General features: G+C 66.3%; 52 protein-coding genes, 3 tRNA genes and 1 pseudogene. 22 read left to right on the top strand and 34 right to left on the bottom strand.

Annotation, left to right across the window (positions count from 1 at the left end):
- Positions 1 to 78 precede the first annotated feature (78 nt).
- The 5 genes from rplA to TVC13_RS07680 all read right to left on the bottom strand — a co-directional run bounded on the left by rplA (position 79) and on the right by TVC13_RS07680 (position 2,821).
- Positions 79 to 786: a 50S ribosomal protein L1 gene (rplA, locus tag TVC13_RS07700; protein ID WP_422400635.1), complete on the bottom strand. Its 708-nt coding sequence runs from the start codon at positions 784 to 786 to the stop codon at positions 79 to 81.
- A gap of 136 nt (positions 787 to 922) precedes the next feature.
- Entirely contained in the window at positions 923 to 1,354 is a 432-nt protein-coding gene (gene rplK, locus TVC13_RS07695; RefSeq protein ID WP_091602584.1) for a 50S ribosomal protein L11, read from the bottom strand.
- Between the two features lie 126 nt (positions 1,355 to 1,480).
- Positions 1,481 to 2,278, bottom strand: coding sequence for a transcription termination/antitermination protein NusG (gene nusG / locus TVC13_RS07690; RefSeq protein WP_422400634.1), 798 nt, complete (start codon positions 2,276 to 2,278; stop codon positions 1,481 to 1,483).
- A 98-nt stretch (positions 2,279 to 2,376) separates the two neighbouring features.
- The gene (secE, locus tag TVC13_RS07685; protein ID WP_091602578.1) at positions 2,377 to 2,646 is read right to left on the bottom strand and encodes a preprotein translocase subunit SecE; all 270 of its coding nucleotides are present in this window, start codon (positions 2,644 to 2,646) and stop codon (positions 2,377 to 2,379) included.
- Between the two features lie 102 nt (positions 2,647 to 2,748).
- A tRNA-Trp gene (locus tag TVC13_RS07680) sits at positions 2,749 to 2,821 on the bottom strand.
- A gap of 380 nt (positions 2,822 to 3,201) precedes the next feature.
- On the opposite strand from TVC13_RS07680, the gene TVC13_RS07675 reads away from it, so the two are divergent.
- On the top strand, positions 3,202 to 4,425 hold the full coding sequence (locus TVC13_RS07675) for a pyridoxal phosphate-dependent aminotransferase (RefSeq protein WP_422400633.1): 1,224 nt from the start codon (positions 3,202 to 3,204) through the stop codon (positions 4,423 to 4,425).
- On the opposite strand, the gene TVC13_RS07670 is transcribed toward TVC13_RS07675, so the two are convergent.
- A complete protein-coding gene (locus tag TVC13_RS07670) occupies positions 4,422 to 5,081 on the bottom strand; it encodes a LuxR C-terminal-related transcriptional regulator (protein ID WP_422400632.1) in 660 nt (219 codons plus the stop codon). The genes TVC13_RS07675 and TVC13_RS07670 overlap by 4 nt on opposite strands.
- Complete coding sequence (locus tag TVC13_RS07665) at positions 5,078 to 6,355, bottom strand: PspC domain-containing protein (protein WP_422400631.1); 1,278 nt, start codon at positions 6,353 to 6,355, stop codon at positions 5,078 to 5,080. The genes TVC13_RS07670 and TVC13_RS07665 overlap by 4 nt, the downstream gene beginning before the upstream one ends.
- A 134-nt stretch (positions 6,356 to 6,489) precedes the next feature.
- Between TVC13_RS07665 and TVC13_RS07660 the strand changes: the two genes are divergently transcribed.
- From TVC13_RS07660 to TVC13_RS07640, 5 genes are all read left to right on the top strand, one after another.
- Positions 6,490 to 8,004, top strand: coding sequence for a PspC domain-containing protein (locus TVC13_RS07660; RefSeq protein ID WP_422400630.1), 1,515 nt, complete (start codon positions 6,490 to 6,492; stop codon positions 8,002 to 8,004).
- Positions 8,001 to 8,294, top strand: a complete 294-nt coding sequence (locus TVC13_RS07655; protein WP_422400629.1) for a hypothetical protein — start codon at positions 8,001 to 8,003, stop codon at positions 8,292 to 8,294. The genes TVC13_RS07660 and TVC13_RS07655 overlap by 4 nt, the downstream gene beginning before the upstream one ends.
- Positions 8,295 to 8,373: 79 nt before the next feature.
- Positions 8,374 to 8,613, top strand: a complete 240-nt coding sequence (locus TVC13_RS07650; protein WP_422400628.1) for a PspC domain-containing protein — start codon at positions 8,374 to 8,376, stop codon at positions 8,611 to 8,613.
- Positions 8,614 to 8,766: 153 nt separating this feature from the next.
- Positions 8,767 to 9,795, top strand: a complete 1,029-nt coding sequence (locus TVC13_RS07645; protein ID WP_422400627.1) for a 6-phosphofructokinase — start codon at positions 8,767 to 8,769, stop codon at positions 9,793 to 9,795.
- A 65-nt stretch (positions 9,796 to 9,860) separates the two neighbouring features.
- A complete protein-coding gene (locus TVC13_RS07640) occupies positions 9,861 to 10,580 on the top strand; it encodes a GNAT family N-acetyltransferase (RefSeq protein WP_422400626.1) in 720 nt (239 codons plus the stop codon).
- Between the two features lie 52 nt (positions 10,581 to 10,632).
- Here the strand turns inward: TVC13_RS07640 and TVC13_RS07635 are convergent, their stop codons facing one another.
- The 4 genes from TVC13_RS07635 to TVC13_RS07620 form a co-directional block, all read right to left on the bottom strand.
- Positions 10,633 to 11,031 (bottom strand): ankyrin repeat domain-containing protein, encoded by a 399-nt coding sequence (locus TVC13_RS07635; RefSeq protein WP_422400625.1) that lies wholly within the window; start codon positions 11,029 to 11,031, stop codon positions 10,633 to 10,635.
- Between the two features lie 62 nt (positions 11,032 to 11,093).
- The gene (locus TVC13_RS07630; protein WP_422400624.1) at positions 11,094 to 12,191 is read right to left on the bottom strand and encodes a YgfZ/GcvT domain-containing protein; all 1,098 of its coding nucleotides are present in this window, start codon (positions 12,189 to 12,191) and stop codon (positions 11,094 to 11,096) included.
- Positions 12,192 to 12,252: 61 nt separating this feature from the next.
- Positions 12,253 to 12,852, bottom strand: coding sequence for an FABP family protein (locus TVC13_RS07625; protein WP_422400623.1), 600 nt, complete (start codon positions 12,850 to 12,852; stop codon positions 12,253 to 12,255).
- Between the two features lie 220 nt (positions 12,853 to 13,072).
- Entirely contained in the window at positions 13,073 to 13,822 is a 750-nt protein-coding gene (locus tag TVC13_RS07620; RefSeq protein WP_422400622.1) for a hypothetical protein, read from the bottom strand.
- A gap of 136 nt (positions 13,823 to 13,958) precedes the next feature.
- Here TVC13_RS07620 and TVC13_RS07615 point away from each other — a divergent pair, with 136 nt between their 5' ends.
- The 10 genes from TVC13_RS07615 (at position 13,959) to asd (ending at position 24,591) form a co-directional block, all read left to right on the top strand.
- Complete coding sequence (locus TVC13_RS07615) at positions 13,959 to 14,669, top strand: winged helix-turn-helix transcriptional regulator (protein ID WP_422400621.1); 711 nt, start codon at positions 13,959 to 13,961, stop codon at positions 14,667 to 14,669.
- 41 nt (positions 14,670 to 14,710) lie between these two features.
- The gene (gene mshD / locus TVC13_RS07610; protein ID WP_422400620.1) at positions 14,711 to 15,679 is read left to right on the top strand and encodes a mycothiol synthase; all 969 of its coding nucleotides are present in this window, start codon (positions 14,711 to 14,713) and stop codon (positions 15,677 to 15,679) included.
- 92 nt (positions 15,680 to 15,771) lie between these two features.
- The gene (locus TVC13_RS07605) at positions 15,772 to 17,997 is read left to right on the top strand and encodes an RNA degradosome polyphosphate kinase (protein WP_422400619.1); all 2,226 of its coding nucleotides are present in this window, start codon (positions 15,772 to 15,774) and stop codon (positions 17,995 to 17,997) included.
- The gene (locus TVC13_RS07600; RefSeq protein WP_422400618.1) at positions 17,997 to 19,046 is read left to right on the top strand and encodes an NUDIX domain-containing protein; all 1,050 of its coding nucleotides are present in this window, start codon (positions 17,997 to 17,999) and stop codon (positions 19,044 to 19,046) included. The genes TVC13_RS07605 and TVC13_RS07600 overlap by 1 nt, the downstream gene beginning before the upstream one ends.
- Before the next feature lie 91 nt (positions 19,047 to 19,137).
- Positions 19,138 to 19,662, top strand: a complete 525-nt coding sequence (locus TVC13_RS07595) for a ferritin (RefSeq protein WP_422400617.1) — start codon at positions 19,138 to 19,140, stop codon at positions 19,660 to 19,662.
- A gap of 142 nt (positions 19,663 to 19,804) precedes the next feature.
- Entirely contained in the window at positions 19,805 to 21,538 is a 1,734-nt protein-coding gene (locus tag TVC13_RS07590; RefSeq protein ID WP_422400616.1) for a hypothetical protein, read from the top strand.
- Entirely contained in the window at positions 21,535 to 21,945 is a 411-nt protein-coding gene (locus tag TVC13_RS07585; protein WP_422400615.1) for a GntR family transcriptional regulator, read from the top strand. Before TVC13_RS07590 ends, TVC13_RS07585 begins: the two co-directional genes overlap by 4 nt.
- On the top strand, positions 21,942 to 22,748 hold the full coding sequence (locus TVC13_RS07580) for a thymidylate synthase (RefSeq protein WP_422400614.1): 807 nt from the start codon (positions 21,942 to 21,944) through the stop codon (positions 22,746 to 22,748). Before TVC13_RS07585 ends, TVC13_RS07580 begins: the two co-directional genes overlap by 4 nt.
- Before the next feature lie 13 nt (positions 22,749 to 22,761).
- On the top strand, positions 22,762 to 23,424 hold the full coding sequence (locus TVC13_RS07575; protein ID WP_422400613.1) for a dihydrofolate reductase: 663 nt from the start codon (positions 22,762 to 22,764) through the stop codon (positions 23,422 to 23,424).
- 24 nt (positions 23,425 to 23,448) lie between these two features.
- Complete coding sequence (asd, locus tag TVC13_RS07570; RefSeq protein ID WP_422400612.1) at positions 23,449 to 24,591, top strand: aspartate-semialdehyde dehydrogenase; 1,143 nt, start codon at positions 23,449 to 23,451, stop codon at positions 24,589 to 24,591.
- 109 nt (positions 24,592 to 24,700) lie between these two features.
- On the opposite strand, the gene TVC13_RS07565 is transcribed toward asd, so the two are convergent.
- The 11 genes and pseudogenes from TVC13_RS07565 to TVC13_RS07515 form a co-directional block, all read right to left on the bottom strand.
- Entirely contained in the window at positions 24,701 to 25,936 is a 1,236-nt protein-coding gene (locus TVC13_RS07565) for an MFS transporter (protein WP_422400611.1), read from the bottom strand.
- Between the two features lie 51 nt (positions 25,937 to 25,987).
- Positions 25,988 to 26,467 (bottom strand): MarR family winged helix-turn-helix transcriptional regulator, encoded by a 480-nt coding sequence (locus tag TVC13_RS07560; protein ID WP_422400610.1) that lies wholly within the window; start codon positions 26,465 to 26,467, stop codon positions 25,988 to 25,990.
- A 112-nt stretch (positions 26,468 to 26,579) separates the two neighbouring features.
- Complete coding sequence (locus TVC13_RS07555; RefSeq protein ID WP_422400636.1) at positions 26,580 to 27,653, bottom strand: UDP-N-acetylmuramate dehydrogenase; 1,074 nt, start codon at positions 27,651 to 27,653, stop codon at positions 26,580 to 26,582.
- Between the two features lie 5 nt (positions 27,654 to 27,658).
- Positions 27,659 to 28,090: a MaoC family dehydratase gene (locus TVC13_RS07550; RefSeq protein WP_422400609.1), complete on the bottom strand. Its 432-nt coding sequence runs from the start codon at positions 28,088 to 28,090 to the stop codon at positions 27,659 to 27,661.
- Between the two features lie 2 nt (positions 28,091 to 28,092).
- Positions 28,093 to 28,449 (bottom strand): FAS1-like dehydratase domain-containing protein, encoded by a 357-nt coding sequence (locus TVC13_RS07545; RefSeq protein ID WP_422400608.1) that lies wholly within the window; start codon positions 28,447 to 28,449, stop codon positions 28,093 to 28,095.
- Between the two features lie 99 nt (positions 28,450 to 28,548).
- Positions 28,549 to 28,779 carry a hypothetical protein gene (locus TVC13_RS07540; protein ID WP_422400607.1) on the bottom strand — a complete coding sequence of 77 codons (231 nt, stop codon included), beginning with the start codon at positions 28,777 to 28,779 and terminating at the stop codon, positions 28,549 to 28,551.
- Between the two features lie 59 nt (positions 28,780 to 28,838).
- Positions 28,839 to 29,747, bottom strand: coding sequence for a DUF2797 domain-containing protein (locus TVC13_RS07535; protein ID WP_422400606.1), 909 nt, complete (start codon positions 29,745 to 29,747; stop codon positions 28,839 to 28,841).
- A gap of 73 nt (positions 29,748 to 29,820) precedes the next feature.
- Complete coding sequence (locus TVC13_RS07530; RefSeq protein WP_422400605.1) at positions 29,821 to 31,272, bottom strand: APC family permease; 1,452 nt, start codon at positions 31,270 to 31,272, stop codon at positions 29,821 to 29,823.
- A 91-nt stretch (positions 31,273 to 31,363) separates the two neighbouring features.
- Positions 31,364 to 32,863 carry an aldehyde dehydrogenase family protein gene (locus tag TVC13_RS07525; protein ID WP_422400604.1) on the bottom strand — a complete coding sequence of 500 codons (1,500 nt, stop codon included), beginning with the start codon at positions 32,861 to 32,863 and terminating at the stop codon, positions 31,364 to 31,366.
- A 32-nt stretch (positions 32,864 to 32,895) separates the two neighbouring features.
- A complete protein-coding gene (locus TVC13_RS07520; protein WP_422400603.1) occupies positions 32,896 to 34,086 on the bottom strand; it encodes an acyl-CoA dehydrogenase family protein in 1,191 nt (396 codons plus the stop codon).
- Positions 34,087 to 34,152: 66 nt separating this feature from the next.
- Positions 34,153 to 35,533, bottom strand: a pseudogene (locus TVC13_RS07515) (aminotransferase class III-fold pyridoxal phosphate-dependent enzyme).
- An 81-nt stretch (positions 35,534 to 35,614) separates the two neighbouring features.
- Here TVC13_RS07515 and TVC13_RS07510 point away from each other — a divergent pair.
- Positions 35,615 to 37,123, top strand: coding sequence for a PucR family transcriptional regulator (locus TVC13_RS07510; RefSeq protein WP_422400602.1), 1,509 nt, complete (start codon positions 35,615 to 35,617; stop codon positions 37,121 to 37,123).
- On the opposite strand, the gene TVC13_RS07505 is transcribed toward TVC13_RS07510, so the two are convergent.
- The 5 genes from TVC13_RS07505 to TVC13_RS07485 all read right to left on the bottom strand — a co-directional run bounded on the left by TVC13_RS07505 (position 37,108) and on the right by TVC13_RS07485 (position 41,497).
- On the bottom strand, positions 37,108 to 38,319 hold the full coding sequence (locus TVC13_RS07505; protein WP_422400601.1) for a CaiB/BaiF CoA transferase family protein: 1,212 nt from the start codon (positions 38,317 to 38,319) through the stop codon (positions 37,108 to 37,110). The two genes, TVC13_RS07510 and TVC13_RS07505, sit on opposite strands and share 16 nt — an antisense overlap.
- 199 nt (positions 38,320 to 38,518) lie before the next feature.
- Entirely contained in the window at positions 38,519 to 39,085 is a 567-nt protein-coding gene (locus TVC13_RS07500) for a type 1 glutamine amidotransferase domain-containing protein (RefSeq protein ID WP_422400600.1), read from the bottom strand.
- A gap of 91 nt (positions 39,086 to 39,176) precedes the next feature.
- Positions 39,177 to 41,054: an AAA family ATPase gene (locus TVC13_RS07495; RefSeq protein WP_422400599.1), complete on the bottom strand. Its 1,878-nt coding sequence runs from the start codon at positions 41,052 to 41,054 to the stop codon at positions 39,177 to 39,179.
- A 224-nt stretch (positions 41,055 to 41,278) separates the two neighbouring features.
- Positions 41,279 to 41,352 (bottom strand) — tRNA-Met (locus TVC13_RS07490).
- A 73-nt stretch (positions 41,353 to 41,425) separates the two neighbouring features.
- Positions 41,426 to 41,497, bottom strand: a tRNA-Thr gene (locus tag TVC13_RS07485).
- A 263-nt stretch (positions 41,498 to 41,760) separates the two neighbouring features.
- On the opposite strand from TVC13_RS07485, the gene TVC13_RS07480 reads away from it, so the two are divergent.
- The gene (locus TVC13_RS07480) at positions 41,761 to 43,125 is read left to right on the top strand and encodes a protein kinase domain-containing protein (RefSeq protein ID WP_422400598.1); all 1,365 of its coding nucleotides are present in this window, start codon (positions 41,761 to 41,763) and stop codon (positions 43,123 to 43,125) included.
- A 46-nt stretch (positions 43,126 to 43,171) separates the two neighbouring features.
- Complete coding sequence (locus TVC13_RS07475; protein ID WP_422400597.1) at positions 43,172 to 43,456, top strand: PLD nuclease N-terminal domain-containing protein; 285 nt, start codon at positions 43,172 to 43,174, stop codon at positions 43,454 to 43,456.
- A 48-nt stretch (positions 43,457 to 43,504) separates the two neighbouring features.
- On the opposite strand, the gene TVC13_RS07470 is transcribed toward TVC13_RS07475, so the two are convergent.
- The 3 genes from TVC13_RS07470 to TVC13_RS07460 form a co-directional block, all read right to left on the bottom strand.
- Positions 43,505 to 45,427, bottom strand: a complete 1,923-nt coding sequence (locus tag TVC13_RS07470; protein WP_422400596.1) for a DEAD/DEAH box helicase — start codon at positions 45,425 to 45,427, stop codon at positions 43,505 to 43,507.
- Positions 45,428 to 45,745: 318 nt separating this feature from the next.
- Complete coding sequence (locus TVC13_RS07465; RefSeq protein ID WP_422400595.1) at positions 45,746 to 46,399, bottom strand: MOSC domain-containing protein; 654 nt, start codon at positions 46,397 to 46,399, stop codon at positions 45,746 to 45,748.
- 10 nt (positions 46,400 to 46,409) lie between these two features.
- Positions 46,410 to 47,696: a glycosyltransferase 87 family protein gene (locus TVC13_RS07460; RefSeq protein ID WP_422400594.1), complete on the bottom strand. Its 1,287-nt coding sequence runs from the start codon at positions 47,694 to 47,696 to the stop codon at positions 46,410 to 46,412.
- 246 nt (positions 47,697 to 47,942) lie between these two features.
- On the opposite strand from TVC13_RS07460, the gene TVC13_RS07455 reads away from it, so the two are divergent.
- A complete protein-coding gene (locus TVC13_RS07455) occupies positions 47,943 to 48,359 on the top strand; it encodes a hypothetical protein (RefSeq protein WP_422400593.1) in 417 nt (138 codons plus the stop codon).
- Positions 48,360 to 48,371: 12 nt separating this feature from the next.
- Here the strand turns inward: TVC13_RS07455 and TVC13_RS07450 are convergent, their stop codons facing one another.
- A complete protein-coding gene (locus tag TVC13_RS07450) occupies positions 48,372 to 49,520 on the bottom strand; it encodes a cystathionine gamma-synthase (protein WP_422400592.1) in 1,149 nt (382 codons plus the stop codon).
- Between the two features lie 58 nt (positions 49,521 to 49,578).
- Positions 49,579 to 50,949 carry a cystathionine beta-synthase gene (locus TVC13_RS07445; protein ID WP_422400591.1) on the bottom strand — a complete coding sequence of 457 codons (1,371 nt, stop codon included), beginning with the start codon at positions 50,947 to 50,949 and terminating at the stop codon, positions 49,579 to 49,581.
- Positions 50,950 to 51,072: 123 nt separating this feature from the next.
- On the opposite strand from TVC13_RS07445, the gene TVC13_RS07440 reads away from it, so the two are divergent.
- Both TVC13_RS07440 and TVC13_RS07435 read left to right on the top strand, forming a co-directional pair.
- On the top strand, positions 51,073 to 52,026 hold the full coding sequence (locus tag TVC13_RS07440; protein ID WP_422400590.1) for a DNA-3-methyladenine glycosylase family protein: 954 nt from the start codon (positions 51,073 to 51,075) through the stop codon (positions 52,024 to 52,026).
- Between the two features lie 39 nt (positions 52,027 to 52,065).
- Positions 52,066 to 52,344, top strand: a complete 279-nt coding sequence (locus tag TVC13_RS07435; protein WP_422400589.1) for a putative quinol monooxygenase — start codon at positions 52,066 to 52,068, stop codon at positions 52,342 to 52,344.
- Between the two features lie 58 nt (positions 52,345 to 52,402).
- On the opposite strand, the gene amt is transcribed toward TVC13_RS07435, so the two are convergent.
- Positions 52,403 to 53,989, bottom strand: coding sequence for an ammonium transporter (gene amt / locus TVC13_RS07430; RefSeq protein WP_422400588.1), 1,587 nt, complete (start codon positions 53,987 to 53,989; stop codon positions 52,403 to 52,405).
- Between the two features lie 308 nt (positions 53,990 to 54,297).
- Positions 54,298 to 55,524 (bottom strand): formaldehyde dehydrogenase, glutathione-independent, encoded by a 1,227-nt coding sequence (gene fdhA / locus TVC13_RS07425; protein ID WP_422400587.1) that lies wholly within the window; start codon positions 55,522 to 55,524, stop codon positions 54,298 to 54,300.
- Between the last annotated feature and the right edge of the window lie 208 nt (positions 55,525 to 55,732).

Genomic DNA, 55,732 nt, shown 5'->3' with positions numbered 1-55,732 from the left:
CCCCCCCAAAAAAAAAACCCCCCCCCACAAAACGCGGCGGCCGTTTTGGGGAGCAGGCCTCCCGAAGTAATGCGCTGACTATGCGTCTGCGAGAACCTTGGTGACGTTCGGGTCCACGGCGATGCCGGGGCCGAAGGTGGTGGTCACGGTGGCCTTCTGGATGTAGCGGCCCTTAGCTGCGGACGGCTTCAGGCGAAGTACTTCTTCCAGGGCGGCGGCGTAGTTCTCGGCCAGCTTCTGGGCGTCGAAGGACGTCTTGCCAATGATGAAGTGCAGGTTGGAGTGCTTGTCGACGCGGAAGTCGATCTTGCCGCCCTTGATGTCGGAGACAGCCTTGGCGACGTTCGGGGTCACGGTGCCGGTCTTCGGGTTCGGCATGAGGTTACGCGGGCCGAGCACGCGGCCCAGGCGGCCGACCTTGCCCATGAGGTCCGGGGTAGCCACTGCGGCATCGAAGTCGGTCCAGCCTGCGGCGACCTTCTCGATCATGTCGTCGGAACCAACGAAGTCGGCGCCGGCAGCGATGGCTGCTTCTGCCTTCTCGCCGGTGGCGAAGACGAGGACGCGGGCGGTCTTGCCCGTGCCGTGGGGCAGGTTGACCGTGCCGCGGATCATCTGATCAGCCTTGCGGGGGTCAACGCCCAGGCGGAAAGCAACCTCAACGGTGGCGTCCGTCTTGGACGGGTTGGTTTCCTTGGCCAGTGCTACGGCGTCGACCGGCGCGTACAGCTTGTCCGCGTCGATCTTTGCCACAGCGGCTTCATATGCTTTGCTGCGCTTTGCCATCTGCTTTTTCTCCTTGTGCAGTTGTGGTCTGTCGGACCGCGCTCGGCCCTGCCACGTGCCGGTAACGCCCGTTGCGGGCGGTCCGGCTGAATGAATTTGATTGTGCCCGGCCCTTGGGCCGTGCGGTGAGGCTTATTTAGCCTTCGACGGTGATGCCCATGGAGCGGGCGGTACCGGCGATGATCTTTGCGGCGGCCTGGACGTCGTTGGCGTTAAGGTCTTCCATCTTCTGGGTGGCGATCTCTTCGACCTGTGCCTGGGTCAGCTTCGCAACCTTGACGGTGTGCGGGGTGCCGGAGCCCTTGGCAACGCCTGCAGCCTTCTTGATCAGCTCAGCCGCCGGAGGCGTCTTGGTGATGAAGGTGAAGGAGCGGTCTTCGTAGACCGTGATCTCGACCGGGATGACGTTTCCGCGCTGGGATTCCGTTGCAGCGTTGTACGCCTTGCAGAATTCCATGATGTTGACACCGTGCTGGCCAAGGGCGGGACCAATCGGAGGAGCCGGGTTGGCGGCGCCTGCATTGATCTGCAGCTTGATAAGGCCGGTGACCTTTTTCTTGGGGGCCATGAAAGGGTCCTTCTCTGAAATAAGTTCCCGAAGGACAGGAGCGTCCGTCCGGGTTGGTGGCCGCCGTGGCGCGGCGGCCGTACGCTGCCGTCCAGGATAAAGCGGTCCTGTACGCAGCGAAGTCTGTTACTGGATCTTGGTGACCTGTCCGAAGGAGAGCGTAACCGGGGTTTCGCGCTCGAAGATGGTCACCAGAACCACCAGCTGCTGGGATTCGGGCTTGATCTCGGAAATCGTGGCCGGGAGGGTCTCGAACGGCCCCTCATTCACGGTCACGGACTCGCCGACCTCGAAGTCCACGGCAATTGCGGACTGCGCAGCCTGCGCCGGAGCTCCGGAAGCAGTGGTCTTCGGGGACACCACGGTGTGCTCAAGCATGGAGAAGACTTCGTCCAGGCTCAGCGGAACGGGGTTGTGTGCGTTGCCTACAAAGCCGGTGACGCCGGGAGTGTGGCGGACAACACCCCAGGAAGCATCCGTGAGCTCCATGCGCACCAGCACGTAGCCGGGGATACGCACGCGGTTCACGATCTTGCGCGTGGTGTTCTTGATCTCGACGACTTCCTCCATCGGGACCTCGATCTGGAAGATGTTCTCTTCCATGTCAAGGGTCTGGATGCGGGTCTCGAGGTTGGCCTTCACGCGGTTTTCGTAACCGGCGTAGGAGTGGATGACGTACCAGTCACCTTCCTGGCGGCGCAGCTTGGCCTTGAAGGCGGCTACGGGATCTTCTTCGGGCTCAGCAGCAGCAGGGGTTTCTTCCCCGGCTTCTGCCTCTTCGGCGGGAGCCTCGTCAGCATTCTCCGCGTCTTCGGCCGATGCGTCACCGGCATCCGCCGCGGCGTCTGCTTCGGTTACCTGATCCTCGGTGTCCAGATCAGCGGTTTCGTCATTGATCTGTGAATCGAGTTCTTGCTCGGACACGTAGATTCCTGCTTTCTTCTTCAGCTCTATTGGTCTGTCACTAGCTCAGTTCTTCGAACGGACCTTCCCCGCACAGCGGGCGGAAGGGAATTCGTTGGCTAGCTTTCGCCGCCGCCCGAACCGAAGATCCACAGTGCGCCAGCACCAAAGACAAAGTCCAGAAGGGACACGATGATGATCATGACCACCACGAAGGCGAGGACCACGATGGTGAACCGAACCAGCTCCTTGCGGGTGGGGGTCACTACCTTCTTCAGTTCGGCAATGACCTGGCGCAGGAAGAGAGCGATGGCGCCGAAGAAGCCCCGCTTCTTCGCTGGCTTGCCGGAGGGGTGTCCCTTGGAGCTGCTGGCAGCTGTCTCGGTCACCTTTCGCCTCACTCATCTGTTCGGTTCACAGTTCCGCAGCCTCAGGCTGGGCACCGCTGCTTCATGAAGGACTGCTTTAGACGGCGAAACCGACGTCATGCGCAGGGCAGACAGGACTCGAACCTGCAACCTGCGGTTTTGGAGACCGCTGCGCTACCAATTGCGCCACTACCCTTCGGGAGAGTTCCACTTTACCGGTACATACCGCTTCCGGCCTAACCGGTCCGCGGGCATGATTCAGTATCAACAGAACAACACCGAGGAATTAGTCTACGCAATTCTTCGCCCGGAGTCGAACCGGCGTTTCCCGGCACCCCGGGACCCGTGCCTGCGGGCAGGACCGGGGCGGCTCCGGAGGCCGCAATCGAGGCCCGGAACCCGCCCCGGGAACTGTAAAAGACTGAAATGTGCCCCCGGCACGCCTAAGCTTGGCTTGCATAAAGTAACTGCCGGCCATCGCCTGGCCTGGCCAGGCTCCCGGAGCCAAACCGCAGGTCAACAGCACCAATAAACTCAATACAGCACGCATCCAGTACCAAACCAGACGGGAACGCCATGCCTTCCAACGGCCGAATCTCAGAGCGCATCGCCTCCATTGCAGAATCCGCCACCCTTGCAGTTGACGCGAAGGCCAAAGCCCTGAAGGCTGCCGGCCGTCCGGTCATCAGCTTCGGCGCCGGCGAACCCGATTTCCCCACGCCGGGGTACATTGTGGACGCCGCCGTCGCCGCCGCCCGGGAACCCCGTTTCCACCGCTACTCCCCCGCTTCCGGCTTGCCGGAACTGAAGAAGGCCATTGCGGAGAAGACGCAGCGCGATTCCGGCTACACCGTGGATCCCTCCCAGGTGCTGATCACCAACGGCGGCAAGCAGGCCGTCTACGAAGCGTTCGCCACGCTGCTCAACCCGGGCGACGAGGTCCTGGTGCCCACTCCGTACTGGACCACGTACCCGGAAGCCATCCGCCTGGCCGGCGGCGTTCCCGTTGAGATCTTCGCCGGGCCGGAGCAGAACTACCGCGTCACCGTGTCACAGCTGGACGCAGCCCTCACGGAGAAGACCAAGGTGCTGCTCTTCGTCTCCCCGTCCAACCCGACCGGCGCTGTCTACCCGTCGGACGACGTCGCGGAGATCGGCATGTGGGCCGCAGACCACGGCCTGTTCGTGGTCACCGACGAAATTTACGAGCACCTGACGTACGGCGGTGTTCCCTTTACCTCAATTGCCACCCGCTGCCCCGAACTGGGCGACAAGGTGGTCATCCTCAACGGTGTAGCAAAGACCTACGCCATGACGGGATGGCGGGTCGGATGGATGATCGCCGCCCCCGACGTCATCAAGGCAGCGACCAACCTGCAGTCGCACCTGTCCTCCAACGTCTCCAACGTCTCCCAGATGGCTGCGCTGGCAGCGGTCTCCGGTCCGCTGACCGCCGTGGATGAGATGAAGATTGCCTTCGACCGGCGCCGCCGGGCCATGGTGGAAGCGCTGAACTCGATCGACGGCGTCGAATGCCCCATGCCGGAGGGCGCCTTCTACGCCTACCCGGACGTGCGCGGGCTGCTGGGCCGGGAGTTCCCCAATGCCGCCGGCGCCGTCCGCCCGCAGACCTCCGCGGAGCTTGCCGCGCTGATCCTGGACGCTGCGGAAGTCGCCGTCGTACCGGGCGAAGCCTTCGGTCCCTCCGGGTACCTGCGTCTCTCCTACGCCCTGGGCGATGAGGACCTGGCCACCGGCATGGCCCGGCTGAAGGACTTCCTGGGCCAGGCCAAGCCTTAGAGGAGCCTGCGGGCTGCAGCCCACCTGGTGAGTTCGTGCCGGGATGAAAGCTGCAGCTTCCGCAGGACGGCTGAGACGTGGGTTTCCACGGTCTTGACCGAGATGAACAGTTCCCTGGCTACCTCTTTGTAGCTGTAGCCGCGGGCGATCAGGCGCATGACTTCCCGTTCGCGGACGGAGAGCCGGTCCAGTTCATCCTCCACGCTGACCGTAGTGGCGGCCCCGAAGGCATCGAGCACGAACCCGGCCAGGCGCGGTGAAAACACGGCATCGCCGCCGGCCACCCGGACCACGGCATCAGAGATCTCCGCACCGGAGATCGTCTTGGTCACGTACCCCCGGGCGCCCGCACGGATCACCGTCACCACGTCTTCGGCGGCGTCGGAAACGCTCAGTGCCAGGAACCGGGTGGAACCAAGCAGATCCGCGCAGCCGGCAATCACCTCCGCGCCTCCTCCGCCGGAACCGCCGGGCAGATGGACATCCAGGAGAACCACCGCAGGGCGGGCTTCGCGGATCGCCGCAATCGCTGATTCGACGGTTGCCGCTTCGGCGAGGACCCGGATCCTCGAGTCAAGGTCCGCTTTCAGGCCGGACCTGAAAATGCCGTGGTCGTCCACAACCACCACGTCGATGGGTTCTGCCGCACTGCTCACGATTTCTCCGCTTCCTTCTCCTGCGCTGCCTGGCTCTCCGCCCCGGCCAGGGGCAATGCCAAATGTATCTCGGTGCCGTTGGAACCGGTCCGTACCCTGGCCGTGCCGCCGTGGCGCTGCATGCGTCCCATGATGGATTCCCGCAGGCCAAGCCGGTCCTCCGGAACACGGTCCGGGTCGAAGCCTGGCCCGCGGTCCCGGACGAAGACCTCAGCCGCATCCGGGCTGCACTCAAGGTAGAGGCTTATCTGTCCCCCCGCGTGCTGGGCGGCGTTAAAGAGTGCAGCCCTGGCTGCCTGTACCAGCGCAGAGCTTTGGGGGTTCAGGTCTGCTGTTCCCACCGCCACGAAGTCCACCGGGTGCCCGTAGGCGTCCTCGACTTCCGCCGCGACAGCCTTCAGCGCATCGGCCAGGGTTCCGGTGCCCTTCTCCGGATCCGCGTAGAGCCACTGCCGCAGTTCTCTCTCCTGCGCCCGGGCCAGCTTGACCACCTCAGACTCGGACCCGGCCCGGTTTTGGATCATGGCAAGGGTCTGCAGCACCGAATCGTGCAGGTGGGCGGCGATCTCCGCGCGTTCGGTCTGCCGGATCCGCCCGGCGCGCTCAGCCTGGAAAGCCCGCCACCACCGCACGGCCCAGGGCGCCAGAACCAGGGCAATGCCCGCCAGGACCGCAAGGGATGCCAGCGAGGACGCGAGAAGTACGTCCCAGGTCACCGATCCGGAGACAACCAGCAGGAATCCGGAGATCACCAGAACAAGACCCGTGATAAGGCGGAGCAGGCCCATCTTCCGGTCCGCTCCGGCTCCGGCAACCAGTCCGGCTTTGCGGCTGGCGTCCAGCTGCGACCAGGCCAGGACGGCCCCGGCTGCGATCACCGCGAACGGGAAGAGCAGCTGGAAGTTGATCTGCGCGCCGAGCGCCTGGGCCACCACGGCGGCAGCCACCGCCAGCAGTGCCAGCCCAATCAGGATTTCCCGGCTGCCGATCAGCCCCGCACCGGTTCCAGGCCGGCCGGTCTGCCCCTGCTGCAGGTACCGGGCGAAGTTCTCCGCCACGCTGCGCGGGTTCTTGTCCCCTGCCGCCGCCTGTTCCTCGGCAGTGGGCACCATGATCCACAGCCAGCCGTACAGGATGATGCCGGCACCGGCCACCAGCGAGAGCACTGCCATCAGGACGCGCACCGTGCCCACGGGCATTCCCAGATGGACTGCCAGCCCGGAGCAGACGCCCGCAACCACCTTCTCGGGCGGGCGGAGCAAGGGAGGTCTCATGATCCAATCCAAGCACGGCAAGGCTCCGGAAGCGGCACATATTTCCTTCCCGCAGTGCGGATCAGGGGTACGTTCAGGGACGGCTCAGGGGAAACCCGGATGTAAAGGAAATCCCCGCACGGAAGACTGGAAGCATGAACTCGCATCCCACTGACCCCGGACTGCCCGGCGGGGACCACCCCCGGCCGGTACCACCGCCGATGCCCGGCGCGGCCCCCCAGGGCACTCCCCCTGAGAATTCCTTCTTCGCCTGGATCCGCCAGCTCGGCATCGGGCGCTCTTCCGACCGCTGGATCGGCGGCGTTGCCGGTGGCATCGCGCAGCGCACCGGGCTTGATCCGGTCCTGGTGCGCGGCATCGTGATTGTGCTCTCGATCTTCGGCATCGGCGTCGTCCTTTACGGCGTCGCCTGGGCGCTGCTGCCCGAACCGGACGGCCGGATCCACCTGGAAGAAGCCGTCCACGGAACCTGGACCTCCGGGATGACCGGAGCCCTGGTCTTTACGGTCCTGGGCCTGAGCGGTCCCGGCATCTCTTTCTGGGCCAACGACGGCTGGTTGGGGTCAGTCTTCTGGGGCCTGTTCTGGGTAGCCGCTGTGGTGCTGGGCATCTACTGGCTCACCACCCGGAACAAGGGCAAGGACCCGAATGCCCGCAACCAGGCCGGCGGACCCGCTTATGCCTCCCCCGGCCAGACGGCGCAGTACCCGTTCCCCGCAGACCAGGGCCCCGGGACCCCGGATCAGCAGGGCTGGCCCTCGGCCGGCACGTACCAGGGTGGGCCTGAGCCGGCGGGGAACGCGCCGTCTCAGCCCGGCAGCGCGGTGCCCGGGACCGGCACGGCCGGATATCCCGGACCGGACGCACCCGCCATGCCGCTGGCGTACGGCGCCCACACCGCGGGTCCGTCCGGCCAGGCGAAGGCTTCAAACCGGGACTTTGACGGCCTGTACGTTAAGTTCCCGCCGCCCGGAAAAGAACCGAAATCCGCCAGCTGCCATCCGCCGGCGTCATGGGTAGCCCTCATCTGCGGATTTGCCCTCCTGGCCGCCGGGGTGCTGCTCGCCCTCGACTACGCCGGAATCTACGAAACGGGCTCCCCGGTGACCGTGGCCCTGGCTGCGGCCGGCGTGGTCCTTGGCCTGGGGATAGTCGGGCTCGGCGCAGCCGGGAGATCCTCCGGGCTGGCCGGCGGGCTGGGTGTCCTCACCCTGATCGCCGCCCTCCTGTTCAACGGCAGCTTCGCGTACCGGAACCTGGTGGTGGCCAACCAGTCCAGCTGGAGTGTGTCCCAGTCCGCGACCGCCTCGGAGGGATACAGCGTTGCGGCCGCAGACGGGAACCTCGATCTGCGCGGTCTGAGCGAAGATCTGTCCGACGGCGACGTCACGGTCCCGGTCAGTGTGGCGGCAGGCGATCTGACCATCCTGGTACCCGACAACGTTCCCGTCTCGGTCTACTCCGAAATGGCCCTCGGCAACGTGGAACTTGAACACGGCGGCAGGCACGCCTCGACGGGCGGCCTTTGGGTGGGTCCGCAGGAGCGGCAGCTCAACCCCGGGGCACGCGGCAACCGCATCATCATCGAAATCAAAGGTGTCGCCAGCAACGTCCTGGTGACCACGGACGAAAGCAGCCTGGACCGATGAGCGAATCCCAAAACGAACCGCGCAGTTACGACGCCGATCCAGTTTCTTTCGGCACACCGTCAGAAGCCGGCTACCTCCCCGAACCGGAACCCGAGCACCGTCCGCTGCGGGTAGGCACCATCGTCTGGGGCCTGGTGCTGGCGGTGGTAGGAGCCCTGATTCTTGCCGTCCAGCTCACCGGAATCCGCCTGGACACCGGGATGGTGCTGCTTGGCCTGCTCATCGGTGCCGGAGCCGCCCTGGTGATCGGCGGCCTGCTGGCAGTCCTGGGCAAGAACCGCAGGGCCTGACCCCCTTCCCCTTTACGCCCCTGGCCGAAACTGCCGCGCAGCCGGCCCGGGAAACCACAAAAGAAGAAAGAATCAATCGATGGACAAGTTTTTCGACGTACTGCGATCCTCCCCCATCAAACGTGCCCGCGGCGGCTGGCTTGCCGGGATCTGTGCCGGGATAGCCCAGAAGTTCGGCTGGGACGTCTCGCTGGTCCGCATTGTGGTCCTGCTGAGCTTCCTGCTGCCGTTCATCGGCATTGGCACGTACCTGGTGGCCTGGCTGCTGCTGCCCACCACGGACGGCACCATTCTGCTGCAGAAGTTCATCAGCCGCTGATCCCGTGCCGGGCCCGGAACCCGGCATTACGCGCTGCAGGAAATAATCCACGTAATGCCGGGCCCCGGCGGAGTGCCGGATACCGGGCGCCAGCCTGCTGGTGACTAGAATCGTAGGAGGCCGCCGCCCACCTACAGATCCAGGGGTCAAGTAATGAAGATCGGTATCCTTACCAGCGGGGGCGACTGCCCCGGACTCAACGCGGTTATCCGCGGAGCGGTACTTAACGGGATCAAGACCCACAACGTTGAATTCGTCGGCTTCCTCGATGGATGGCGCGGCGTCGTCGACGGCGACATTATCGACCTGCCCCGCACCCGGGTCCGCGGCATTTCCAAGCAGGGCGGCACCATTTTGGGAACCTCCCGCACCAATCCCTTCGAAGGACCCAACGGAGGCCCGGACAACATCCGGAAAACCCTCGACCGGCTGGGGATCGACGCCGTCATCGCCATTGGCGGCGAAGGCACCCTTGCGGCTGCGCAGCGCCTGACCGACGCCGGGCTGAAGATCGTGGGCGTTCCCAAGACGGTGGACAACGACCTGGATGCCACCGACTTCACCTTCGGCTTCGACACGGCTGTCCAAATCGCCACCGAAGCAATTGACCGTCTGAGAACCACCGGCGAGTCCCACCACCGCTGCATGGTCGCAGAAGTCATGGGCCGCCACGTCGGCTGGATCGCACTGCATTCCGGTATGGCGTCCGGTGCACACGCCATCCTCATCCCTGAAAAGCCCGTAAGCCTGGACCAGATCGCCCAGTGGGTCAACGAAGCCCGGGAACGCGGACGCGCACCCCTGGTGGTGGTGGCAGAAGGGTTCGTCACCACGGATATGGAGGCACCCCACTCCGAACGCGGGCTGGATTCCTTCGGCCGGCCGCGGCTGGGCGGAATTGGCGAACTGCTGGCCCCGGAAATCGAAGCACGCACCGGCATCGAGACCCGCGCCACCGTCCTGGGCCACATCCAGCGCGGCGGTGTCCCCACGGCATTTGACCGTGTCCTCGCTACCCGGCTTGGCATGGCCGCCGTGGACTCGGTGGTGGACGGGCTGTGGGGCACGATGGTTTCCCTGCACGGCACGGATATTGTGCGGGTCGGGTTTGAGAAGGCCCTGGGCAACCTCAAGACCGTTCCGGAGCACCGCTACGAGGAAGCCGCAATTCTTTTTGGTTAGGCCCCCTATCAGTTTGGCATCCGCACCTTGCGCCGCCCTGCGCACACCCGTGTAACTTGAGTCCTATGGACCTTGACCCAGGCACTATTGCCATCATCCAGCTTGCCTGGTCCCGCAGGCTGGGCTTGGAAGACGATGCCCTCGCCGCCGCGGAGGACGAAGAGCGGATTTACGACGTCCAGGACGAAGCGAGTGAAGTGAAGTTCGTCCGCCTGTTTGGCCGCGAGGTTTTCTCCGGACCGGAGTGGGCGGCGGAACAGGTGCGCTCCAAAAGCACTGCCGAACTCAGCAGCTTCTCCGGCCTGCTGCGGCTCTCCCTGGGCCACGGCGGATGCGGAATGGCTGAGGAACACCTGTACTACACGGATTCCTATCCCCCGGTTCCGGTAGCTGAAGAGCTGGCCGTAGCGGACGACTTCCACTATGCGGAGGCCCTTGAACGGCTGTGCCCGCCGGACGACGTCGTGGAGGCAAAGCTCTCCCGCCACGACATTCTTTTTGTCCTGGTTGATGACACCGGGCCCGGCGCCCCGGTTCCCGTGGCCGGTGCCGGATACACCATCCGCGAAGGCATCCTGGCAGACGTGGGAACCCTTACAGCCCCGGACCACCGGATGCGCGGGCTGGGCTCCTACGTCACCTCGATCGCAGTCGAGGATGCCATGGCGGCCGGGCTGATTCCGCAGTCCCGTATCCAGTCCAACAATCTGGGAGCAAGCCGCACGGCAGCGGGGGCGGGGTTTGTCTCGGCAGGCCTGTGCACGTCCGTGTTCCTGCCCGCTTAGACACCGCCCGGCGGGCGCGGCTCCAAGCCTGTTGCTTCCGTCCGGGAGGCTGCTAGCCCTCCAGCAGGTCCGCGCGCTGGAAGTAGGCCGCGGTGGCCCGGGCCGAGGGGTTGCCGGTGTCCGCATCCGCCCCTGCAGCGAGCAGGGTACGGACAACGTCCGCATAACCCTTGAACACCGCGCCTGCCAGCGGTGACTGTCCCCGGTCGTTGAGCGTATTGACGTCTGCGCCCAGATCGATCAGCAGCTGCACCGTCCCGGCATGCCCGTGGTAGGCGGCGAGCATCAGCAGCGAATCCCCCGCGGCGTTGGTCAGGGTGGCAGGAACCCCGGCGCTGACGTAGGTCCGCAGCAGTTCCGTGTTCCCCTGGCGGGCGCCGTCGAACAACCGTTCGGCAAGCTCCAGCATCTCCTGGTCTGCTGCTCCGGCCTGTGCGGGATTCTCTGTCATTTGGCTCGTCCTTCCGTGCCGGCCGGTGCCGGCTCAATTCAGTGTCTGCAGTGCCGGGCGTGCTAGCTGCGCGGGCGGGGGCTCCGCAGCAGGCCTGCGGGGCGTCCCACGGCCTGCCCGGCGTTCGGGGAAACGATCAGCTCCTGGGCTGCAGCATAGAGTTCGCCCTCGTCCTCGACCACCAGCTGCGCTTCCGGGTCCACGGAACGCTTAATGACAGCCAGGGCAACCGGTCCCATTTCGTAGTGCTGACCCACGGAGGTCACGCGGCCCACCACCCGTTCCCCGGCCTTTACCGGACTGCCGGCGGCGGGCAGGGTGTGCTGTGAGCCGTCGAGCTGCAGGAAGACCAGCCGGCGCGGCGGGTGGCCCAGGTTGTGCACGCGGGCGATGGTTTCCTGGCCCTTGTAGCAGCCCTTGGCCAGGTGCACCGCGGTACGGATGAGGTCCAGCTCATGCGGAATGGTCTTGTCGTCCGTTTCGGCGCCGAGCCGCGGGCGCCAGGCTGCGATGCGCAGCGCCTCGGCTGCCATGGACCCGGCGAGGCTCAGGCCGGAAGCAGACACTGCAGCATCCAGGTCTTTCCGCGGAATCAGGTATTCGTACCAGGGACGCTCATAACCGGGGTGGGACGGGTCCGGTGTTTCCGTGTAGGCGTGGCCGCCGGGCCCCACCTGCGGCCAGGGATCAGTCCAGACGGTGTAGTCCGCCCAGGCAGCCACCGGAGCCACCGAGCCGGCAACGGCCCAGTCAGCCGTTACGTCCTGGACGTCCACCCGGAGCATGAACTTCATTCTCTCCAGCCAGGCGGCCAGCTCGGGGGCCTCCGCGCCTTCGACAATCAGCCAGGCGCGCTCGCCGTCGTCCAGCACGCGGGCATCGTGTTCGATCCTGCCCTGGATGCTGAGCAGCAGCAGCTCCGTGCTGTCGCCGGGGCGCAGCGCGGTGACCTGCTGGGAGGACAGTGTGTTGAGCCAGCTGAGCCGGTCTTCACCGGCCACCGTAACGACGCCGCGGCTGGAGAGATCGGTGACAGCCTGGCCCCGGGCGAGGGCGCGCTGCTCGCGCAGCGGATCACCGTAGTGCGCGGCGGTGCCGGCATCCGGGCCGGCGGCTTCGACGGCTCCGGAACGGTTAAGGAGGGGACTCTTGATGCTCATAGAAGGTGCAACGTCCTAGCCGGGGAACGGTATTCCGGCCCCCTTCGAATCGGGCCGGGAATCAGCCCTGTTTCTTGAGGATCGCCGAGGCATGTGCCTCAAGCGCCTTGCCTTCGGCAGCGACGTCCCAGCGCCAGTACAGGTCCCCGTTCACCAGACCGTAGATGCGTGTGGCGGCGCTGTACTCCTTGGAGTTCACGCCCCGCATCACCAGGTCGGTGGTCAGCTGGATCTGGGGGCCTTTGATCTGGCCGTAGTAAAGTTCGGCAATTCCGCCCGGGTGCACGATCGTGGCGGTGATGTCGAAACCGCCGGAATCGTTGCGAAGTTCTTCCACCTCGTCCGCGCCGCGCCGCGCGGGGACGATGTCCGCGGGAATGAGTCCGGGACCGCCGTCGGCGTCATTGAGCGGGCGGTCCAGCGCCCAGAAGCCGGTCTCCACGGCGAGCGGGCGCAGCACTGTGCCCGCCTCGTCCGTCAGCCAGCTCTCCGCCGTGTACTGCAGGTACGGCAGGCCGTTCTGCCGGAAGGTTACCCGCTGGGAGAAGTGCTCGGACTCGGCATCACCTTCGCCGAGGCGCCCGGTCCCTTCCCAGACTCCCAGCAGCCAGGAGAGCGGAACCAGTTCGGGTGTGAGGTCTGTGGGGATCTCCATTGGCATGGCCGGACCCTTCCCTTTTCAGCTCGGGGTGGTTGGGGTTCGAGTTACTTCTGACCCTTGTACAGGCGGGCAACAACGAGGGCTGCGAAACCTGCCATAGCCAGGCCGGTAACACCCAGGAGGACGATAAAGAAGATTTCAAGAGCAAGTAGCGACATGCCTACATCCTAACCCGGCCCGCGGGTGCTTTGTCTCTTGTGACTCCGTGCAGCGGCGCGGACTAGGGAACCAGGAGCCTGCCGGCAAAGTAGACGGCGGTGCCAAGTGCCAGCACCGGGAAGGCTCCGGCTGCCAGGATTCCCAGCAGGCCCGGAGAGTCATCCCGGATCAGCGCCAGGCGGCGCACTGCGACTATTACCGCAGCACACAGGGCGCCCACAAATGCCGCTGCAGCCAGCGGCAGGCCCGGGACCAGGGCGGCTGCACCGGCAGCGGCCAGGGCACCGGCAACGACGCCGACCGGTGCCGTAATGCGGTCTGCCAGCGGTATCAGGGAGATGAGCATGGCTACTGCGATGGCAGCGGCTCCGGAAATGATCAGGCTTTCGGAACCCCCGCCGGGAAGGCGGTCAGCTGCGACCCAGCCGGCGGCCATACCGGCGATGAGGGCTCCGGAAATCACGCCGATGGTGGATTCAAGCCGGTGCGGCTGTCCGGTGCCGCGCAGCAGCTGGATCAGGAAAACGGCGCCCACTCCGACGGCGACGATGCCGGGCAGCCAGGTGAGCATGGCGGTGGCCGGGGCGAAATAAGCTGCGGCAACACTCCCGGCCCCAACCAGCGCGAGCACCAGGCCCTGGCTCTTGCGGGCGGGAACACCAAGCAGGAACGGCCAGCCAAACCCGGCGAGCGCAGCTGCAGCTCCGGCGAAAAAGGCTGTGGCTTCGGGCGAAACGAAGGATGCCGCCACGATTCCGACAAGTACAGTTGCCGCCGGCACCGCTATGCTCCAAAGTTTCACCCTAGCCATACTGCCTTATTACGCAGCGTGGATAAAAGCTACGGGCTGCCCGGCCTCCGCTGGGTATACTTTCAACCACTCTTCGGCCGCTGGGGACCGGACGGGATACGTGCCCAATGATGTGCGCCCAACTTTCGGAGGAACTATGTCGCACATTCTGCTCCTGACCAACAGTCCGGGGTCATCTGTCGAGGTGCTCCCTGCCCTGGAACTGCTGAACCACAAGGTGCACATCGTTCCGGCCGAGCCCACCGCGCTCCTGGACATTGATCCCTGTGACGTCGTCCTGGTTGATGCGCGCAAAGACCTCGTCGGTGCGCGTTCCCTGACCCAGCTGCTCAAGGCCACAGGCCTCGGCACACCGCTGGTCCTGGTCCTGACCGAAGGCGGCATGGCCGCGGTCGCCGCAAACTGGCTGGCAGACGACGTCGTCCTGGACACGGCCGGACCCGCCGAGCTTGAAGCCCGGCTTCGCCTGGCAGTTTCACGGACCCAGGCCGCAGCTGAGGACTCCGGCACCGAAATCCATGCCTCCGGCGTCGTTATTGATGAGGCAAGCTACACCGCCCGCGTCAGCGGCACGGCCCTGAACCTGACCTACAAAGAGTTCGAGCTGCTGAAGTACCTGGCCCAGCACCCCGGTCGCGTCTTCACCCGCGACCAGCTGCTGCATGAGGTGTGGGGCTATGACTACTACGGCGGCACCCGCACCGTGGACGTTCACGTCCGGCGCCTGCGGGCGAAACTGGGGCCCGACCACGAGAACCTGATTGGCACCGTCCGCAACGTCGGGTACCGCTTTGCCAAGGCCCGTACCCACGAGGAGCAGACGGCAGCCGCAGGGCACGAGGCCTAAGCCGTCTCCCGTCCTGCGCCGTGAGTGGTTAGTCTTCTTCAATGAGCGAGAACCCCCTGACCACATGGCCTGTCCTCACTACGCGCGGCACCCCGGAGGAATCCGCACTGGCCGGCATCCTAGAGCTGGCGGCTGCAGCCGGTGAATCCGACGGCAATCCTCCATTTTCCGAACAGACCCTCGTTGACCTGCGTTCCGCCGGTTCCGATCCGGACCGGGTGCGTGTCTTCCTGGCACTGACGCACGACGAGCACTCCGATCCGGCCACCGCACAGGAACTGGCCGGCGCCGCCGTCCTCACTTCCTCCGCCGAGGACGGCAGCGTCCTGGAACTTGTGGTGCACCCGAACTACCGCAATATGGGAGTGGGAACGGCGCTGGCCCAGGCTGTCCGCCAGGACGCCGGGCAGAACTTCAAGGCGTGGTCGCACGGGAACCACGAGGCAGCGGTGAAGCTCGCAGCGCGGTTCGGTTTCCAGCCGGTGCGCGAGCTCTGGCGGATGCGGCTGGCCCACGATGCGCTTTCCCAGGGGCTGCCACCGGCGAACCTGCCCGAAGGCGTGCAGCTGCGTCCGTTCGTTCCCGGCCAGGACGAGGAGGCGTGGCTGGCGGCAAATGCGGCGGCATTCGCCCACCACCCTGAACAGGGAGCGATGACCCGCGCTGACCTTGAGGCCCGGATGGCCGAGGACTGGTTTGACCCCCGCGGGTTCCTGCTCGCCGTCCGTGAGGCCGACGGCGAACTGCTGGGCTTCCACTGGACCAAGGTCCACCCCCGCAGCGGCAGCCATCCCGCCATCGGGGAGGTTTACGTGGTCGGCGTAACCCCGCAGGCGCAGGGCTCCGGACTGGGCAAGGCCCTGACCCTGGCCGGAATCAGCTACCTGCACGAGTCCGGGCTGGACGCCGTCATGCTCTATGTTGATGCGGACAACACCGCCGCCGTCGCCCTCTACCGCAAGCTCGGTTTTGTGCGCTGGGACGTGGACGTGATGTACGCGGCCGAATAAGCACCCGCTGCTTGTAGGGTTGAGGATATGGGCCCTGGCCGCCTGCGGTGCAGGGGGCTTGGGGCCGGCCAGAACTGCCAGGGAGAAACACTATGGATTCCGACACCGCAGCCGCCGCACGGTCGCCCTTCGGGTCGTCCGAGGCGATGCCTGCTCCGCGGGCCACGCAGGACCGCATTGATATTCCGGACTTCGGCCCGGCCCTGGTGCCCAGCGGGGACATCACGCCGGACCGCTTCCTGGACCGGGAGATCAGCTGGCTGCACTTCAACGCCCGGGTGCTGGAACTGGCCGAGGATCCGGATCTGTACCTGCTGGAACGCGTCACCTTCCTCTCGATCTTCGCCTCGAACCTGGACGAGTTCTTTATGGTCCGGGTGGCCGGACTGAAACGGCGCATCGCCACCGGTCTCGCCGTGCCCTCCGCCGCAGGCCTGAGCCCGGTGGAACAGCTGGAACAGATCACCGAGGCAGGCTACCGGCTGCAGCAGCGCCACGCCGAGGTCTTTGCCCGCCAGATCCGTCCGGCACTGGAGAAGGAGAACATTCATCTGGTGGGCTGGCAGGACCTCGACGACGCGTCCAAGGCCCAGCTGCACCGCCAGTTCGCAGCCAAGGTGTTCCCCATCCTTACACCGCTGGCCGTAGACCCGGCCCACCCCTTCCCGTACATTTCCGGGCTCTCCCTGAACCTCGCCGTCGTGGTCCGCAATCCCGTGAGCGGCAAGGAGTTCTTTGCCCGTGTGAAGGTCCCGGACCAGCTCCCCCGCCTGATCTCCGTGGACGGCCCGCGTGCCGGGAATGTTGCCGGACGCACCGCCCGTTTCATTCCGCTCGAAGACGTCATTGCCGAGCACCTGGACCAGCTCTTCCCGGGCATGGACGTGGTGGAGCACTACACGTTCCGGGTCACCCGCAACGAAGACCTCGAGGTTGAAGAGGACGACGCCGAGAATCTGCTGCAGGCGCTGGAAAAGGAACTGCTGCGCCGCCGGTTCGGACCGCCCGTCCGGCTGGAAGTAACCCCGGACATCAACCCGAGCATCCGCCAGCTGCTGATCCGGGAACTGGGAGTGGAGGCGGACGAGGTCTACACCCTGCCCGGCCCGCTGGACCTGCGTGGCCTGAGTCCCATCAGCCAGATCGACCGCCCGGACCTCCACTACCCCAAGCAGGTGCCGCACACCTCGCTGCATCTGAAGGAATCCGAAACGTCCAAGCCGGCGGATGTCTTTGCTGCCATGCGCCGCAGGGACATCCTGCTGCACCACCCGTATGACTCCTTCTCCACCTCAGTGCAGGCGTTCCTGGAGCAGGCCGCTGCGGACCCCCGAGTCCAGGCCATCAAGCAGACCCTGTACCGGACCTCGGGTGACTCCCCCATTGTCGACGCGCTGATTGACGCCGCCGAGTCCGGCAAGCAGGTCCTGGCCCTGGTGGAAATCAAGGCCCGCTTCGACGAGCAGGCCAATATTTCCTGGGCGCGGAAGCTGGAGCAGGCCGGCGTCCACGTTGTGTACGGCATTGTGGGCCTGAAGACGCACTGCAAGCTTTCCCTGGTGGTCCGGCAGGAAGTGGACGGGCTGCGGCGCTACTGCCACATCGGCACCGGCAACTACCATCCCCGCACCGCCCGCTACTACGAGGATCTGGGCCTGCTGACCGCGGACGAGAAAGTGGGCGAAGACCTGACCAAGCTCTTCAACCAGCTCTCCGGCTACGCACCGAAGTCCACGTTCAAGCGGCTGCTGGTGGCGCCCAGATCCGTCCGTTCAGGGCTGATCGACCGGATTGAACGTGAAATTGCGAACAAGAAGGCCGGCCTGGACGCCCGCGTGATCATCAAGGTCAACTCCATGGTGGACGAGGCGATCATCGATTCGCTCTACCGGGCTTCGCAGGCCGGTGTCCGGGTGGACGTGATTGTCCGCGGTATCTGCTCGGTGCGCCCCGGGGTGCCCGGACTCAGCGAAAACATCACGGTCCGCTCCATCCTGGGCCGCTTCCTGGAGCATTCCCGGGTCTTTGCGTTCGCAAACGGCGGCGATCCCGTGGTCTACATCGGTTCGGCAGACATGATGCACCGCAATCTGGACCGCCGCGTGGAAGCGCTGGTTCAGCTGGGCTCTGCCGAGGACATCGCGGACCTGATCGAGCTGATGGACCGCTACCTGGATCCGGGAACCGCCAGCTGGCATCTGGAACAGGACGGCATCTGGACCCGGCACCACAAGGATGAGGACGGCAGCCCGCTTGAGGACGTGCAGTCGTGGCTGCTCGCTTCCCGTTCGCGCCAGCGCGCCCTGGCCCGCCGCTGATGCACGGGACTGAGGACCCCGCTGCCCGGGAGCTTCCCGTCGCAGCGCCCGGGGAAGGCCGGGATACGCCGGAAGACACTGCGGCGCTGCTGCTGGACGGGGCCGAGACGGCCGTGAACCTGTCCGGCGACCCGAAGGTCATAGCCGCCGGGGCCCTGTGCTGGCGGGTGCGCGGCGACCAGCTGGAACTGCTGCTGATCCACCGGCCGCGCTACGACGACTGGTCGTGGCCAAAGGGCAAGCTCGACGCCGGGGAGACCATCCCCGAGTGTGCCGTCCGCGAAGTCAAGGAAGAGATTGGCCTGGATATCCGGCTCGGCATTGCCCTGCCGGAGACCCGGTACCCGGTCGCCTCGGGAATCAAGGCCGTCCATTACTGGGCGGCCAACGGGTCCACAGCGAAGCCGAAGCCGGACGGCAAGGAAGTGGACGGTGTCCGCTGGTGCTCGCCGGAAGAAGCGTCCTCCCTGCTGACCAACCCCACGGACCGCTTGCCGCTCGAGGCGCTCGTCCGGGCTTTTGAAGCCGGCGATTTGGACACCTGGCCGCTGATCGTCGTCCGGCATGCCAAGGCCAAGCCGCGTTCTTCCGGGGCGCGGGCCGAAGGTGCCCGGCGGCGGGCCCCCCGGGCCCCGCGGCAGGCCAAGGCAGTGGCACGGCTGCTGCAGGCCTGGCACCCCGACCGGGTGGTCTCCAGCCCCTGGCTCCGCTGCGTGCAGACGATGGGCCCCTATGTGAACACACGGAAACCGAAGTTCAAGACCGTTGATGCCCTCACGGAGCACAATGCCAAACGCAAGCCCGGCAAGGCCCGCCTGGCTGTTGACGCATTGTTCGAGAAAGCCCGGCCCGTGGCGCTGTGCACGCACCGGCCGGTCCTGCCGCTGGTCTTCGGTGTCCTCGCCGACGAGATGACGGACGGGATGGCAGCTTCGCTGCCGGACAAGGACCCCTACCTGGCTCCGGGGGAAATGGTGGTGTGCCAGGTTAGCCGGCGCAATCCCCGCCGCGTGGTCTCCTTGGAACGGTACCGGCCGTTCGACGACTAGCGGCTTTCCCGCTGGGCAAGCCAAGCCAAGCCTTGGCGAGCTAAGCCTTACCGTCCTTTTTTCCGCTGGTCAGCGGGCATATTGTTGCCCCATGAGCAAATTCACTGAACTTCTGGAAGCCCAGATCGGCAACGAGTTCAATGCCTCGCAGCAGTACGTCGCCATGGCGGTGTACTTTGACGGCGAAGACCTCCCGCAGCTGGCCCGCCACTTCTACGCCCAGTCGGTTGAAGAGCGCAACCACGCCATGATGCTGGTGCAGTACATGCTGGACCGGGACCTGCCGGTGCGCATTCCCGGCGTCGCCCCGGTCAAGAACGACTTCAGCGACGTCGTTGAACCCATCGCGATGGCCCTGGAGCAGGAAAAGCAGGTGACCTCCCAGATTGAGGCACTGTTCGCGGCGGCCCGCGAAGAAGGCGATGCCCTGGGCGAGCAGTTTATGCTCTGGTTCCTCAAGGAGCAGGTGGAGGAAGTTGCGTCCATGAGCACGCTGCTGACCGTGGCACGCCGCGCGGACAACCTCTTCGACCTGGAAAACTTCATGGCCCGCGAACGCGTGGGCGACAGCGGCGGGGACCACGGCGCCCCCGAGGCTGCCGGCGGCGCCCTCTAACCACCGGGAGGCCAGTTGCGGCTGGTTTCAGCCTCCAAAAGAGCCGTGACTGTCCTCTCGACGGAACGGCGGGGGATTGACCCTCGGAGTTATGTACCAGAGACTTGGTACATTCTTTCGTCCATAGCTCCGGGGGATCCTTATGGCTGAGGCCGCACTATCGGTTTTTGGCACCATCACGTTCTGCGCCGTGGTTGTCGCTTTTATGGTGGTCACCGTCCGGCCGAGGCCCGGCACGGATCCCCGAACCATTACCGAAGCCGCGCAGAAGTATGCCCGCCGCATCGGGATGGTCGCCCTAGGAACCGCTCTGTGGCTCCCCGGAGTGCTCCAGCCGGTGCTGCGTGAGACCGGAGGGGAACTCTGGTGGGATGGTCACTACACCTTCTCCTCCGCCGTGGTGCAGCTGGGGACGCCGACGATCTTCGCACTCACCGTGCTGGCCGTCGGGGAACTGACCTGGCCCCGACCTCGGGGAACCGTCCGCACTGCCCGCCTGGAGCACCGCGGAGCCCGCGCGCTGATCCCCCGCTACATGACCGGCATCGCCGGCGCCTTCCTGGCCTATAACCTGCTCATCCTGGCGACGACGCTGGCCCGTGATCCCGGATCCGCTTCCGCACAGCACCTTCTGGCAGGCTGGGCCCCCTGGCTCCTGGTCACCGTGGCTGCGGTTGCCGGGATCCTCAAACTCATCTCCGTGCGGCCTGCGGTTCCGGGCACGGCCCCGGAAGCCGACGCCGCACTCCGCCTGGCCTCAGCCCACCGGGTAATGCGCACGGCAGCCGGCGTCCTGATCATGCTGGCCTGGTCCGGGGGCGTCTTCCTCTCGAACTACCCGAACCCGCCCGGACTCAGCACAGCCGGCGAGGCACTGCGGTATGTGTCCCTCTGGATCGTTTTCGCCGGCATCCTGGCGCTGCTGGTCCGGGCACCCCGGGTTCCCCTGCCGGATCCGCCCAGCACGGGCGCCGCCGTTCCTGCTCCGTCCAGGCTCGCAGTAAAGTCGATGGCCACCAGCCTGCGCCTGAGCATTGCCGGCCCCGTAGCCGCGGCAGCAGCCGGTGCGGGTGTGCTTGCCCTGAGCTGGGGCCATCGAACGGCAGCTCCCCTGGCACTGGCAGCCGCCGCCGTGCTCTTCACCGTGCTCTGCACCGGAACGGAAATCATTCATGCCCGCCGGATCCGGCAGCACGCCCCCGGCAACGAACCGCCTGGCCCGGAGGCGCAGAACTTCCTCCGGCCGCCTCGCTGGCTCGGATGGACCGGAACGGCCGCAGCAGCACTGAGCCTCGTCGTCCTTCTCGCAACTGCGGTGCTCGGCCCCTCCGTGGACCGGGCGGCCTGGAAGTACGCCCAGGACATGGCCAGCCCGCCAGGCGCACCCGGAGCACACGGAGGACACGGAGCACCCGAGCCTGGCCCTGTTATTGCCCCGGATCCCTTCTTCGACGGGCGGTTCGCCCTGGCCACGGCACTGCTGGTCCTGCTCCTGCCACTGCTGACAGACCTGGTTTCCCGAAAAGTACTCTCCCGCCCTGCCCTGCCTGCAGACCGTGACGTTGACCTCCGCCTCCGCAGAGTTGCCCTGTTCCGGCTGACCCGCACCAGCACCGCCACGTGCCTCGCGGCGGCAGGCCTGGTCTTCTGGGACTTGTCCTCGGACAACCGCTGGGCCCACAACTACTACGCCGACATCAACCATGAACCCCCGCTGACCTGGCTCGCTCCGCTGGTCCAGCAGACGAATGCGATGGCCTCCCTGCTGCTGCTCGCCGCAATCGTCGTGGCGTGGCGCCAGTTCGGCCCGTCCCATTTCCCGGATGATCCCCGCTACACCGAGCGGGCAGACCTCCCACCGGCGCAGCGGGCATGAGCGCACAGATCCAGGTTGATCTGGCCTCTCCTGTCCCTCCGTACGAACAGATCCGTTCCCAGGTGAGCAAGCTGGCCTCCACCGGCGCCCTGGCACCGGGCGACCGGCTGCCCACCATCCGCGCCCTCGCCTCGGACCTTGGTGTTGCTCCGGGGACCGTGGCAAGGGCCTATAAGGAACTTGAAGCCGATGGAACCGTAACAGCCCTGCGCCGCCGGGGTACCGTCGTTGCCCAGCGCAGCTTCCCTCCTGCGGACGCACAAGGTTCCGCTCCCCCCGAGGTGCGCGACGCCGTCGGGCAGCTTGCCGCCGCGGCCCGCCGGCACGGTCTCAGCGATGCCTTGGTGCTCACACTGCTGGCCGAAGCTCTGGCCCCGGCCGCGCCCGCCACTAGACTGGAGCGGTGACCACCATTCCCACACCGTACGAAGACCTGCTCCGCGACATCCTGGCGCACGGCACCCCGAAATCCGACCGCACGGGCACTGGAACCCGCAGTGTCTTCGGCCGGCAGATGCGTTTTGACCTCAGCGAATCCTTCCCGCTGATCACCACCAAGCGGGTGCATTTCAAGTCCGTTGCCCTGGAGCTGCTGTGGTTCCTGCGCGGGGACTCGAATGTGCGCTGGCTGCAGGAACGCGGCGTCACCATCTGGGATGAATGGGCGGACGACGACGGCGAGCTGGGACCGGTCTACGGCGTCCAGTGGCGCTCCTGGCCCACCCCGGACGGCGGGCAGATCGACCAGATCGCCAAGCTGATCGACGGCCTGAAAAACAACCCGGACTCGCGCCGGCACATCGTCACGGCTTGGAACCCGGCTGAGGTGGAGAACATGGCGCTGCCGCCGTGCCACGCAATGTTCCAGTTCTATGTGGCCGACGGCAAACTCTCCTGCCAGCTCTACCAGCGCTCGGCGGACACCTTCCTGGGTGTGCCGTTCAACATCGCCTCCTATGCACTGCTGACGCTGATGGTGGCGCAGCAGGTGGGCCTGGCGCCGGGCGAGTTCGTCTGGACCGGCGGCGACGTGCACGTTTACGACAACCATCTGGACCAAGTCACGGAACAGCTGTCCCGCTCGCCGTTCCCGTATCCTAAACTGCGGCTGAGGCGGAAGCCTGCCAGCATTTTCGATTATGAGCTTGATGACTTCGAGGTCCTGGACTACCAGCACCACCCCGGCATCAAGGCTCCCATCGCCGTGTGAAAGGGCACCCGTCTTGACTGAATCCAACAGGTTCGCTGATTCCACCCGCTACTACCCCGTTGGCCGCGCCGGCGAGGAGGGCCTGGAACTCGATGACGCGCTGGCCGCCCGCGGCTACGGAAGCACCGGAGTGCCGCTGGTCGGCATGATCTGGGCACAGACCACCGACGGCGTGATCGGCAAGGACGGCGGAATGCCGTGGCACCTGCCCGAAGACCTTGCCCACTTCAAGGCCAGCACGCTGGGCCATCCCGTAGTGATGGGCCGGCGCACCTGGGAGTCCTTCCCCGAAGCATTCCGTCCGCTGCCGGGGCGGAAGAACATTGTGATCTCATCCCGCGAGGGACTGGCCGCCGAGCTGGAACCTGCCGGCGCCGTCGTCGTTCCCTCCCTCGAAGCTGCGCTGGAAACCGCCGAAGGCAGCGACGGCGGCGACCGCATCTGGATCGTCGGCGGTTCACAGGTCTATGCCGACGCCGAGCCGCTGGCCGATGTTGCGATTGTCACCGTAATCAACACCGAGACCGACGGCGACAGCTACGCTCCGCGGCTGGGCCCGGACTGGACCTTCAGCGGCGTCAGCCCGGCACAGGACTGGTACACGTCCGCCAACGGACTGCAGTACCGCTTCGCGCTCTGGACCCGGAACCGCAACGTAACCGAGCAGGACGGCTGAGAACCCCTGCCCTAGACTGAAGGCATGACTTCAGCAGCTTCTTCTGTTCCCACCGCGGGCTTCGTCGGCTGGCGGGGCATGGTCGGGTCCGTCCTTATGCAGCGCATGCAGGACGAAGGCGATTTCGACCTGATCAACCCCGTCTTCTTTTCCACCTCGAACGCAGGCGGCGCAGCCCCGTCCTTCGCCGCAGGTGCAGGCGCCCTGCAGGACGCCTATGACATTGAGACGCTGGCCAAGCTGCCGATTATTGTCACTACCCAGGGCGGTGATTACACCTCCGAGGTGTACCCGAAGCTGCGCGACGCCGGCTGGGACGGTCTCTGGATTGATGCCGCCTCCACGCTGCGCATGGATGACAGCGCGATCATTGTGCTGGATCCGGTCAACCGGGACGTCATTGACGCCGGTCTGGCACGCGGGGTCAAGAACTTCGTGGGCGGCAACTGCACCGTGTCCTGCATGCTCATGGGCCTGGGCGGGCTGTTCCGCAACGGGCTCGTGGAATGGGGCACCTCCATGACCTACCAGGCCGCGTCCGGCGGCGGCGCCCGGCACATGCGCGAACTGCTCAACCAGTTCGGTGCGCTGAACTCCGCCGTGGCAGCGAACCTTGCCGATCCGGCGTCGGCCATCCTTGAAATCGACCGCGCAGTGCTGGCCCAGCAGAAGAATCCGTCCATGGATTCCTCGCAGTTCGGCGTTCCGCTGGCCGGTTCCGTAATCCCGTGGATCGATGCCGACCTGGGCAACGGCCAGTCCAAGGAAGAGTGGAAGGGCGGTGCGGAGACCAACAAGATCCTCGGCCTCGGTTCCGATTCCGGCCGGATCCCCTTCGATGGGCTCTGCGTCCGCATCGGCGCCATGCGCTCGCACTCCCAGGCGCTGACCCTGAAGCTCACCGAGGACCTGTCCGTCGCCGAGATCGAGCGGATCATCGACGCGGACAACCAGTGGGCCAAGGTGGTGCCGAACACCAAGGAAGCCACCATGGAACAGCTCACCCCGGTGGCCGTGACCGGCACGCTGGATATCCCCGTGGGCCGTATCCGCAAGCTGGAAATGGGCCCGGAGTACATCAGCGCGTTCACCATCGGCGACCAGCTGCTCTGGGGTGCGGCCGAGCCGCTGCGCCGGATGCTGCGCATCGCGACCGGCAACCTCTAGGGTTTCCGCCCCCCCTCATCGAGATCACAGAAACTGCACGTTTGGAGCTCCAAATGGGCAGTTTCTGTGATCTCGATGGTTTTGTAGGCAGATGCCCGACGGCGGTGCGCTAGTCGGCGCCGACGGCGGCCGCGGCTTCCGGCACACGGTGCGGATCCGGGTCGCCTGCCCCGCTGCGCAGAAGCAGCAGTCCCGCAGCTACGGCGCAGCAGATGGCTCCCACCCAGAAGGGCGCACGCATGCCGAGCCACTGCGCAACGTGGCCCACCAGGATGGCCGAGACCGCTCCGCCGAACCAGCGCAGGAAGTTATAGCCGGCGCTGTTCACCGCCCGCGGCCCTGTGCCCGAGCTCATCGCTGTGCCGGTGAAGAGGGTGTTAAGGATGCCGGAGAAGATGCCTGAGACAACGATGCCGATCACCATGACCGTCTTGTTCCCGGCAGCCATGCCCAGCAGTACCAGCGCGTAGATGAGCACCGTAGTCACCGCTCCCCCTCGTTCACCGAACCAGCCGGCCACCTTCGGTGCCAGCACCACGGATGAGACCGCCACGCACAGGCCCCAGCCAAAGAAGACAAACCCAACGAAGAAGGCACCTTCTTCCAGCACAAACGGCGACCAGGCAATGATCGAGAAGAACGCCGCTGTGTAGAACGCCGAGCCCAGGGAAGTCATCAGCAGGTTCCGGTTGCGCAGGGCCAGGATCGGGTCGATGAGCCGGATCTTCTGCCGCGCGGACTTGTCTTTGTCCTTGGCCAGCATCGCTGTGCAGAGAATGACGCCGATCGCCATCAGCACAGCGGTTCCGGCAAAGGGCCCGCGCCAGGAAATGGTGCCCAGGGCAGCGCCCAGCAGGGGCCCGACGGCGAGCCCCACCCCGAGTGCTGCCTCATACAGCAGGATGGCTCCGGCCTGCCCGCCGGCTGCGGCACCCACAATGACAGACAGGGCCGTGGCGATGAAGAACGCGTTGCCAAGTCCCCAGACTGCCCGCAGCCACACGAGCGTCTCGATGCTGTTTGCCAGCGAGCAGGCACCCGCGGCCAGAACGATAAGCACCAGTCCGGTCACCAGGGTGCGTTTGGCGCCAAAGCGGTAGGACATCACACCCGTCAGCAGCATCGCCAGGACCTGGACTCCCAGGTAGGAGCCAAAGAGCAGGGTGGTTTCCGTGGGAGAAGCACCGAGTTCCTCGGTAATGGTGTTCAGGATCGGGTCCACCAGCCCAATGCCCATAAACGCGATCACTGCTGCGAAGGCCGTCACCCAGACTGTTTTCGGCTGGCCGCGCAGCGCGTCCGCCAGCCGGGGATGTGATGGGGCTTCCCGCCCGGTCTTACTCATATCTGTGGTGCCTTTCAAGGGATGTATTTGACCGTCGGTTGGAGGAGGGAGTCATCCGACTACGGGAGGGGTGCCGGCCTGCTGCAGGTCTTCGGTATCCGGCCCCAGGGACAGCAGCCGCACGACTGCCGGCAGGGCGTCCTGGAGCAGTTTGCGGTCCTGCTCCGGCAGGCGCTCCAGCAGCAGCGCAAAGGATTGATTCCGGCGCTCCACGAGCTGGTCCACCTGCTCCCTTCCCTTCCGGGTCAGGTCAATGACGACCGCGCGCCGATCGGCGGGGTCTGCCCGCCGTTCCACAAGGTCCAGTTTCACCAGCCCGTTGACTACGGAGGTGGCTGAGGGCAGCTGTACACCTTCAAGGGCAGCGAGCTCCCCCATCCGCATCGGGCCGCGGTCGACAAGGGTGCTCATGACAGAGGACTGCGAGGCAGTCAGGTCCCAGCCGGGGATGCGGCGGCGGCTCAGGTGGTAGAGCCGGGGCAGCATGGGCCGCAGCTGCCGGGACAGCTCAAGGGACTCATCAAAGCTCATAGTTAAAGATTCTAACTATTCGAAGCTCTAAGTTATAACCCCGCCCCGGGTTAACGCAGAAACCGCCCGTTTGGAACTCCAAACGGGCGGTTTCGCTGTTTCGGCTTGCGGGTTACAGGGAGCAGTTGATGAGCAGCGGTTCCGGATGCAGCCGGATACCAAAGCGATGCTCGACGCCGTCAGCCACCGCCCGGGCAACGGCCAGCAGGTCTGCAGCCGAGGCACTTCCGCGGTTTGTCACGGCCAGGGTGTGCTTGGCGGACAGGGACGCCCGCCCGCCGGCCAGCTCCTCCCCCGCAGTACCCGGGAGACCGAAACCCTTGCCGAAGCCTGCGTGCTCGATCAGCCAGGCGGCACTGAGCTTGACCATGCCCGGGTCGGCTACGGGATAACGCGGTGCCTCGGCGGGAAGCCGGTCAGCATCCGGTGCGGGCAGGATGGGGTTCGTGAAGAAGGATCCGGTGCTGTAGGTGTCCGGATCCGCAGGGTCCAGGACCATGCCCTTGCCGGCACGCAGCCGCAGGACCTCACGGCGAACATCGGCTGTATCGGCGCTTTCGCCGACCTCGACGCCAAGGGCGCGCGCCAGCTCCGCGTAGCGCACGGGTGCGCTGACGGTTCCCTTGGTCACGGCAAACTCAACGCTCAGGACAACGTAGCGCGGCGATCCGTTCACCGTGGTGCGCTTCAGCAGCGAATCCCGGTAGCCGAACTCCAGTTCAGCGGCGCCGAACCGGCGGCGCGAGCGTTCCTGCCGGTCCCAGGCCAGCACCGATACGATGCTGTGCGAAACGTCGGCGCCGTAGGCACCCACGTTCTGCACCGGCGTCGCGCCGGCCAGCCCCGGAATGCCGGAGAGCGCTTCAAGTCCGGCGTAGCCTTCGGCCACTGTCCGGGCCACCAGGTCGTCCCACGGGTGTCCGGCCTGGACGTCGACGACGGCGGTGCCGCCGTCGCCTTCGCGGAACTCGATGCCCTGGTTGCCGACATGCACCACTGCCCCGGCAAAACCGTCATCGGAAATAAGCAGGTTCGAACCGCCGCCGACGAGCAGCAGAGGTTCGGATGCTTCGTCGGCCGCCCGCACCATCGAGACGAGTTCATCGGCGGTTTCGGCGTTCAGGTAACGCCGTGCCGGTCCGCCCACGCGGGACGTGGTCAGGGATGCAAGCTGCATCGAGGTCAGGGCGCTCACCAGACCCGTACAACCGCCTGTGCCTTGACCAGCACCTTCTGCCCGTTGAACGTCACCGTCAGGTCAATCCGCGCGGTGGAGTTGTCAGCGTCGACGGCACCGACCGTGCCGGTGATTTCGACGGCGGCACCCGGGGCGTCGTCGACGTCCTCCACGGTGACCGGGCGGGTGAAGCGGGTCTGGTAATCCAGGACGGCGCCCGGATCCCCGATCCAGTCGGTGACCAGCTGGACGGCTGCCCCCATGGTGAACATGCCGTGCGCAATGACGCCGGGCAGGTCCACGGACCGGGCGAAGCGTTCGTTCCAGTGGATTGGATTGAAGTCTCCGGAGGCGCCGGCGTAGCGGACCAGGTCCGCCCGGCTGATTTCCAGAGTGGTGCGGCCGATTTCCTGCCCGGTCTGCAGTTCGCTGAGTGCAATCGACATGGCTACTTGCCCTCTCCCCGGACGAGGATGGATGAGACCGTGGTGGCGACTTTCTCGCCTTCCACGGTGGAGATTTCCGCGCGGGTAGTGACCAGGGCGCCGTCGCCCATCGCCCGCACATTGTCTACGTGGAGTTCAGCCAGCAGTTCATCGCCGGCCACGATCGGGCGGTGGTGGGTGAAGCGCTGGTCTGCGTGGACCACGCGGGAGAAGTCGATGCCGGCTTCCGGGTCCCGGATCAGCTGGGCGTCGGCCTGCTGGGCCACGATGATCGCGAAGGTGGGCGGAGCGACGAGGTCGGCGTAGCCGAGGTCCTGCGCTGCGGCGACCTCGAAGTGGGCAGGGCTGGTGGCTTTCACGGCCCGGGCGAACTCCCGGATTTTTTCCCGGCCCACCTGATAGGACCCGGGGGGGGGGGGGGGGGGGCCCCCCCCCCCCCCCCAGCTCGGGGTTGATGCTCATTTGTTTCCCTTCATCCGGCGTCGGGCGTCACGGGCTCGCACCACCATACCGCTCAGGTGAACGCTCATGCCCACAACGATCACCGGCAGGGCCAGGTACATGATGACTTGCTGGTTGGTCACCGCACCCAGAAGGACCATCAGGATTCCCGCGCCGGTCACCGAAAGTGCAATGACGACGAGGCGGCGGTAGAGCGGAGAACCGGTTTCCCAGGGGGTGTTAAGCATGGCTTCAGAATACAGTCGCGGCACCGGCGCTGCCGAAACGGCGGTGCTGGGCGGAAGCTTTAGAAGAGCGGCTGCTGGAGCGCAGGCAGGTTGGTCGCAAAGGCACCGAGCTCGATCCGCTGCCCTTTCAGGGCGGTGAGGTCGGCCAGGAAGTGAAGTCCGGCGTCGTCAGTGGCCGTGAGCGCGGTGCTGCCCAGCATCCCGCGGATACGAAGGCCGTGGTCCCCGGTGGACAGCGCCAGGGGGTACAGCCCGGGAGCGTCCTCTTCCAGGACCGTTGCGAAGGCCGCAGGGCGGGGCCAGGATTCCTTGACCACCTCGAATCCCTCCGGGTCCCGGTCGAACAGGACTGCCCTGGCGCCGTCGGCGTGGCCCGCGTTGATGGCCCGGAGTTCTTCGTCGGGCAGCGGCGTGGCCAGGGCAGCGCACTTGTGTCCGGCGCGAACAGCCTGCGGCAGGCCAAGTGCTGCGGAAATCTCGTCTTCCAGGACCCGGACCTGCAGCCCGTTGGCAGCGCGGGCCACGTACTGGCCGGCGAGCGCTCCCTGCTCGGTCAGGCGCAGGATCTTCCTCCGGTCTGCTGCGGTGCCAACCTTGGTGGTCCCGTCCGCGAAGGTGGCGATGTAGAGCCACTGCGGCCGGGCGAGGTAGCTGCGCAGCCCGGCGGGCAGTCCACCGCCGCGGTGGCTGTTGTGCACCAGCCGGCCTTCATCCTGGAAGAAGCACCGCTTGCACTGGTAGCCCCGCTCCGCGGCGGCATTGCCCGGGCAGGGCTGGTTCTTCCGCCCGTCGTCCCGGACCAGTTCGTAGCCCAGGCAGTAGCGCGCTGCCTCGGACCGGATCCGGAAGCGCAGTTCCGCTCCGGGCGCGAGCCTCAGCATCGACCTTCCGCCGGGCTGGAGAAGGCGCAGGAAAGCTCCCTCTTCGTCCCACGCTGTGCCGCCGCACAGGTACATGGAGTTCGTCATGCGGCAATGGCCTCCGGAAGCTAGGGGTTCCTTTTCACGGTACCGCACGGGCCGGGACTGCCCCAGACGCCGCTTACCGCCGGGACCTGCGGGCAGCCAGACGCGCCAGCAGGTGCTCCTCTGCGTCGACACCGGGGGTAATCCCGGACGGAATCCGGAAGAGGAACACCAAGCCAAGCGCCCACCAGAGCCCGAACATCAGCCACGGTGCAGCGCCGAGGGCAGCGGGCATCCCGGGAAGGTAAAGCGAGAGCAGGCCCAGGCAGAGGAGGAACGCCGCCAGCCCGATGATCCGCCCGCCGTTGCCCCGGCCGCCGATCCGCAGCGGACGCTCCATGTTCGGTTCACGCACCCGCAGCAGCACAAACACCAGGGACACCATCGCGTAGGCAATCACGATGCTGGGGGAACCTGAGTCCACCAGCCAGCCGAGCATGTTCTGGCCAAAGAACGGGGCCAGCACGGAGATGCCGCCAATGAACAGCAGGGCATTGGCCGGGGTGCGGTACTTCGGGTGCAGTTTCCCGAACCAGGCCGGCAGCATGCCGGAGCGCGCCATCGAGTACATCAGCCGCGACGCACCGAGCAGCAGGGAGTTCCAGGACGTGAGGATGCCGGCAATACCTCCGGCGATCAGCACCTTGGCCATGGTGTCGCTGTTGAACAGCGCGCCCATTGCATCGGCAGTGGCGATGTCCGTGGCAGCGAGGTCCGCGGCGGGCATGGCGGAGGCCGTGGTGAGGATGGTGCCCACGTACCAGACCGTGGCGAGCATAACGGCAATGACCACCAGCCGCCCGATCTGCCGGGGCGGAATCCTGGTCTCTTCGGCGGACTGGGGAATAACGTCAAAGCCGACGAACATAAACGGAACCACCACCAGGACGGCGAAGAACCCGCCCATGCCGCCGGTGAAGAACGGTTCCATGTTCGCGGCCGAGCCGCCGGTGAAGGAGCCGAACACCAGCATGAGTCCCACGATGAGCAGCAGCAAAACGACGAAGGTCTGCGCGAATCCGGCCTGTTTCACGCCAAGGATGTTGATCCCGGTAATTACGACGGCGGCGATCACCCCTACCAGCGCCCAGGTCAGGTGCACCTGGTCCCCCGCCACTTCCCAGAGGGGCACGGCGTTGAGGTTGGGGAACAGGTACGTCGCGGTCCGGGGAAGGGCCACGGCCTCGAACGCGACAATGCTGATGTATCCGCCGGTAATCGCCCAGGACCCGATGAAGGACCAGCGCGGTCCCATTCCACGGAGGAGGTAGTTGTGCTCTCCGCCGGCCTTGGGCATCGCCGCGACCAGTTCAGCGTAGGTCAGTCCCACTACTGCCATAATCAGGCCGCCGGCTGCCATGGCGAGGGCTGCACCCATGGTTCCGGCTGAGGATATCCAGTCGCCGGTGAGCACCACCCAGCCGAAGCCGATCATGGCTCCGAATCCGAGTGCCAGGACGTCCCAGTTGCCCAGGACCTTCAACAGGGACGGTTCGGCCTGTCCGGCGTCCACTTCTGATCGAGCCATTCGTTTACCCCTTTTGTTTGCAGTGCCATGAGCGGTGCGTGCGAAGGTGGTGCAGAACTAACGGTCAGCCGGTGGAGCCGGCCGGTGTCTCTTAGCTGAGCGGCCCCTGGCCGGGAGTGCCTCCGCGCAGGTAGACGGTGGTGGTGTGGGTGAAGAACTCCTTAGCAGACTGGCCCTGTTCCTTGGGCCCGTAGCCGGACTTCCGGGCACCGCCAAACGGCACATGGGGGTCGGCGCCGGCTGATTCAGAGTTCACATGCAGGATGCCGACGTCGATGCCCTCCACGGCGTCAAGGACACGGGTGACGTCCTGGGTGAAAACCGCGGCCGAGAGGCCGTACTCTCCCTGGCCTGCCCATTCGAAGGCCTGGGCCGCGCTGGAGGCGCGGCGGAAGGCGAGCACCGGTCCGAAGAACTCCTCCGTCCAGGCCGGATTGGACTCCGCGGCGTCCGCGTCTGCGGGCAGTTCCAGAATGGCCGGCGGAACGAACGCCGACTCAGTCCCCGCGCCGTCGGGCATGCTGCCCTGGAACAGCAGACGGGCACCGCCGGAGAGGGCAGCATCAATTCCAGCACGCACGTCCTGGGCGGCCGCGGCAGACACGAGCGGCCCCATCTGCACTGACGTCCCCGTCGGGTCCCCCGTGTTCCAGTCCCCGAGCCGGGCAGTGAGGCGGGCCAGGAAGTCCCCGGCCACCGATTCCTCCACGATGAGGCGCGACGTTGCCGTGCACTTCTGGCCGGTGGACCGGAAGGCGCCGAACAGCACCTGTTCGGCGGCCAGGTCCAGGTCAGCGCCGGCAAGCACAACGGCGGCGTTCTTGCCGCCCATTTCCGCCTGGACCGGAACGCCTCGGGCAGCACCGGCGGCGGTGAGGCAGCGGCCGACTCCGGTGGAGCCGGTGAAGGTCAGCCCGTCCAGCAGCGGGTGTTCCACCAGGGCGGTGCCAAGTTTGCCGGGCCCCATCACCAGGTTCAGCACGCCCTTGGGCAGTCCGGCCTCGTCCAGGGCCTCCGCGAGGCGCTGCGCCAGAAGGGGTACGGTGCTGGCCGGTTTCCAGACCACGGTGTTGCCGTAGGCCAGCGCCGGGGCGATCTTCCACGCCGGAATGGCTATGGGGAAGTTGAAGGGCGTGACGACGCCGATCACGCCCAGCGGCTTGCGGACCACCAGGATCTGCTCTCCGCGCCGCGGCGAAGAGAACACCTCTCCGGCAGCACGGTCTCCCTCATTTCCGTAATAGCGCAGGATCTGCGCAGCGCGGAGCACCTCTCCCCTGCCCTCGGCGAGGGTCTTGCCCTCCTCACGCGCGAGCTCCAGGCCCAGCTCATCCGCTGCCGCTTCCAGCAGGCCGGCGGCACGCAGCAGGACGGCGCCGCGTTCGTGCATGGGCACAGACGCCCAGGCACGCGCAGCATCAGCGGCAGCTTCGACGGCCCGTTCCAGCTGCTCCGGGGAGGCCTGCTTTCCGACGGCCACCGTTTCTGCGGGCCGGGCGGGGTTGGACGAGACAAGGTCCGGGCCGCCGCCGTCTTCCCATTTTCCGGCGATGAACTGCCGCAGTTCGGCGGCGGGGGTGGTGCTGGCCAAGGGCTTCTCCTGTGTTCTGTGGACCGGTGCGGTTAGCGGAAGGCGGGGACGCCGGTGAGGTGCTGGCCGAGGATGAGCGTGTGTACCTCGTCCGTGCCCTCGTAGGTGCGCACTGATTCAAGGTTGTTCGCGTGGCGCAGCGGCGAGTAGTCCAGCGTGATGCCGTTGCCGCCCAGGATCGTCCGCGCTTCCCTGGCGATCGCGATGGCTTCGCGGACGTTGTTCAGTTTGCCCACGGAGATCTGGTGGTTCTGCAGGGTGCCCGCGTCCTTGAGCCTGCCCAGATGCAGGGCAAGCAGGAACCCCTTGTTGATTTCCAAGGCCATGTCCACGAGCTTCTGCTGGGTGAGCTGGTAACCGGCCAGGGGCTTGTCGAACTGCAGCCGCTCCTTGGAGTAGGCCAGCGCAGCTTCGAAGGAATCCCGGGCCGCGCCCATGGATCCCCAGATGATTCCGTAGCGTGCCTCGTTGAGGCAGGAGAACGGGCCGCGCAGTCCGCGTGCCCCGGGCAGAATCGCGTCGGCGGGCAGGCGCACGTCGCTGAGCTCGATTTCGCACTGGATGCTGGCCCGCATGGACAGCTTGGGCTCAATCGGCGTTGCGGTGTAGCCCGCAGTTTCCGTGGGAACCACAAAACCCCGGATTCCCTCCTCGGTCTGTGCCCAGATCACTGCCACCGAGGCAACGTTGGCCAGCCCGATCCAGCGTTTGGTGCCGTTGAGGACCCAGTCGCCGCCGTCGCGCCGGGCGAAGGTCTTCATCGCCGAGGGATCGGAGCCGGCCGTCGGCTCGGTGAGGCCAAAGCAGCCAATTTCCTCGCCGCGGGCCATGCCAGGCAGCCAGCGGCTCTTCTGGTCCTCGGAACCCCACTTGGAGATGGCGCTCATGGCAAGCGACCCCTGGACGGAGACGAAGGTGCGCAGCCCCGAATCCCCGGCTTCAAGCTCTGCTCCGGCCAGACCGTATTCGACCGCGGAACGGCCGCCGCAGCCGTAGCCGTGCAGGTGCATCCCCAGCAGCCCCAGCCTGCCCATTTCCGGAACGATCTCCCGCGGGAAATGCGCGGCTTCGAACCAGCCTGCGATGTTGGGCCGGATGGCTTCGTCCACAAAACTGCGGACCTTCGCACGCAGTGCCAGTTCTTCGCTGCTGAGCAGGGAATCGAAGCTGATCAGATCCGAGGGATCCAGGGTTTGGGTGGCCGGGGTTGCTGTGGTGCTCATGGGGTTCTTCTCTTTCGGACTGCCGGCGGCGGCCGGCGGGGTTTGGGCAGGGAAGGCTGTGAGGTGTTAGGACTCGGCTGTGCCGGCGGTTTCCAGGATTGCAGTGCGCAGAACCTGGAGCCCGTCCCGCAGCAGCTCCGGACCGATGACCAGCGGAGGCAGCAGGCGGATGACGTTGCCGTAGGTGCCGCAGGTCAGGGTCAGGACACCCCGGGCGTGGCAGGCGGCGGAGATAGCCTGGGCCAGATCAGGCCGCGGTTCGAGGCTGCCGGAATCGGCGAACTCAAGGGCGAGCATCGCTCCCCTGCCACGGAACTGCGCAAGGGCAGGCACACTTTCAACCAGGGGTTCCAGGACTTCCCGGGCAGTGTCTTCAATGGCCCGGGCGCTGGCCAGGAGGCGGCCGTCCTCAAACTCCTCGAAGACAGCGAGCGCGGCTTCACAGGCCAGCGGGTTGCCGGCGTAGGTTCCGCCCAGGCCGCCGGTGTGCACGGCGTTCATCAGCTCCGCCCGGCCGGTGACGGCCGAAAGCGGAAGACCGCCGGCCAAAGCCTTGGCGCTGAGCGTGATATCTCCGGCGACACCCTCGTGTTCGCTGGCAAACAGCTGTCCGGTGCGGCCCATGCCGGCCTGGATTTCGTCCATCACAAGGACAATTCCGTGCTTGTCCGCGAGCGCGCGCAGACCCTGCAGGAAGCCCGGGGCGGGAACCACAAAACCGCCCTCGCCCTGGATGGGCTCGATCACCATGGCGGCAAAGGTTTCCGCGCCGTGCTCGGCGAGCAGCTGCTCGACTCCGGCCAGCGCGGCATCGGCAGCCCCGGCACCCGGCCGTTCTGCGCGGGCCGGGCGCAGCGGATTGGCCGAGGGAGCGCGCTTCACCTGATCCGGCAGCGGGCCGAAATTCAGCCGGTAGGGGTTCTCCTTGGCCGTCATGGCCATGGTGAGCAGGCTGCGGCCGTGGTAAGCCTCGTCAAACACCAGGATGTTGGGCCGGCCGGTAGCGGGCGCGGGCAATTTTGACGGCGTTTTCCACGGCTTCTGCGCCGGTGGAGAACAGGGCCGTGCGCTTCTGGAAATTCCCGGGGGTGTGTTCGTTCAGCCAGCGGCAGACCTGTGTGAAGGAATCGTATTCCGTGACCATAAAGCAGGTGTGCGTGAACTTTTCGAGCTGCGCCGCAACACGCTCCCGGACCCGGGCGTTGGCCGCGCCCACACTTGTCACTGCAATTCCCGAGGCGAAGTCAATCAGACGGTTCCCGTCCACGTCCTGCAGGATCCCGCCGTCGGCCCGCTCGATGAAGACCGGCAGGGCGGTGCCGAATCCGGAACTCACCTGATCCTGGCGCTGCGCGTGCAGCTCGCGGGAACGCGGCCCTGGAACCGCGGTTTCGAGGTGTCGGGACTGCTGCAGCGTGGTTTCAGCGGCAGGGGCGGTGGAAGTCATGAGCACACGCTACGGACGGGTGCGACATGCGTCATTGAACATTCCGGCCAAATTTGGGCCGGATACCGGATGATTTATCCCATGGTTTCCCTTTCTGAGCTCTGCGCCGTTCTCGGAACGCATCTGGTTCCCGTCAACGGCCGCTCCCTGCCGGCCCGTGAGCTGTCCGGCGTCCACGTCTCGGAGCTTGTGGATCCCACCCCCTATCTCGACGGCGGGGAGCTGCTGCTGACCACCGGCATGCCGCTGGGCGGCAACCCTGCAGCGACCCGGCAGTACGTCGAGCGCCTCCGGTCCAGGGGCGTCCATGCACTAGGCATCGGGCTGGGTCCCTGGCTGGCCGAAGTCCCGGAGTATCTCTGTGCTGCCTGCGACGAAGCGCAGATCCATCTGCTCGCCGTTCCCGACGGCGTTCCCTTCCAGAACGTCTCCCGGTCCTACTGGGCACTCTCCGCCCGCAGCGGGCAGGCGGAGCTGATGGGCAGTCTGGGTACCCAGACGTCGCTCGCGCAGGCGGCGATGCGCCCCGGAGGTGCCGCCGCCGTCATCCGCGGCCTTGCCCAGGCTCTGGGCGGCTGGGCGGCCTTCCTTCCTTCTTCCGGAACTGAGCCCGTCCGGTACTGGCCGGAGAGCACGGGCGCCCTGTTGCCGCTGCTGCGCGAAGAGACACTTCGGCTCAACCGTGCCGGCACCCATTCGGCAGCGACGTTCGAACTGCACGGCCAGCCGGTGGTTGAGTACCCCATTGCTGCCGGCGGCCGGATTCACGGATTCCTGGCTGTGGGTCCGGGACGCAAGCTCGCGGCCCCGGACCGGCAGGTCATCATGACCGTCTGCACGCTCCTGGCGCTGAAGGCCCGCCAGCGGGAGGCAGCATCCGGTGCTGCCGCCGTGCTGGAGGGTGCTGTTGCCAAGCTGGTGCTCCACGGCCATACGGAGGCCGCGCGGATTCTGGCCGAAGACGCCGGGCATCCCGAGCTTCCTCGGCGCGTCCGGGTCCTGGCGCTGGCAGCAGGTCCGGGTGCCGGGGAGGGGCCGCAGACCGGGGCGGAGGACCTGCTGGGAGCAGCGCCGGCCCTGAAGCCGGCACCCGGGGTTCCCCCGCTTCCAGAGCAGCTGTCCGGGTGCCCACTGCGCCACGAGCGCGACGGCGTGCTGTACGTCCTGCTGTCCGCGGAGGACTGCCCGCAGCGGGAAACCCGGATCCCGGCGGCTCAGATGCCGGAGCTCTCCGGAGCCGTCAGCGATCCGGTTAGCCTGGCAGAGGTGCCCGGCGTACTGCCCGGACTGCGCCGGGCCCTGGCCCAGGCTGCGGCCGGCACGCTCGCCGGAACAGCCGGTCCCGCCCACGCTGCTGCAGAGGCCTGGGTACGGACGCTCACCGCATATCCCCGGGCAGATCTGGCGGGAACCGTCACTGAGTATTTGCGTCACCGCGGCCACTGGGAGAACGCGTCCCGGGCCCTGGGTGTGCACCGGAACTCGCTGCGCCACCGCATCGCGCTGGCGTCTTCCCTGCTGGGTGTGGACCTGGATGATCCGGATGTCTTCGCACCGCTGTGGCTGGAGCTGCGTCAGCGCGAGAGGTAGTCCTCCGGCTCCTGCACTGCGCCAGGTTCCCGGAGCCAGTTCAGGACCGCTTCGGTGTGCTGTCCCAGCCGCGGCGGGGCTTCGGCCCGCGGAGCCAGCGGCGGCTCCCACTGGGCCGGGTGCCGGATCTGCTTACCTGCCGGGGCGCCGTCGGCGTCCCTGACTTCAAGCACCGGCTCCAGGCCCAGGGATTCCGCGAAGACGATTCCCTCATCGATGCCGGAGACCTTGCCCGCCGGTATCCCGGCGCGGCTCAGCCGTTCCTGCCAGTGTGCGGCCGGTGCCGCTGCCAGGCAGTGCTCGAGCAGCGGGATCAGCGTCTCCCGGTTCTGTACCCGCGCACTGTTGGTGGCGAACCGCTCATCGGCTGCCAGTTCCGGGGCATCCAGTTCCCGCGCCAGCCGGGCGAACTGTGCATCATTGCCGCAAGCCACGGCCAGCGGAACGTCGGCACAGGCCAGCAGCTGGTACGGGACGATCGAGGGGTGGGCGTTACCCATGGGGCCCGGCACCACGCCGGCTCCGAGGTAGGCCTGTGCCTGGTTGGCCAGCGCACCCTGCAGGCTGGAGAGCAGGTTCAGCCGGATGTGGCTGCCGCGGCCGGTGGCCCTGCGGGACTGCAGTGCCGCCAGGACGGCGATGGTGGTGTCTTTGGCCGTCAGCACGTCCACGAGCGCAACTCCGGCTTTCAGCGGCGTTCCGCCTGCCTCGCCGGTGATGCTCATCAAGCCGCCGAGGGCCTGCACTACAAAGTCGTAGCCGGGCAGCCCGCGTCCCCCGCCGTCCCCGAAACCGGAAATCGAGGCGTACACCAGTCCCGGATTCGCGTCGCTCAGTTCCGCATAGCCCAGCCCCAGCCGGTCCATCCCGCCGGGTTTGAAGTTCTCCACCAGCACGTCTGCCCGCAGCGCCAGTTCCCGGGCGAGCTGCCTGCCGTGTTCATCGCCAAGATCCAGGCAGACCGATTCCTTGTTCCGGTTCACGGACTCGAAGTAGGTTGCGCCGGTGGCGGACCAGGGCGGGCCCCAGCTGCGGGTGTCATCCCCGCTTTCCGGGCGTTCCACCTTGATGACCCGCGCGCCGAGGTCCGCCAGCGTCATGGTGCACAGCGGGCCGGCAAGGACCCGGGAGAAGTCAGCTACCAGGATTCCTTCAAGCGGACGCTGGCCCGCCGGTGTGTTCTCAGTGTCTGCCACAGCTTCGCTCCCCTGTTCCCTGCCCGGGGTTTCCACGGGCTCCGGTATGGACGGTTTTCACCACCCTAGGTACTCAGGGAAAAAAGCACTTGGACATCTCATCCAATCCGCTGGTCAACCCGTACATCCGCTGCGGGGTCCGGACAGCACTCCGCCCCGGCGGCCGTGGGCATCCGGGGCGGAGTGGAAGAGAGGAACGTCAGGCGTGCTGGCCTGCGTGCTGCCCTTCGGAGATTTCTTCGACCACCTTGGCGTTGAACGCCTCGAGGTCATCCGGGGTGCGGCTGGTAACCAGGCCCTGGTCCACCACCACTTCCTCGTCACTCCAGTTGGCGCCGGCGTTGCGCAGGTCGGTGGCGAGGGTATGGAAGGACGTGAGGTCCCGGCCCTTCACTACTTCTGCGTCGATCAGCAGCCACGGTCCGTGGCAGATCGCTGCAACCGGCTTGCCCGCTTCGAAGAAGTCCCGGGCGAACCGCTGGGCGTCCTTGTTGACGCGCAGATAGTCTGCGTTGACGACGCCGCCGGGGAGCACAAGTGCGTCAAAGTCCGCAGCATTGGCATCCGCTACGTCCAGGTCCACGGTGAACGTGTCGCCCTTGTCCACCCCGTTGAAGCCCTGGAGCGTGCCGCTGGCCGGGGAGACCAGGACCGGCGATCCGCCGGCTTCCTGGACTGCCTGCCAGGGGCTGGTGAGTTCAATCTGCTCCACACCGTCCGTGAGCAGGAAAGCGACCTTCTTGCCGGAAATATCATGTGCTGACATTTTGCCTCCGTTCGTGGTCTGGCGGTCCGGTCTGAACCGCCGCTGCCTCCTACCCTAGGAAAAAGAGGGGATACTAAGCAAGCTGATCTTTCTAAAGGCCTTCGGCAACTGCGGCGGCTGCCTTCAGCCAGGCGCGCTGGGTGGCAGGGCGCAGACTGGCGTAGCGGATCTGCCCCTTCACCAGTGCCGGGTCGTACGGGATGGTCACCGCGGCCCGCGCCAGCACCTTGAAGGCCTCGGCCACTCTGCGGGCCTGCGCTTCAGTGCCGTTGCGGTCCGCTTGGGAAACGATGACGACGGCGCCGCGCGCCAGTTCGGCGTACCGGCCTCCGCGTTCCTGGAGCGCTTCGAGCAGCAGCGCGCCTGCCTCGGCATGCTCTTCCACCGTGGTGGTGGCAATCACCAGCTGGTCGGTGTGATCGATCATCCGCAGCCAGCGCTCAGCACTTTCATCGTTGCCCGAATCCACGATGTTCAGGCGGAAGTACTTTGAGGCCACGGCGTGCAGGGCGTCAAAGTCCGCCCTGGTGACCTTCTGCTCGCTGGCGAGCACGTTCGGGTTGGAGCGCAGGACGTCGTACTTGTCATCCGTCTGGTGGTGGACGAACCTTGCCAGCATGGCCGACTGCGCCGCCGGGGAGAGCAGCAGCCCGGTTTCCGGCAGCAGGTCCATGACCGTCGCATCATGCTGAGCCTGCTCGGTACGCCAGCCCAGGGTGCCGCGGGTTTCATTGTTGTCCCACGCCAGGACGGGGCCGCCGCCGTTACGGGCAAAGATGGCAGCTAGCATCACGGTGGTGGGAGTCTTGTTCGCCCCGCCTTTGCCGTTGACCACGGAGATGGTGCGCGGCCCCGGCCAGTGCTGGCTGACGGTACGGGTGTCCTGCCGTTCATCGAGCTCGCGGGCCGAGGGGGCAATCCGGATGCCCAGCGAGGCGAGGAATCCGCGGAATCCGCGGGTAGCCGGAATCTTGGCCGTCTGGGTGTCCAGGAAGGTGGCCCGGCGGACGTCGTTGGGTTCACCGCGTACTGCCAGGCGGGTTCGCTCCCGCAGACCAGAGGGCATCAGTACCGGTTCAAGGGGCAGCCCGGAGGGGTGCAGTGCCCGCCGTTCGGGCTCCTGGGCTGCTGGCCGGGGATCCAGGTCCTGCTCCGGCTGGGCGAGTTCGGGTTCGATGGCTGTTTCATTTCCGTTCGGCGCAGCATCATCCGCTGCAGCGTTTTGGGTTTCCTGCCCGGATCCGGCGGGCGGCGCTACGGGCAGTTCGGGAAGTACGACGGGGCGCCTCTTCTCAGTCGGTTCCTCAGTCGCCGATTCCAGCTCAGTCCCGGTTTCCAGCTCAGTCCCGGCACCCAGCTCAGCCGCCGGTTCCGGTTCAGCCGCCGGTTCCGGTTCGAGCCCGGCCTCCAATTCAGTCGGTTCCAGCTCAGCCGGTTCCGCTGCGGGAGCAAGCGCTTCCGGCACGGGCTGCGCCTCGGATTCGTGCTGGTCCTCCTCTATTTCCGGGATGAGGACCGATGCAGGACGGGCTTCAGCGTCGGTTGTGGCCTTCGGCACTGACTGCAGTTCGCCGTCCGCCGGCACTTGCGCTGCCGCGGAATTCCCGGAGCCCTCTGACTGCTCTCCCGGCAGGGACTCTTCCAGCACACTCCCGCCGTGTTCAGGTTGCTGCTCAATCAGCGGAACCAGTGGCCGCCCGGAAGAAGCCGGGTCTCCTCCCGCACGGTGGGGTGCCGCGGCGTCCCAGGACCGCAGTTCCGCCCTGGCCCGGCGGCGGGTCAGCGGCTGCTCACCGTCCGGAGTCTCCGCCGCACCGGGTGCAGCCGGCCCGGCCGGCGGCACCGGAGACCGGGGACGCTCCCGTGCTCCGTCCACGGCAACGCCGGACCCGTCGGAATTCTGCGCTGCACGCAGGGCGCGCCGGCTTGGCAGGGGCTGCTCAGCAGGGGCAGGAGTGTTCTCTGTCATCGGGTCTGCATCTTTCGTTCCGTGCTCGGGCGATTGACTTAGGACGGCGCTCTTGAAGTGATCCTACAAGCCGCCCGGTTGCGCCCGGGCGGTGCACTGCGTGTTCCCAGGGCACTTTCTTTGGCGGGGGCCGTCCTGCCGGCGGTGCCCGGCGCCGCAGAGCGGCCGTGCAGCGATCCCGGAAAACAGAAAACCCCCGGGAAGATCCCGGGGGTTTTTCTCTGTAGCGGTGGGGAGGCTCGATCTCCCGACCTCACGATTATGAGTCGTGCGCTCTAACCAACTGAGCTACACCGCCATAAATGAGTCAAGCCCGCGTGCTTCGCCTAATGTTGAACAACAGGCTTACAAACGCGGACCCTCCCATTGAGAGCCCCGACCGGGAATCGATCCCGGGACCTCCATCTTACCAAGATGGCGCTCTACCACTGAGCTATCGGGGCATCGCCCCTCACCGGGGCAACGACATAAGACTCTACCAGCACTTTCTCCGCATCACGAAATCGATTCGGGCCAAACTGGCCATCTGTGACCGAAGACACTGTTTGTGCAGGTCAGCTGCCCGTCTTGCCGCCTTCTCAGGGATCACGAACGTAGACTAAGTGACAGGGAACAACAGGGTTTCCGACCGCCGTTTCCCCCGCCGGCAGGATTAGATTCTTACAGGAGTGCGCGGATGCCTAGGCAAATGGGTCCAGGGACGGTTGTGGGCGGCAGATACCGCCTGCAGGAACGGATCGGCTACGGGTCCATGGGATCCGTTCACCGCGCCGTGGATGAACTGCTGGGCCGCGAAGTTGCCGTGAAGCTTATTGCTTCCCTCGCCCGCACGGAAGAAGAACGCAGCCGGAACGAGGCCGAAGCCAAGGTGCTGGCCCAGCTCAACCACCACAGCCTGATCACACTGTTCGACGCCGGCACCGAGGTGTCGCCGTCGGGCACCTCAATCGTGTGGCTGGCCATGGAGCTGGTCCAGGGGTCCGATCTGAGCCGAAGGCTGGCAAAGGGCAAGCTGCCGGCCCGGCAGGTGGCCTACCTCGCCTATGACCTGGCGATCGGGCTGGACTACATGCACCGCGGCGGCATTGTGCACCGGGACATCAAGCCTGCCAATATCCTGCTCTTCGATTACCGCGAGGACGAGACCAGGCTGCGTGCCAAGCTGACGGACTTTGGTGTCGCGCAGATGGCCGGCGACCCCAATCCGCAGGGTGACGAGTTCACCGGGACTGCCGGGTTCATGAGCCCGGAGCAGGTTCGGTCCGAACCTGCCGGTCCGCACAGCGATGTCTACTCACTGGGCCTGGTGCTGCTCCGCTGCCTGACCGGAGAACGGGCCTTCCCCGGCATGGCGGTGGAAAGCGCCCTGGCACGCCTGTTCCGCGGCCCGGACATCCCGGACTCCCTGGGACCAGAGTGGGTTGGAATTCTCCGGGCCATGACGGCCCTGGAGCCGGCTGAGCGGCCCTCCGCCCACGAAGTCTCCGAGGTTATGCAGGATCTCACCAGGGCGGGCCGGGGACGGCGCAGTACCGAGGCGTTCGAAGATCCTGAGCGTGTCCGTGCAGCCGATGAACTGGGAGCCTCAGCCGAAGCAGAAGGGGACCCGGTGCTGGACCGGATCACTGCCCTCACCGCCCGGCTGCTGGGCGTTCCCGTAGCGGCCGTCTCAATCGTCGGCGGCGGCCAGGTCTGGACGATGTCCGGCAGCGGCACGAACCGCGGCTCGGCGGGCTCCGGCGAATCCCTCTGCCCGGTAACCGTCCGCGAGAATGCCCCGTTCATAGTCGATGACGTGCAGCACGACCCGCGCACCGCCGAAGACCCGCTGGTGGCGGCTTCGCCGGGCTTCGGGTTCTATGCCGGTGTACCGCTGCGCAACACCGACGGCCTTGCCCTTGGCACCCTCTGTGTCATGGACCGCAGGGCGCGCAGCCTCACCGGGGAGCAGGAAGCCACCCTGCGCGACCTCGCTGCGCTGGCAGCCGATGTGCTGCAGCTGCGCAGGGATGCCAGGGACGCCAGGGACGCCGCTGAGTTCCTGAACGGCGAACCTGCTGTGGCAGACTGACTCGGAACCGCGCCGAAAGGCGGCACCGCTCAAAGGGGAGCCCAGCATGGACCAAGGCACCAATCCAGCCGTTCCGGCAGCATGGGAGTTCATGGTCACCGCCATGGCAGCAGTGATCCTGGCGCTGACAGTCGCTGCGGTTATTTCCCTGGCCCGGGACCGGGCCCTGACTCCAGGCACGAAGTTCCTGTGCCTGCTCGGCATCCTTGGGTTTCCTGTCCTGGGGCCAGGCGTATGGTTCTTCCACCTCTACCGTGTCCGGCGCAGCCGCCGCGTAAACCGGACAGAACCCGCGTCCCCGGCGGCAAACCGGCAGCGCCAAGGGCGTTAAACGCAGGTTGGGTGCCCCCTTCCGGGGACACCCAACCGTTAGTCACTCTTAGTCGCGGAAACGCGGCTTGCGCGCACCGGCAGCGGCACCGGCCGGCTTGCTGAAGCTGCGGTCGCCGTCGAACTTCTTCTTGTACGGGCGGTCCGAGCCGCGGTCACCGAAGGACCGCTCGCCGTCGCGCTTCTTGAAGTCCTTCTTGAAACCGCGGTCAGCGCGGTCGTAGGAGCCGCCTTCGCGGGACGGACGGCGTCCCTTGTCCAGCTCCAGGTGGATCAGCTCGCCGCCGATCCGGGTGCGGGACAGGGCGCGCAGCTGGTCCTTGGAAAGGTCAGCCGGCAGTTCCACGAGGGTGTGGTCAGCACGGATGTCGATGCCGCCGATCTGCGAGGAGGACAGGCCGCCCTCGTTCGCGATGGCGCCGACAATCGAACCGGGCATAACGCGCTGGCGGCGTCCGACGGCGATGCGGTAGGTCGCGTTGCCTTCGGTCAGCGGGCGCGTCGGGCCGCGGGAGCCGAAACCGTCATTGCGGCCTTCGGAACGCTCGCGCTGGCGGGCCGGTGCCTGCGGAATTTCTTCCATCAGCAGCGGGCGTCCGCCCTGGGCCATAACGGCCAGTGCAGCGGCGATTTCTTCGGCGGGAACGTCGTTCTCGGCGATGTACTTGGTGACCAGGTCCCGGAAGACGGAGAGGTCTTCGGTGTTGCGGGTCTCGGTGATCCGGTCGGAGAACTTGGCCAGGCGCTTGGCGTTGACTACGTCAACACCGGGCAGCTGCATGTGCTCGACGGGCTGGCGGGTAGCCTTCTCGATGGCACGCAGCAGGTACTTCTCGCGCGGGGTCATAAAGAGGATGGCATCGCCGCTGCGGCCTGCACGGCCGGTACGGCCAATGCGGTGCACGTAGGACTCGGTGTCGTGCGGGATGTCGTAGTTGAAGACGTGGCTGATTCGCTCGACGTCGAGGCCGCGGGCGGCGACGTCGGTGGCGACCAGGATGTCGATCTTGCCGTCGCGCAGTGCCTCGACGGTACGCTCGCGCTGCTGCTGCGGAATGTCGCCGTTGATGGCGGCAGCCTTGTAGCCGCGGGACTTCAGCTTGTCAGCCAGGTCCTCGGTAGCCATCTTGGTACGCACGAAGGCGATGACGCCGTCGAAGTCCTCGGTCTCGAGGATGCGGCTCATGGCGTCCAGCTTGTGCGGGCCCATGACCTGCACGTACCGCTGGCGGGTGTTCACGCCGGTGGTGGTCTTGGACTTGACGGTGATTTCCGCCGGGTTGTTCAGGTACTTCTTGGCGATCTTGCGGATCGCGCCGGGCATCGTCGCGGAGAACAGGGCTACCTGCTTCTCATCCGGCGTAGTGGAGAGGATCTGCTCCACGTCTTCGGCGAAGCCCATGCGCAGCATTTCGTCGGCTTCGTCCAGGACCAGGTACTGGAGGTTGGACAGGTCCAGGGAACCCTTGGAGATGTGGTCGATGACCCGGCCCGGGGTGCCAACAACAACCTGTGCACCGCGGCGCAGGCCGGCAAGCTGGGGGCCGTAGGGGGAACCGCCGTAGACGGGCAGCACGGTGAAGTCATCCATGTGCACGGCGTAGGAGGTGAAGGCCTCTGCAACCTGCAGGGCGAGTTCACGGGTCGGGGCCAGCACCAGGATCTGGGTGTCCTTGGTGGGTCCGTTGACCTCGGCCAGCTCAGCCATGCGGGAGAGGGCGGGAACAGCGAAGGCTGCGGTCTTGCCGGTGCCGGTCTGGGCCAGGCCCACGACGTCGCGGCCTTCGAGCAGAACGGGAATGGTGGCTGCCTGGATGGGCGAGGGGGTCTTGTAGCCGACGTCGGTCAGTGCGGCGAGGATGCGCGCATCCAGGTTGAAATCGGAGAACAGCACCTGGGCTTCTTCAGCAACGGCTTCGGTGTTTTCTTCGAGAATTTCTTGGGTGTTCTCAGGCAAGGGGATATTCCTCATCAGTGGGGCCGGGCAGCCGGTTCTGGCGGCTGCAAGTACGTAAGTCCGGGCACTGTTGCAATCCCAGGCAGGACTCTCCGTCACAGCTGTGGGCCAGTATCACTGGGTTGCGACCGCGGCTCGGTGTGACGATTTCTTTGCCGGCGCTCCCAGGAGATGAATCTGCCCGCATGTTTCATGCGGGCCCCAACACAACGTACCTGCAATGGACTCTAGTCCGCAGGAAAATCAGGGAATACCGGAGTGGGGGATTCCTCAAGTGTACGGCATTGTGGCCGGTACCCCCGCAGATTAGGGCAGTGAGGTCCGGCACACAGCCTAAACTGCGTCTTTGGCAGCGGGCTGCCGACGCAGTACCTTACGGATTTCGGACGACAGGTACATGCCCTCCGAATGCGCGTCTGACAAGCGGAAATGCTGCTCAGCGGAGAGCCCTTCGAACACGTCTGCCACGGTGACGCCGTGTTCCGGCCGGGAGATGATTTCCACACTGTCTCCGGCCTGGATTGACCCCCGGGAGACAACGCGAAGGTAGGTTCCCAGCCGTCCGGCGGCAGCGAACCGCGCCACCCAGCGGGGCTGGCCCATGTACTGGGCAAAGTTGCGGCAGGGCGTGCGCGGACAGGTCACTTCGAGCACAACGTCCGCACCGATCCGCCACCGCTCCCCCACGACGGCGTGTGACGCATCGATGCCCGCCACCCGGAGGTTTTCCCCGAAACGTCCGGGCTGCACCGGTTCGCCCAGCTCCGCGGCCCAGTAGTCTGCGTCCTCCTGCGAATAGGCGTACACAGCTTTCGATTCGCCCCCGTGGTGCCTGCGGTCCGCCTGGACATCACCGGTCAGCCCAAGGGCGTAGACCTTGACGGGTCCTTCGACAGCCCGCTTGTCGATCGCGCTTACGCCAACCGCATCGGAGGTGGGCCGCAGCGCGTGCACACGGCAGATAGCCAGGAGAGATCCGGAAGTCATGTGCAACAGTCTAGGTCCGAGGTACACGGATATCGCGGGAGAAGTGTGTGGCGCGCCACCAGCGCCGCGGCCGGCCGGGCCAGAGCAGCAGCAGGAACCAGAGGAGCATCCCGGCACCGCAGAAGACCCCTGCACTGGCGGCCATCAGCCACAGTCCGGGGGTTTGGGAATCAAGGTCCCCCGCGCCAAGCAGAGTGGCAATGCCCTTGGGCGTCAGGTAGAAAATCACCGTCGTGGCGGCCAGCAGGATCCAGCCGGTGGCACGCATCGTCCTTCGCCGTCCGGGAAGCCCCTGCACCGCTGCCGCGGTCAAGGGAAGGAAGATGGCCACCCAGACCCAGTGGTGGGACCAGGAGACCGGTGAGGCCAGCAGCATCAGCAGTGCTGCGGCCGCCAGAGCCAGCAGATCCATCCCGGCCAGTGTTGCCAGCCGGATGATGACGGCTGCAGCAGCCGCTGCGGCGAGGCACAGGAGCAGCCAGGGGACAGTCACGTCCGCCTCCGGTCCGGCGAAGTGCAGCAGCGCGCCGCGGAAGGAAAGGTTGTCCACGTATGCTCCCCCGCCGACCCGTGACGTGTCCGGGAGCAGTTCTCCCCAATAAGTCTTCGACTCCCGGGGCAGGATCAGGAACCCCAGCCCGAAGGTGGCAAGGAAGCCAAAGGCCATATTCCGCAGCCCCCGCCAGTCGCCGCGCACCAGGTAGTAGAAGGCGAAGGCCAGCGGAGTCAGCTTGAACCCGGCGGCCACACCGGTGAGCAGCCCTCGCGGCCACTGCTCGCTGCGGTTGAGGAAGTCGATCATCACCAGTGCGAACAGGATGATGTTGATCTGGCCCAGCGCCAGTGTGTCCCGCCATGGCCCCAGGGCTGCTATGAGCCCAAACGCCACGATCGCCGCCGGCCGGAGCCAGAACCCCCTCAGCACGGCCCTTACACTGCCGGAACTGCTGAAATGAGCCACCAGCCACAGCGCAGTCAGCGCGGTCAAGGCCAGGGAGAGCCCGAAGAAGATGTTGAAGCCGATGACGTCGCCGAAGGGTGCCAGGACGGCGAACAGCAGTGCCGATACGGGCGGGTAGGTAAACATCAGCGAAGGATTAGGCGGATTGGGGATCCCCACGGAATAGAGTTCACCGCTGGCTTTCAGGACAGTCTGGCCACCGGCCACGTAAACCCGGAAGTCGATGCCGTCCCGCGGCGCGAGGGTGAGTGCCAGTGCCAGCAGACCGGCGCAGACAGCAGCCGCGGCCAGAACCAGCACGGCACCCGCGGCCTGTGAACGCAGTCCCTGCGGCATCTGCTTCCCTCCTGCGCCGCTGCCGGTCGGCAAGCGGACGAGCGAGCCACACTCTACCTGCCAGCTGTGGCGCGGGAGGCTGAAGAGGGGATTTTAGATGCCGGTGTCCCCGGATTGGACGGCAGCGTTACGCCCGGCACCGCCGGCGCATCGGGCAGCCGCCGGCCGCTGCCGCTACCGTTGTGAGTGAACAGGATGCCCGCACAGCCTCCGAGGCGGAGGGATCCCCGAAAAGGAGAACCAGCTTTGAGCAAGACACATCCCCGGACTCCGATGCCCGGAACCATGCGGCTGGCCGCGGCAGCGTGGCTGGTGGCCGCCGTCGTCCTGGTCCTGGCCGGCGGCTCGTTCCTGTTCACGGCGCAGACCCAGCGCCAGGATTCCCAGGGTCTGCTCACCCTTGGCATCCTGGGGATCGCGGTGGGCGCTCTGACCGCCTTCTACGCCCTGCGGCTTCGCGGGGGCAAGCGGAGCAGCCGCGAAACGCTGACTACCCTGGGACTGATCGCCGGCGTGCCGCTGCTGTTCCGCGGCCCTTCCCTTATGGCACTGGGCGCGCTGCTGCTGGCCTGCGCCGTGCTGCTGTGGCTGCCGCAGAGCACCCGGTTCTACGCCCAGACGGACCCAAAGGTCCGGCGGCGCCGCCTGACGGGGCGCCGCTGAACCTGCTTCGGATCAGAGCTGCTTCAGTGCCTGGTCCAGGTCGGCGATGAGGTCTTCAAGGTCCTCGATGCCCACGGAGAGCCGCAGCAGGTTTTCCGGTACGGCCAGCTCAGTGCCCTTCACGGAGGCGTGGGTCATTTCCGAGGGATAGTTCATCAGGGACTCCACCCCGCCCAGGGACTCGGCGAGGGTGAAGACCTTCGTTGACTCGGCCACCTTGCGGGCGGCTGCTTCCCCGCCCTTGAAGCTAACCGAGACCATACCGCCGAAGTCCTTCATCTGGGCCTTGGCCAGGTCATGGCCCAGGTGGTCTTCCAGTCCCGGGTACAGCACCGATTCAACGGCCGGCTGGTCCTTGAGCCAGCGGGCCACGGCCATGGCGTTCGAGGAATGCCGGTCCATGCGCACACCGAGGGTCTTCAGTCCGCGGGTGGTCAGCCAGGCTTCCATCGGAGCTGAAACGGCGCCCACGGCGTACTGGATGAACCCGATCTTCTCCGCTGCGGCGTCGTCGTTCAGGATCACTGCCCCGCCGACGGCGTCCGAGTGCCCGCCGATGTACTTGGTGGTCGAATGCACCACGATGTCCGCGCCGAAGGCCAGCGGCTGCTGCAGGTACGGGGACGCGAAGGTGTTGTCCACTACCAGGAGGGCACCGGCGTCGTGTGCTGCCTGCGCCACGGCGGCGATGTCGGTAATCTTCATCATCGGGTTCGACGGCGTTTCAAGCCACACCATTTTTGTGTTCCCGGCGGCGATGGCGGCTTCCAGGGCAGCGGCGTCGGACATGTCCACGGCGGCATTGGTGATGCCCCAGGCGGAGAGTACCCGGTTGATCAGCCGGTACGTTCCGCCGTAGGCGTCATTGCCCAGGACAATGTGGTCCCCGGGCGCCAGCAGCGCACGGATCAGGGCGTCTTCACCGGCCAGGCCGGAGCTGAAGGAGAACGCGTGGCGCCCGCCTTCCAGCGCCGCGAGCTGCTCCTGCAGCGAATCCCGTGTGGGGTTGGTGCCGCGGCCGTATTCGTAGCCGTTGCGCAGTCCCCCAATGCCGTCCTGCATGTAGGTGGTGCTCTGGTACAGCGGCGGGATAACGGCGCCGGTGGTGGGGTCCGGGGTCTGCCCGGCGTGGATGGCGCGGGTGTTGAAGCCTTCAGTCATGGTTTTCCTCCTGTGCCGGCTTAGGCGGCGGTCGGGGTTGGTCTCTGCCTGGCCGGGTTTAGGCGCTGAGGTAGGAGAGCAGGTCGCGGCGGGTGAGGATGCCGTGCCAGGTGCCGCCCGAGGCGACCAGCAGGGTGTCTGCATCTGCCAGGCGTTCCATGGCGGCGGAGACGGATTCCCCGGCTCCGATCTGCGGCAGCTTGGCCGAGAGGTGGTCGCTGACGGGGTCGCCGGGCTTGGCTTCGCCGCGGAAGAGCTTTTCGGTCAGCGAGCGCTCGTCCACTGAACCGTGCACTTCGCCGAGCACGGCGGGCGGTTCGTGGGCAAGCACCGGAAGGCTGCTGCCGTGGCGGCCAAGCAGTTCCACGGCTTCCAGCACGGTGGCGGTCTTGGGTACGTACGGTGCCGGCCCGCCGCCGCGGGCTGCCAGCACGTCAGCCACGGAGGCGTCCTGCTCCGTATCGGCCAGGAAACCGTGGGACTTCATCCAGCCGTCGTTAAAGATCTTGCCAATGTAGCCGCGGCCGCTGTCCGGCAGCAGGACCACCACGACGTCGTCGGGGCCCAGGTCCTTGGCGGCGCGCAGCGCGGCCACTACGGCCATGCCGGAGGAGCCGCCAACCAGCAGGCCTTCTTCGCGCGCCAGGCGGCGGGTCATGGCAAAGGACTCGGCGTCGTTGACAGCAATGACTTCATCGGGAACCGAGGGATCGTAGTTGCCCGGCCACATGTCCTCGCCCACACCTTCGACGAAGTAGGGGCGTCCGGTACCGCCGGAGTACACCGATCCGTCGGGATCCGCGGCGATGATCTTCACCGGTCCGGAGGCGCGGTCAGCGGAGACTTCCTTCAGGTAGCGGCCGGTGCCGGTGATGGTTCCTCCGGTGCCTGCGCCGGCAACGAAGTGGGTGAGCTTCCCGTCGGTGTCGTTCCAGATTTCGGGTCCGGTGGACTCGTAGTGGCTCGCCGGGGCGGCCGGGTTGGAGAACTGGTCCGGCTTGTAGGCGCCGTCGATTTCCCGTACCAGGCGGTCGGAGACACCGTAGTAGGACTCAGGGCTTTCGGGAGCGACGGCGGTGGGCGTCACTACTACCTCCGCACCATAGGCGCGCAGCACGTCGCGCTTTTCAACGCCGACCTTGTCCGGGGTGACGAAGATGCAGTTGTAGCCCTTCTGCTGGGCCACCAGGGCCAGCCCGACGCCGGTGTTGCCGCTGGTCGGTTCAACCACCGTGCCGCCCGGGCGGAGTTTGCCTTCCGTCTCGGCCGCTTCGATCATTTTCACGGCGATGCGGTCCTTGATGGAACCGCCTGGATTGAGGTACTCCAGCTTCACCAGCACCGTGGCTTTAATGCCTTCGGTGACGTGGTGGAGTTTCACCAGCGGGGTGTTGCCGATCAGGTCCAGGACAGTGTTGGCATACTTCATGGGCACCACGTTACTGGCTGAGCCGCGAAGGAACAGGCCCGGCTGAACACGGCGTAGCAAACTTGCTTCCTGTCACCGTGGTTTTGGGACAGAAGTTCATACCGGACGTGCGAGCATGGTGGCATGTCTTCCGGTTCGGCCTCCAGTCGCGGCGAGTTTGAGTTCTCCCGCCCGCTGGAGCTCGCCCGCACCCTAAGGACCGTGGCGCACGGGTCCGCCGACCCATCGGTACGGATCCTGCCTGCGGGCGCTTGGCTGGCCTTCCGCACCGGCTCCGGGCCGGTCACTCTTTTCCTCGCCCAGCATGCCGGTGCCCTGCGTTCCCCGGCACGGGTTTCAGCCCAGGCCTGGGGTCCCGGCGCTGCGGAGGCCGTGGCCTCCGTTCCTTCACTGCTGGGTGAACACGACGACTGGTCTTCCTTCGACGACCCGCACTTCCTGGCGACCCTGCCGGCGGCGCTGCGGGAAGCCCGGCGGCGCCATCCCGGCCTGCGGCTGCCCAGTACCGCAAGGATGCTGCAGACCCTGGTGCCGGTGGTGCTGGGACAGAAGGTCACGCAAATGGAAGCCGTGCATGCCTGGCGCTACCTGGTTCAGCGCTTCGGTGATCCTGCTCCGGGGCCGGTGCCTGCAGGGCTGATGCTTCCGCCTGACGCTGCCGGCTGGCGGAGGGTACCCAGCTGGGAGTGGCACCGCGCGGGTGTTGATTCGCACCGTTCCCGGACCATCCTGCGCGCCTGCGCCTCGGCGTCGGGCCTGGAACGCCTGGCTGGCCTGCCCGCGGAAGAAGCCAGTTTCAAGCTGCAGTCGCTGCCGGGCATTGGGCCGTGGAGCGCTGCGGAAATCCTGCAGCGCACGCACGGCTCCCCCGACCTCGTTGCCGTCGGCGACTTCCATCTGGCCGCGGAGGTGGGAGCCGCGCTCACGGGAAAGCGCACTGACGACGCCGGCATGCTGGCTCTCCTGGAGCCCTGGCGCGGGCACCGGCAGCGGGTGGTGCGTCTGATCGGACTGACCGGTTTCCGCAAGCAGGCCTGGGGTCCGCGGCTGACTCCGCAGGACCACCGCCGGCACTGACCGTCCCCAGGGGCCGCCGGTTCGCCTAAAGTTGGCTAAATGAGCGCACCCGTAGACCTGACAGCCGTATTCGTTCCCAACCCCGGAGAGTTCTTCCGCGTGAAGCTGGCCCTCGAGATCGCCATCGAGCAGGTCCAGGCCGAGCCCGGCTGCCTCCGGTATGAAATCACCGAGGAATCCGAGGACCGGATTGTCCTGACTGAGCAGTGGGCCTCCGAAGAGGACCTGGCCCGGCATGCAGCCGGCTCCGCCAAGCAGGACCTGGACGAATCCCTGAGCGCCCTGCTGGCCGAGTCGGTGGCACTGCACCGCGGCTGATTTTCTGTTCCCGGCCCGCAGTTGCGGCCCGCTGTGCGCGGGCCGGGAACGCGGTGGGCTATGGACTGATTTCCAAACGGTGGATCGAGTCCGGCTCCGCGCCGAACCGGCGCAGTACCGCAGCCACTGCTTCTTCGTGCTCGTCATCCACTGACGCGTACACGCGCATCCGGTCCTCGAAATCCAGCTTCCGCACGTCGGAGCGGAATATTTCGGTATGCACCCGGCCGGTGTAAACGGTGGTTTCCATCAGTTCGATGGACCGTGCACCGGCCATTAGCAGTGCATCACGCAGCCCGTCGATCCGGTCGGTGTTCACGATCGCACTGATTACATGCCGGGGCTCGCGCGGCTGAACCGCGTTGGTTTCCGGCGCATCCGCACCGCGGCCACTGGTGGTCGGGTGGGCGGTAACACCGCTGAGGGAGTAAGCGCCCTGACCCTGCTGCACCTTGTCCAGGGAATCCTGCTCCGGCCCCGGTTCGCGCAGCCCGATCGTCCGGTTGATAAGCGCCGCCGCCAGCCAGCTGAGCACAAATGAGAAGGCCACCACACAGACGATCGCCACCGTCTGGTGCCACAGCAGAATCCCGCCTCCCCCGGCGAACAGACCGTCCGCGCTGACCGGGTTAACCCTGCTGTCCGCAAAGAACCCCAGCATGAACGAACCGATCAGCCCACCCACGAAATGCACGGCAATCACGTCCAGCGCGTCGTCGTAGCGCAGCAGGTGCTTGAGCCGGACGGCGAAGCAGCAGACGCACCCGGCGATCAGTCCGATGAGCACCGCGGACCCCGTGTTCACGTAGCCGGCGCACGGGGTGATGGTGGCCAGGCCGGCGACCGCCCCGGACACCGCGCCGACCAGGGTGGAGTGCCCGCTGGTCAGTCGTTCCACAATCAGCCAGGTGAGCATGGCGGAGCCGCCGGCCACGTGGGTGTTTACCAGCGCCTGCGCTGCGATGTCATTTGCCTGCAGGCCGTCTCCGGCGTTGAACCCGAACCAGCCGAACCACAGGATGCCCGCACCGACCAGCATCAGCGGCAGGTTATTGGGTGAGGTCTTGAGGTTTGGCCAGCCCCGGCGGCGTCCCACCACCAGCAGGACTGCCACCGCTGCGGCGCCCGCGGAAGCATGGACCACCAGGCCGCCGGCCCAGTCCTGGGCACCGAGTTGCGTTAGCCAGCCCTTGGGATTCCACAGCCAGCGCGCCACCTGCGGATAAATCACAATCGAGAAGACCACCAGGAATACGGTCCAGCCGGCAAACTTCAGCCTTCCGGCGGTGGCACCCGTAAGCAGTGCCGGGGTGATGATGGCGAACATCATCTGGTAGGCCACAAACGCCAGTGCGGGGATAGTCACACCCGCCGTTACGGTGTGGAACTGGGGTGTATCCACGTCCAGCAGCGCGAACGCATCAAACTCTCCCAGGATTGAGTTCCCCTGGTTGCTGAAGGCCAGCGTGTAGCCCACCAGCACCCAGGTCAGCGTGATGATGCCCAGCGGGATGATGTTCTGCATCATCATGGTGAGCACGTTGCGCACCGGAACCATCCCGCCGTAGAACAGCGCCAGGCCGGGGGTCATGAACAGCACCAGTCCGGCGCACACCAGTACCCAGGCGGTATCCGCCCCGTTCACTGTGCGGCTCCGCCGGAGATTGAACGGACGGGTCTGTTGGTCAGGGGCGTCGGCGACGCGTCCCTGCAGAGGGTTGATAACCCGTCCCGGCGTGTGGGCAGTGCGCGCATGTGATCCCCGCTTCCAACTCGTGTCCCGCATGAGTGGTGCCGCCGGAGGGCCATGATTCTGGAGGGGTGTCTCCGGCCCGTCGAGTCTAGCGAGGCGGATCCGGCAGGCGGAAGATGCGGGCGCGCAAAGGGCCGCCGGGGAACGCAGATTTTGCTCCTGCCGTCCCGGCGGCCCCTGCTGACGGTGCCTTGGCGGTGCTAGTTGGCGTTGGCTCCGGTAACGCCGTGCGGGTCGATGACGTACTTCTTGGCGGCGCCGGAGTCGAACTCCCGGTAGGCCTCGGGCGCGTCGTCGAGACGGATCGCTGTGGCGTTAACGGCCTTGGCAATCTGTACCCGGTCATTCAGGATGGCCATCATCAGATCCCGGTTGTACTTCATCACCGGACACTGGCCGGTAGTGAAGGACAGCGACTTTGCCCAGCCTGTCCCCAGGCTGAGGGACAGCGAACCGACCTTCGCTGCCTCGTCCACGCCGCCCGGATCGCCGGTGACGTAGAGACCCGGGATACCCAGGGCTCCGCCCGCAGCGGTGATGTCCATCAGTGAATTCAGCACCGTAGCCGGGGCTTCCTGCCCGGCCCCGTGGCCGTGCCCGCGGGCCTCAAAGCCGACGGCGTCCACACCGCAGTCCACTTCCGGAACGCCCAGGATCTGCTCGATCTGGTCCCTGGGATCACCCTTGGACACGTCTACGGTTTCGCAGCCGAAACTGCGCGCCTGCGCCAGCCGGTCCTCGTTGAGGTCACCGACAATAACGACGGCGGCACCCAGCAGCTGTGCGCCGGCAGCAGCCGCCAGCCCCACCGGGCCGGCACCGGCAATGTACACGGTGGACCCCGTGCGCACGCCGGCGGTGACGGCCCCGTGGTAGCCCGTGGGGAAGATGTCGGAGAGCATCGTCAGGTCCATGATCTTTTCCATGGCCTGGTCAGAGTCCGGGAACTTCAGCAGGTTCCAGTCCGCGTAAGGCACCAGTGCGTATTCTGCCTGGCCGCCCACCCAGCCGCCCATGTCGACGTAGCCGTAGGCACTGCCGGGACGGTCGGGATTCACGTTGAGGCAGATCCCGGTTTTGCGTTCCTTGCAGTTCCGGCAGCGGCCGCAGGAGATGTTGAAGGGCACGGAGACCACGTCGCCAACCTTGATGAACTCCACATCGGGCCCGGTTTCCACCACCTCACCGGTAATTTCGTGGCCCAGGATCAGGTTCGCCGGAGCAGTGGTCCGCCCGCGGACCATGTGCTGGTCCGAGCCGCAGATGTTGGTTGTCAGGACCTTCAGGATGGCCGCGTGTGGCAGTTTCCGGCCTACGTTGGCTGGGTTCACCCCCGGACCGTCCCGCAGCTCGAAGGTGGGATAGTCGATGTCCTGGACTTCCACAACACCGGGTTCGATATAAGCAACTGCTCGATTACCGCTCATTGGTATTCCTCGCCTTGTAACCTTGGTCGACGTTGACTGGGTTCCCCGGCAGACGGGCAGCCGGCGGCCGCACAGCTCCCCCGGGTTGTCCGAGCCTACAGCCCAAAGGAGACCGCGGCTAGGGAGGATTATTAGCCCTCCAAGCGTCCTTCGGGGCGGGGTCCGGAGCGTTAAAGCGCGGCAGGGAGCTCCTCCGCTGACGGAGGAG

It is taken from the genome of Arthrobacter sp. 3Tela_A (assembly GCF_049311025.1).
Taxonomy (GTDB): domain Bacteria; phylum Actinomycetota; class Actinomycetes; order Actinomycetales; family Micrococcaceae; genus Arthrobacter_B.
Note: the sequence above shows the minus strand (reverse complement) of the source record. Positions and strands in the feature narration are given on the sequence as shown.

Bases quoted from the DNA above. Each gene is read 5' to 3' on its own strand.
- rplA (WP_422400635.1), bottom strand. From the start codon at position 786: ATGGCAAAGCGCAGCAAAGCATATGAAGCCGCTGTGGCAAAGATCGAC.
- rplK (WP_091602584.1), bottom strand. From the start codon at position 1,354: ATGGCCCCCAAGAAAAAGGTCACCGGCCTTATCAAGCTGCAGATCAAT.
- TVC13_RS07675 (WP_422400633.1), top strand. From the start codon at position 3,202: ATGCCTTCCAACGGCCGAATCTCAGAGCGCATCGCCTCCATTGCAGAA.
- TVC13_RS07665 (WP_422400631.1), bottom strand. From the start codon at position 6,355: ATGAGACCTCCCTTGCTCCGCCCGCCCGAGAAGGTGGTTGCGGGCGTC.
- TVC13_RS07660 (WP_422400630.1), top strand. From the start codon at position 6,490: ATGAACTCGCATCCCACTGACCCCGGACTGCCCGGCGGGGACCACCCC.
- TVC13_RS07655 (WP_422400629.1), top strand. From the start codon at position 8,001: ATGAGCGAATCCCAAAACGAACCGCGCAGTTACGACGCCGATCCAGTT.
- TVC13_RS07650 (WP_422400628.1), top strand. From the start codon at position 8,374: ATGGACAAGTTTTTCGACGTACTGCGATCCTCCCCCATCAAACGTGCC.
- TVC13_RS07645 (WP_422400627.1), top strand. From the start codon at position 8,767: ATGAAGATCGGTATCCTTACCAGCGGGGGCGACTGCCCCGGACTCAAC.
- TVC13_RS07640 (WP_422400626.1), top strand. From the start codon at position 9,861: ATGGACCTTGACCCAGGCACTATTGCCATCATCCAGCTTGCCTGGTCC.
- TVC13_RS07635 (WP_422400625.1), bottom strand. From the start codon at position 11,031: ATGACAGAGAATCCCGCACAGGCCGGAGCAGCAGACCAGGAGATGCTG.
- TVC13_RS07630 (WP_422400624.1), bottom strand. From the start codon at position 12,191: ATGAGCATCAAGAGTCCCCTCCTTAACCGTTCCGGAGCCGTCGAAGCC.
- TVC13_RS07625 (WP_422400623.1), bottom strand. From the start codon at position 12,852: ATGCCAATGGAGATCCCCACAGACCTCACACCCGAACTGGTTCCGCTC.
- TVC13_RS07620 (WP_422400622.1), bottom strand. From the start codon at position 13,822: ATGGCTAGGGTGAAACTTTGGAGCATAGCGGTGCCGGCGGCAACTGTA.
- TVC13_RS07615 (WP_422400621.1), top strand. From the start codon at position 13,959: ATGTCGCACATTCTGCTCCTGACCAACAGTCCGGGGTCATCTGTCGAG.
- mshD (WP_422400620.1), top strand. From the start codon at position 14,711: ATGAGCGAGAACCCCCTGACCACATGGCCTGTCCTCACTACGCGCGGC.
- TVC13_RS07605 (WP_422400619.1), top strand. From the start codon at position 15,772: ATGGATTCCGACACCGCAGCCGCCGCACGGTCGCCCTTCGGGTCGTCC.
- TVC13_RS07600 (WP_422400618.1), top strand. From the start codon at position 17,997: ATGCACGGGACTGAGGACCCCGCTGCCCGGGAGCTTCCCGTCGCAGCG.
- TVC13_RS07595 (WP_422400617.1), top strand. From the start codon at position 19,138: ATGAGCAAATTCACTGAACTTCTGGAAGCCCAGATCGGCAACGAGTTC.
- TVC13_RS07590 (WP_422400616.1), top strand. From the start codon at position 19,805: ATGGCTGAGGCCGCACTATCGGTTTTTGGCACCATCACGTTCTGCGCC.
- TVC13_RS07585 (WP_422400615.1), top strand. From the start codon at position 21,535: ATGAGCGCACAGATCCAGGTTGATCTGGCCTCTCCTGTCCCTCCGTAC.
- asd (WP_422400612.1), top strand. From the start codon at position 23,449: ATGACTTCAGCAGCTTCTTCTGTTCCCACCGCGGGCTTCGTCGGCTGG.
- TVC13_RS07565 (WP_422400611.1), bottom strand. From the start codon at position 25,936: ATGAGTAAGACCGGGCGGGAAGCCCCATCACATCCCCGGCTGGCGGAC.
- TVC13_RS07560 (WP_422400610.1), bottom strand. From the start codon at position 26,467: ATGAGCTTTGATGAGTCCCTTGAGCTGTCCCGGCAGCTGCGGCCCATG.
- TVC13_RS07550 (WP_422400609.1), bottom strand. From the start codon at position 28,090: ATGTCGATTGCACTCAGCGAACTGCAGACCGGGCAGGAAATCGGCCGC.
- TVC13_RS07540 (WP_422400607.1), bottom strand. From the start codon at position 28,779: ATGCTTAACACCCCCTGGGAAACCGGTTCTCCGCTCTACCGCCGCCTC.
- TVC13_RS07535 (WP_422400606.1), bottom strand. From the start codon at position 29,747: ATGACGAACTCCATGTACCTGTGCGGCGGCACAGCGTGGGACGAAGAG.
- TVC13_RS07530 (WP_422400605.1), bottom strand. From the start codon at position 31,272: ATGGCTCGATCAGAAGTGGACGCCGGACAGGCCGAACCGTCCCTGTTG.
- TVC13_RS07520 (WP_422400603.1), bottom strand. From the start codon at position 34,086: ATGAGCACCACAGCAACCCCGGCCACCCAAACCCTGGATCCCTCGGAT.
- TVC13_RS07510 (WP_422400602.1), top strand. From the start codon at position 35,615: ATGGTTTCCCTTTCTGAGCTCTGCGCCGTTCTCGGAACGCATCTGGTT.
- TVC13_RS07500 (WP_422400600.1), bottom strand. From the start codon at position 39,085: ATGTCAGCACATGATATTTCCGGCAAGAAGGTCGCTTTCCTGCTCACG.
- TVC13_RS07495 (WP_422400599.1), bottom strand. From the start codon at position 41,054: ATGACAGAGAACACTCCTGCCCCTGCTGAGCAGCCCCTGCCAAGCCGG.
- TVC13_RS07475 (WP_422400597.1), top strand. From the start codon at position 43,172: ATGGACCAAGGCACCAATCCAGCCGTTCCGGCAGCATGGGAGTTCATG.
- TVC13_RS07470 (WP_422400596.1), bottom strand. From the start codon at position 45,427: ATGAGGAATATCCCCTTGCCTGAGAACACCCAAGAAATTCTCGAAGAA.
- TVC13_RS07465 (WP_422400595.1), bottom strand. From the start codon at position 46,399: ATGACTTCCGGATCTCTCCTGGCTATCTGCCGTGTGCACGCGCTGCGG.
- TVC13_RS07460 (WP_422400594.1), bottom strand. From the start codon at position 47,696: ATGCCGCAGGGACTGCGTTCACAGGCCGCGGGTGCCGTGCTGGTTCTG.
- TVC13_RS07450 (WP_422400592.1), bottom strand. From the start codon at position 49,520: ATGACTGAAGGCTTCAACACCCGCGCCATCCACGCCGGGCAGACCCCG.
- TVC13_RS07445 (WP_422400591.1), bottom strand. From the start codon at position 50,949: ATGAAGTATGCCAACACTGTCCTGGACCTGATCGGCAACACCCCGCTG.
- TVC13_RS07440 (WP_422400590.1), top strand. From the start codon at position 51,073: ATGTCTTCCGGTTCGGCCTCCAGTCGCGGCGAGTTTGAGTTCTCCCGC.
- TVC13_RS07435 (WP_422400589.1), top strand. From the start codon at position 52,066: ATGAGCGCACCCGTAGACCTGACAGCCGTATTCGTTCCCAACCCCGGA.
- fdhA (WP_422400587.1), bottom strand. From the start codon at position 55,524: ATGAGCGGTAATCGAGCAGTTGCTTATATCGAACCCGGTGTTGTGGAA.